Origin of the sequence: Loktanella sp. M215, from assembly GCF_021735925.1 — a bacterium.
GTDB lineage: Bacteria > Pseudomonadota > Alphaproteobacteria > Rhodobacterales > Rhodobacteraceae > Loktanella.
Genome location: NZ_WMEA01000001.1, coordinates 911,694 through 968,959, shown reverse-complemented (window position 1 = coordinate 968,959; position 57,266 = coordinate 911,694). Strand labels below are relative to the sequence as shown.

The following is a 57,266-nucleotide window of genomic DNA, read 5'->3' as shown; positions in this document are numbered from 1 at the left end:
TCTGCAGGACGATCCGGCGGTCCTGCCTGCCCTGTTTGCGGATGCGCAGACCAATACTGCCCACGCGCTAATCGTCGATCGTGGGGAATGGTCGGATTCGTGGTTTCGCCGCGCGGCCTCTGCCCAGTTCTACCGGATGATCAAGGTGCTGGCGGGGATTGAGATCAAGAATGTCGGTAACTTCGGGGTCTACAGCCGCACCATGGTAAATTCGCTGCTGAAGTTCCGCGAACAGGAAGTGTTCCTACCGATGATGGTGGCCCTGACCGGCCTGCCGGTAGCCAAGAAGCGGGTCGACCGCAGTGGCCGCGCCGCGGGACAGAGCAGCTATTCGATTCTGCGGCTGCTGCGACTGGCTTTGGCGATTGTCGTGCGGTTCTCGGATCGCCCCCTCAAGCTGAGCGCTGTCGCCGGATTCGCGTTCTCCTCGCTCGCGGCCGTCGTGTCTCTTTGTCTGTTCATGGGACGTATACTGAACATCTTCACTGTCGCCGGCTGGACCAGCGTCATCCTGTCCGTGTGGTTTCTGTCCGGACTGATTATGGTAACTCTGGGGATCCACGGACTCTACATCGGCCGCATTTTCGCGGAAGTGCGCGGCAGGCCGCGCCTCTCGGTGATGCACACGACCTTCGAGCCGGACGGACGTCATCCGTTCAGTGCGGTTTTGACGCAAGACGCGGTCCGGCGTGACTAGACTGCGCCGGGAAGCCCGCACGCTGACCCGTTACGGTATCGTCGGCATCGTGAACAACCTGGTCCTCTACCTTGCCTTCGTCGCACTCGTCTGGGCGGGGACCGGTCCGCTGGTGTCGGCCGGCATCTGCTACGTCGCAGGCGTTGCGATGAGCTACTGGCTCAACCGGATTTGGACCTTCGAAAGCACGGCACGGCATAGCCGCGAGGTGCCGAAGTTCCTGACCGCCTATGCCATCGGGTTCTGCGCGACACTGGTCATGTTGCGCATACTGCTGATCTGGTTGCCGCCCCAGTTGGCCCAGATCTTCAACATCGGCCTGACGGCCGTCGTGATCTATGTATCCTTACGCTTGCTCAAATTCGGGAAAATGCAAGATGCCGATTGAAATCGATCACCTGGGCAGCCGCCGCTTTGGTGTGGTCCTTGCCCGCACGACGGATGCACAGGCCACCCCGGAGGCCCTGAACGCTGCGGCCCGCCGCCTTGACGTCGCGATGCTGACGACCCGCATCGATTGCGCCGACCACGACCGCATCCACGCGCTGGAGGCGGATGGCCACCTGCTGATGGACAGCCTCGTCTATTGGGCACGTGGCCTACAGACGACTTGCACGGTCCGGTCCGCACAGACCGCAATCGTCGTCCGGCTTGCGACGCCCGACGACGTGACTGCGGTCGGCCAAGTGGCCCGCGCGGCCTTTCGCAATTACGTCGGACATTTTCATTCCGACCCGAAGCTTGAGAGACTGTCTGCCGACGCCGCCTATGTGGAATGGGCAGAGACGAGCATCCGGAACGTGACGGCCGACCGTCCGGTTCTGGTCGCTGGCCTGAACCGGCAGATTTCCGGGTTCCTGACCCTGCGCCGCAACGCGCCGGATGAATGGGAAATCGTGCTGAACGCCGTGGACCCCGCAGCACAGGGCGGTGGCATCTATGGCCACCTCGTATCTGCCGTGATCGACCACGCCCGCAGCGCGGTCGCCGATGCGGCGCAGGCCCGCCTCATCACGTCGACGCAACTGAACAACTATACGGTCCAGCGCGTGTGGTCCCGCCGGGACTTCCACGTCGATCACGCGTTCCACACATTTCACAAGTGGTACCCGGTCGGCCAGGAAACGCAGGTCGCCCTATGACGCGCCAAAGACTGCCTGTCCTCATTCACCTGATCCTTGCCGCGTCCTTTCTCGTGATGCTGCTCCTACAACCGGTTCTCGTCGACACCAAGCATATGGACGATACCGTCTTTCTTGCAAATTTGGGGTGGCGCGGGGTGCATGGTCTGCGTCCCGTCATTGATTACCCGCATTTCTACGGGGGTGTCACCGCGCAATTCGTGACCTGGGCGTTCCAGCTTTTCGGGGCAACCTACTACGCCATAAACTATGCCTTCGCCATGATGGGCGTCGCATGTGTCGCCACGCTCTGGGCACTCGGCTGGCAGCGCTTGCCGTCAGCGGGACTGGCCCTGCTGACGGCAATTTCATCCGCACTGCTTCTGTCCTTGTTGCCGATCGAATTAGGTTTCATAAATCGACCCCAGATTGCGCACTCGTTCGCATATAATCATGCAGCCATTGTCCTGATGATGGCGATCACGGTGTTTTGCTTACAAAAGGCCCGATCCAGAAAGGTCGAGATGGCCACGGCCTTGCTCGCAGGCATCGTCGTTTATGCCCTAGCCCTCCTGAAGCCGACATTCGCCGTGTTCGGACCCTGCGTCGTTCTGGCCTGCCTCATTCAGGCGCGCAGGCTGTCGGCGGCGTTCGTGGTGCTGGGGGCCTGTGCAGGGATGCTGGTCATGGACCCCGGCATGGTCCGTTTTTTCGGATCGCTGAATTACCTCTTGGGGTCGATGGCTGCGGAAAGCACCAGTCTGGCGTATTTTCTCGTCAGAATCGCCGGGATCATGATCAGACAGGCTTGGGCCATCATCTTCATCGGGTGGCTGATGCTGAGATACAACAAGAGCGGCATGAGAATGATTTTGGCGGTTCTCGTCCTGATGTGCGGATACGGCGCCGCCATCTTGACGATGAACAGTTCGGCCGACCTGATTTTGTTGCCGATCCTGACCGTTATAGGGCTGAAATGCCGCGACGTCGAAACAGATGGCGGGAAAGATCGCCGCCCGCGTCAAGACTTTCTGGTCAGGATCCTGCCTGCCACCATGGCCTATTTCATCATCCTGCCGGCTTTCGTTTGCGCGGCATCGGCCCTGGGACTGTCGGTGATCAACCGGGATGCATCCCTTGTCGCAAGCGGTCCCGCGAAAGATTACGTCGTGCTTTCTCTCGAAGATCTGAAACCTGGGGCCGACACGGGCGTCTTGGCCGACCGCGCCGATGAAACGCGGCAGGACGTCCCCGAGAATGGGACCGAAAAAGACAAATACACGATGTTTTCCGACGGGATCGCGCTCTTGCAGGGCATTCCCGCGATGAAGACCCATGGCATCATCTCGAACGGCCGTCAGTTCGATTTCACGATGCCGACGGGATCGCGCCCCGTTGCGTCCTTTCCTGTGTGGCCTACTACCAATCTTGTATATTTTACCGATCCGAGTCCGCTCCCAGACGATGTGGATACGGTCATGATATCGATCGACTGGCCGAGACAGAAAATGGTGAACCGCGAATTGATCACGAAGATGGGGGAGGAGTTCAGGGTCTGCCGAAGATCAAGTTTGTGGACCTTGTATGTGCGGCGAAACATTCCCGAGGACTTATGCTACATCGCAGATTAGATGTTGTGTTTTTATCAGATTTTCGAGGGTTTTTGGAGCGGTGATGAGGTCGCCCATGCAGACTAATACGGCTATAGAACGCTACTCTACACGAAGTTCACTCCCTGCGAAGTTTTGGATTTCGGCACCCTGCGCCTCAACTTCGTTTTTGCAGTCCTTACCTGCGATGTTTGAACACGAAGGGGACCAAACAGCTTAAAGCCCTTCTGAGATCAACATTGCTGCATAACAAAACCTCTGATCATCTGTGTAGGCCAAGTCCGCCATCGGTAAGATGGGAGCGATAGCCTCTATTGGATTGAAAACGGAGATACCATGCGCAGACATAGGCGTAGAACTGGTCGTAGAAATAGAACCCCGGCGCTTACGTGAACGAAGCAAACCTAACCCCAAACAGGCAGCCCATTAACCCACATGGCTGCCTTGTCGCTTACGTCGTATCGGCTAAAGCACTGAGCGAATATCATGAATTTCCGGGTCTTAAAGGGTTCGCCAAGATTGATGCAACCCGCGATACCGGAGGCAAAGTGACCTCCCAGACGCGCTATTTCGCCCTGTCCTGGATGCCGACACCCGAGGTCTTGCTGACCACGGTGCGCGACCAATGGGCCATCGAAAACGATTTGCATTGGCAGCTTGACGTCTCGTTCCGTGAAGACGCTGCACGCAACCGAAAGGACAACGGTCCGGGCAACATCGCGGTGCTGCGCCGCCGCGCTCTGGATGTCGTCCGACGTGACACGTCCAAAGGCCCATCATGACGTGATTGAAATCGATACTCGCGGCGACATTTGCGCTGGCACCTGTTGTCGGTCATGCAGCTGACGAAGCAGAAGATCCGTACCTGCTGGCTGCGGAACAGTCCGGTGTTTGTGGTGATGCCGGTGTAGCAAGTGCTACCCTGACCGAAGAAAACACAATTATGGCGACATGCAACGAAGATGACGTCACCGGCTTCGTTCCCCTCTTTGGTGGTCTGGGTGCCGGCGGAGCTGCTGGTCTGATCGGTGCAGCCGCTGTCGTTGCCGCCGTCGCAGGTGCAGGCGGCAATGCCGCATCCGACACACAGTAAGTAAACACGTCGACTTGAGTCGACGTAAAGGGCTGGCCTATTGGTCAGCCCTTGATTGTATAATCAAAGCACCGGTAGATCAGGCTTTGGTCATGGGTGAGAATGGTTGTATTTTTACGTTGCAAAGGGTGGATTAAGACCTGTGTCTAGTGGCGATGCGGAAGCATAAAAACGTACGTAGGATGTTTGAGACCATTTGAGGTGCAGGCTTGGCGAATGACCAAGTTATCTCGTCCCCAGGCCATCGAAAGTGATCGTAAGATCATTGGCCGCAGTGACAAAGGTCCGCTATGGTTCTGACCTGCCGTTCACATCAGTCCTGTCAGGAGCTTTAATGATGACGTTGATGCCGCTCCTGAGGGCATCGAAATGTGCCATTGTGGTGAGTGATAAAACCATCGCTATCTGGACAACATCTTCATCGAGCTTCTCGGGCGGCCCCTGATATATGACTTCTTCTATCTGCAAGCTGGCAAACCGAGTCCCAAACACGGGCCCAAGTCCGAAGCTGGATCACATTCTACAACCAGCAGGGACCCAACGCCGCCCATAGCGGTCGACCGCCCGCGTGGTGCACTTAAACGCAACCCAAACGGATCAGCAAGTGCAAGCAGTCGCTTCAGTCACGCGGAAAACTTCCTAAGTGCCTGTAAGTAGTATAAAAATTAGACTTCAACCCAAGCTTCACAGCCCTCCGCGTTAAATTGGCGGTATCATTGGGGGTAACAATTTATAATTAGATTATTTATAATAATTTAATCAATGAATTGAACGTCTTATGTGATTCCCTCGTGCGCACCACAAATTCATCCTGACTGAATGACGCGGTCCAAGGCGCTTTCTCCTGCCACCGGCAGGTCGCATTGCCCGCGGCGTATCTGTCGCAATCACTCTTTCAGCAAGTTGCGCAGCTCATAAATCAAGGCCAGCGCATCCTTTGGCGTCAGATCGTCTGGCAGGACGCCGCGCAGGCGGTCTTCGACGACTGAACTTTTCGCGGTGGCCGGCGGCGGTGTGGGGATCGCGGCGAACAGGGGCAGATCGTCGATGACCGCGCGCCGCGCGGCACCGCCTTCGCGTTCGCCCTTTTCCAAGGCCTCCAGCACGACCTTGGCGCGGGCGACGACGGCGGCGGGCAGACCGGCCAGACGCGCCACCTGCACGCCATAGCTGCGATCTGCGGTGCCCTTCCTGACCTCGTGCAGAAAGATCACGTCGCCGTCCCATTCCTTCACGCTGACCGTCGCATTGTCCACGCCGGCCAGCTTGGCCGACAGGCTGCTCATCTCGTGGTAATGCGTGGCGAAGAGCGCGCGGCAGCGGTTGACGTCGTGCAAATGCTCCAGCGTAGCCCAGGCAATCGACAGACCGTCGTAGGTGGCCGTGCCGCGGCCGATCTCGTCAAGGATGACCAAGGCGCGATCGTCGGCCTGGTTCAGGATCGCGGCCGTCTCGACCATCTCGACCATGAAGGTCGACCGCCCTCGCGCCAGATCGTCGCTGGCGCCGACCCGGCTGAAGATCTGGCTGACGATGCCGATCCGCGCCGCAGTGACGGGCACGAAGGCGCCCATCTGCGCCAGCACGGCGATCAGCGCGTTCTGCCTCAGGTAGGTCGACTTGCCCGCCATGTTTGGCCCGGTCAGCAGCCAGATCGGCGTCTCTGTCAGGTCGCAATCGTTGGCGACGAAAGGCGTGCCGGACTTGCGCAGCGCCTCCTCTACCACCGGATGCCGGCCGCCGGTCACGTGAAACGCCCGGCTGTCGTCGATGACGGGTCGCACCCACCCGTCCTGACGCGCCAGATGGGCCAAGGCTGCGGACAGGTCGATCTCGGCCAGGGCGCGGGCCAGCTGCCCGAGGGCGGCGTGCGCCGCAAGGACGGATTCGGACAGCGTGGCGTAAAGCCGCTTTTCGATCTCCAGCGCTTCGCCGCCCGCGTTCAGGATGCGGGATTCGATCTCGTTCAGCTCGACGGTCGTGAAACGCACCTGATTGGCCGTGGTCTGGCGGTGAATGAACGTCTCTGACAGCGGCGGTGCCAGCATCCGGTCCGCGTGGGTCGACGTCGTCTCGATGAAGTAGCCCAGCACGTTATTGTGCTTGATCTTCAGCGCGTTGATTCCGGTCTGCGCGATGAAATCCGCCTGCATCTGCGCGATCACGCTGCGGCCTTCGTCGCGCAACCTGCGTGCCGAATCCAGCGCTTCGTTGTAACCCGCCGCAATGAAACCGCCGTCGCGGGCCAGCAAGGGCGGCTCGGCGACGAGGGCCGCGTCCAGCAACGCCAGCAGATCATCGTGGCCGATCAGATCGCGCAGCACCTGCGCCAGCGTATCGGGCAGGTTCGGCTTGTTTAGTGTCTGATGCAGACGTGATGCCTGCCCGATGGTATTGCGGATCGCAGCCATGTCGCGGGGGCCGCCGCGGTCCAGTGCCAGCCGTGACAGCGCGCGATCCAGATCGTGCGCCCCGCGCAGCAGATCGCGCAGATCGGCGGTCAAGGTGGGGTCCTCCACCAGCGCCGCGACCGCCTCTTGCCGGGCGGTAATGACGTCCAGCCGGCGCGACGGCGACGACAGGCGCCGTTCCAGCAGGCGCGCGCCCGCTGCCGTCACCGTCCGGTCGATGGCATCCAGCAGCGACCCCGCCCGCCCGCCGCCCATCGCGTGCGTCAGTTCCAGCGACCGCCGTGTCGCCGCGTCGATCTGCATGATCGCCTCGCGGTTTTCCTGCACCGGCGGGCGCAACAGCGGCAACTGGCCCTTTTGCGTGATGTCGAGGTATTCGACCAGCCCCGCCAACGCCGCGACCTCGGCCCGGCTGAAGGCCCCGAACGCATCCAGCGATCCGACCCCGAACAGCGCGCACAGGCGTTTTTCGCCCTGCGTGCTGTCAAAGGCGGACCGGCCCAATGACGTCAGGCTGCCGCCGTTTTCCGTGACGGTCTCGCGGAAATCCGCCTCTGCCCCGTCCGCGACCAGCACCTCGCGCGGCGACAGGCGGGCCAGTTCCGGTCCCAGTCCCACCGCGGAACAGGCCATGACCCGCAGCGCCCCGGTCGAGATGTCGACCCAGGCCAGCGCCGTCGCATCGCGCACCTGTGCAATGGCCGCCAGGAAGTTGTGCCGCCGCGCATCCAGCAAGGTATCCTCTGTCAGCGTGCCGGGGGTCACCAGCCGCACGACATCGCGTTTGACGACGGACTTCGATCCGCGCTTCTTCGTCTCGGCCGGGTCTTCCATCTGTTCGCAGACGGCAACCCGGAACCCCTTGCGGATCAGTGTCAAAAGGTAACCTTCGGCACTGTGCACCGGCACGCCGCACATGGCGATATCCTCGCCCAGATGCTTGCCGCGCTTGGTCAGCGCGATATCCAGGGCCGCGGCAGCCGCCACCGCATCGTCAAAAAACATCTCGTAGAAATCGCCCATCCGGTAGAACAGGATCGCATCCGGATAACCTGCCTTCAGGTCCAAATACTGCGCCATCATCGGCGTCACGGTCTCGTTCATCATCATCCCCCGGCGTTCGGAATTTGCTAGCATTCCAAAGCGGACGATGAAAGCCGTTGAGCGGCAAAGGCCGCCGCGCTACACCTGATCGCTCAATGCCGGGGAGGGCAAGATGACACGTCAAAAGATTACCCGCGAGGACGCGCTGACGTTCCATATCGCACCAACCCCCGGCAAGTGGGAGGTGCAGGCCACCGTCCCCATGACGACCCAGCGCGACCTCAGCCTTGCCTATTCGCCCGGCGTCGCAATCCCCTGTCAGGAAATCCACGCCGACCCGGCAACTGCCTATGACTATACGAACAAGGGTAACCTCGTCGCCGTCATCTCGAACGGCACGGCTGTGCTCGGCTTGGGCAACCTCGGTGCGCTGGCGTCAAAACCGGTGATGGAAGGCAAGTCGGTCCTGTTCAAGCGCTTCGCCGACGTCAATTCCATCGACATCGAACTGGACACCGAAGACCCCGACGCCTTCTGCAACGCCGTGCGTCTGATGGGCCCGACCTTCGGCGGCATCAACCTTGAAGACATCAAGGCGCCCGAATGTTTCATCATCGAACAGCGCCTGAAGGAAGAGATGGATATCCCCGTCTTTCACGACGACCAGCATGGCACCGCCGTGATCTGCGCCGCCGGGCTGCTGAACGCGCTGCATATCAGCGGCAAGAAGATCGAGGATGTGCGGATCGTCCTGAACGGGGCGGGTGCGGCCGGCATCGCCTGTCTGGAACTGCTCAAGGCGATGGGTGCAAAACACGACAACTGCATCATGTGCGACACCAAGGGCGTCATCTATCAGGGCCGGACCGAGGGCATGAACCAGTGGAAATCGGCCCACGCCGCCAACACGCCCGCCCGCAGCCTCGCTGACGCGATGAAGGAGGCCGACGTGTTCCTCGGCGTCAGCGCAAAGGGCGCCGTGACCGCCCAGATGGTGGCCGACATGGCCCCCAATCCGGTCATCTTCGCCATGGCGAACCCGGATCCAGAGATTACGCCGGAAGAGGCCCACGCCGTCCGTCAGGATGCCATCGTCGCCACTGGACGCTCTGATTATCCCAATCAGGTCAACAACGTCCTTGGCTTTCCCTATCTCTTCCGCGGTGCCCTCGATATCCACGCCCGCGCCATCAATGACGAGATGAAGATCGCCTGCGCCCATGCCCTCGCCCAACTGGCGCGCGAGGACGTGCCGGAAGAGGTCGCCGTCGCTTACGGCAAGAAACTGACCTTCGGTCGCGACTACATCATCCCGACGCCCTTCGATCCCCGCCTGATCCACCGCATCCCACCGGCCGTGGCACGCGCCGGCATGGCGACCGGCGTCGCGCGGCGTCCGATCATCGACATGGACGCCTACGAGGCGTCCCTGAAATCCCGCATGGATCCGACCGCGAACATCCTGCGTGGCCTGAACGCACGGGCGCGGGCGGCACAAGCCTCTGTCATCTTCACCGAAGGCGACGATCCCCGCGTGCTGCGCGCCGCCATCGCCTATCAGCGGCAGGGGTTGGGCAAGGCGCTGATCGTTGGCCGGACCAAGGATGTCCACGCGATGCTGACCGCCGAAGGTCTGGCCGACGCGATCGAGGAGCTGGAGATCGTCAACGCCGCCAACACGCCGCACCTCGAAACCTACAAGGCCTTCCTTTACGACCGGCTGCAACGCAAGGGCCACGACCGGCAGGACGTGCACCGTCTGGCCGCCCGCGACCGGCACGTCTTTGCGGCGCTCATGCTGGCCCACGGCCATGCGGATGGCATGGTGACCGGTGCCACGCGCAAGTCTGCCCATGTGCTGGAACTGATCAACCACGTCTTTGACGCGGGCCCCCACGACGGCGCTGTCGGTGTCACCGCCGTGCTGAACCGGGGCCGCATCGTGCTGATCGCCGACACGCTGGTCCACGAATGGCCCGACCAGAACGACCTTGCCGACATTGCCGAACGCGGCGCCGCCGTCGCGCGTGACCTGGGACTGGAACCGCGCGTCGCCTTCCTGTCGTTCTCGACCTTCGGCTACCCCGTCTCGGAACGGGCCGAAAAGATGCATATCGCGCCCACGGTCCTTGACGCGCGCGGTGTCGATTTCGAATACGAGGGCGAGATGACCGTGGACGTCGCCCTGAACCCCGCCGCACAGGCGCAATATCCATTCAGCCGACTGACAGGGCCTGCCAACGTGCTGGTCGTCCCCGCCCGCCACTCCGCCAGCATCAGCGTCAAGCTGCTGCAGGAAATGGCGGGGGCGACGGTGATCGGCCCGATCCTGTCGGGCATCGACAAGCCGATCCAGATCTGTTCGACCGTCAGCACGGTGAACGACATCCTCAACATGGCCGTGATTGCGGCCTGCAAGGTCGGATGAACGCCGAAAGGAACTGAAAAAATGGCCATCTGGAACCTCGGATCGATCAACGCCGACTTCATCTACGCCGTGCCGCATATCCCCGGCCCCGGTGAAACGCTCGCCGCCACGGAACGAGAGATCTTTCTGGGCGGCAAAGGCACCAACATGTCCGTCGCCGCTGCCCGCGCCGCCGCCGTCGTGCATCACATCGGTGCGGTGGGCGACGACGGCGAATGGGCGGTGGACCGGCTGATGGAATACGGCGTCGACACCCGCTTTATCGCGCGGGTGGACGAAGACACGGCGCAGGCCGTCATCGCCGTCGATGCCAACGGCGAGAATATGATCATCCTCTTCCCCGGTGCCAACGACGCGATCCCGCAGGCGATCCTGCAAGAAGCGATGGCCGAGGCGGAAACCGGCGACTGGCTGCTGATCCAGAACGAGACGAATCTGCAACGCACCGCCGCCACGCTGGGCAAGAAGATGGGATTGAAGGTCGCCTACGCCGCCGCCCCCTTCGACGCCGACCGGGTGCAGGCGGTTCTGCCGCACCTCGACCTGTTGTTCATGAACGCGGTCGAGGCCAAGCAACTGGAACATGCCACCGGGCAGACCCCCGAAACACTGGGTGTGCGCGACGTAATCGTGACGCTGGGGGCTGACGGGGCCGACTGGTTCGGACCGCAGGGCAAACGCCATTTCGATTCGATCCCGGTGACGCCGGTGGATACGACCGGGGCAGGCGACACCTTTACCGGCTACGTCCTCGCGGGCCTCGACCGGGGGCACCCGATGGCGCAGGCGATCAACCTCGCCATGCGGGCCGCGGCGCTGATGGTCACGCGCCACGGCACGGCAGACGTCATTCCGGATCTGAAAGAGCTGGAGGATTTCAGACCCGGAACCGCCCGTCAGTGATGCACAAAGGGCGCTGACGATCCCCAAAGCTGCTGAATCCGCGCATCGCGGCCACAGCCGGTGCGATAGAAATCATAAGCCTCGCTCTGCCGCTTCGGCCCGCCCCGGGTCAGGATCAGCTTGTCACCCTTGTAATAATCCTGGTGATAATCCTCGGCGCGATAGAATTGCCCCGCCTGCACGATCGGCGTGACGATCTGCTGGCCCAGCGCCTTTTGCGCATCGGCCTTGGCGGCCGCCGCCGCATCCGCCTGCGCTTGCGTCTGCACGAAGATCGCCGTGCGATACTGGTCGCCCCGGTCGCAGAACTGCCCGCCCGCGTCCACGGGATCGACGCTGCGGAAGAACAGGTCCATGATCTCGCGGTAGCTGATGACGCTGTTGTCGAAGGGGATCTCGACCGCCTCGTAATGCCCGGTGCCACCGCGCCCGACCTGCTTGTAGGTCGGATTGGCCGTCGTGCCGCCGGTATAGCCCGAAATCACGTCACCCACGCCCTTCACGCTCTCGAAATCGGATTCGACGCACCAGAAGCAGCCGCCGGCGACGATGGCGGTCTCTGTTGCAGCGCGCGCGCCCTGTGGCGCCAGTGTCAGGGTGGCTGCCGCCGCAAGTCCCGTGGCAGCGGTGGTCAGATGGCGAAAGAAATGGATCATGTCGGTTCCTCCTGTTGCGGCCAACCTGCATCCCCTAGGATCATGGCACAAGCGACCCGCGCCTTCGTCACGCGGGTTTGACTGTCGCCCGATATCTGTAACAGGACCGCCCATGCCCGCCCCCCAAGCCCACGACGTCACCACCCACCAAGCCGCCGAAGACGCCCGCAACGACTCCATCCTGATCTGGGTGGACGGCGTTCTGAAACCCAAGGCCGAGGCGACCGTCAGCGTCTATGACAGTGGTTTCCTGCTGGGCGACGGCGTCTGGGAAGGCTTGCGGCTTTACGACGGCCACTGGGCCTTCCTCGACGACCACATGGATCGCCTGTTCGAGGCGGCGAAGGCCATTGACCTCGACATTGGCCTCGACCGCGCCGGCGTCATCGCCGCCCTGCGCGAGACGCAACAGGCGAACGGCATGACGACGGACGCCCACGCGCGCCTGATGGTGACGCGCGGCGTCAAGGTCCGCCCGTTCCAGCATCCGTCGCTGTCGCAGTCGGGCCCGACCATGGTCATCATCATGGAGCATTCGAAACCGTCGATCCCTCGCCCGATCACGCTGGCGACCGTCCCCCACCAGCGCGGCCTGCCCATGACGCAGGACCCCAAGCTGAACTCGCACTCCAAGCTGAACTGCATCCTCGCCTGCATCGCCGCCCAAAAGGCCGGTGCCGACGAGGCGCTGATGCTCGACGTGCATGGTTTCGTGAACACGACCAATGCCTGCAACTTCTTCATCGTGCGCAAGGGTGCCGTCTGGACCAGCACCGGCGACTACTGCATGAACGGGATTACCCGGCAAAAGGTCATCGACCTGTGCCGCGCGGGCGGCATCCCCATTTTCGAGCGGAACTACTCCCTCGTAGATACCTACGGCGCGGAGGAGGCGTTCCTCACCGGCACCTTCGGCGCGCAGACGCCTGTCGGGTCAATCGACGGGCGTCAGATCGGTGACGGCCAGCTTGGCCCGGTCACGACGCGCATCCGCGCCCTTTACAAAGACCTGATCGCGACGCGCCCATGAGGATCGCGATGTGGTCCGGGCCGCGCAACCTGTCGACGGCGATGATGTACAGCTTTGGCGCGCGTCCCGATTGCGCGGTGATGGATGAACCATTCTATGCGGCCTATCTGGCCGCAACCGGCCTCGATCACCCGATGCGCGATGCGGTCATCGCGTCGCAACCGACCGATCCCGCGTTGGTCGCTGACCTTTGCAGCCGCCCTGACCCGCAGGGCGCGCCGCACCACTACATGAAGCATATGGCGCATCACATGCTGGACGGCTTTCCGCTGGACTGGACGCAGGACTGCGTGAACGTCCACCTGATCCGGCATCCCGCCCGCGTTGTGGCCAGCTACGGTGCAAAGCGTGACAGCGTGACCGACGCCGACATCGGCTTTGCCGCGCAGCACGCGCTGTTCGACCGGATCGGTGGCCTTGTCATCGACAGCGCCGACATCCGTGCCGATCCGGCGGGCAAGTTGCGGACGCTTTGCGCGGCCATCGGTCTGCCGTTCGATCCCGCGATGCTGGACTGGCCCGCCGGCGGGCATCCGGCCGACGGCGTCTGGGCCGCGCATTGGTATGGCGCCGTCCATGCCAGCACCGGTTTTGCGGGGCCAGAGGGGCCATTGCCGGACCTGTCCGGCCCATCCGCGGACCGCGTCGCGCACGCCCTGCCGCACTTCAAAGCACTGGCAGCGCATGCCCTGTGAAAAAATCGAAAAAGTTTGAAACTCTTTGGCGAAAGCATCCGTGCCTTCATCCGTAAGCAGCTTTTACCGCTTAAAGAGTTTGTCTTGTGACGAGTGGCCGCTGTTTTTGGCCATCGAGACTCGAAGTTGTTCAAGAGTATCGTGTTAAGCCCCGCCTGCATCCCTGATGCAGGCGGGGTTGTTCTTTTATTTCAGACGCCGCGCGCGCGAGGCGAGCAGTTTCAGCCGCAGCGCGTTCAGCTGGATGAAGCCCTGCGCATCGGTCTGGTCATAGGCACCGGCATCGTCCTCGAACGTGACATGCGCTTCGGAATACAGGCTCTGATCCGACCAGCGCGCGACCGTCCGGGCGCTGCCCTTGTAAAGCTTCACCCGCACCGTGCCGCTGACGTGTTCCTGTGACTTGTCGATCAGCGCCTGCAGCATCTCGCGCTCCGGCGAGAACCAGAAGCCGTTATAGATCAGCTCCGCGTAACGCGGCATGATGCTGTCCTTCAGGTGGCCCGACCCGGAATCGAGCGTGATCTGCTCGATCCCCCGGTGCGCTTCCAGCAGGATGGTGCCGCCCGGCGTTTCATAGATGCCGCGCGATTTCATCCCGACAAAGCGGTTTTCCACAAGGTCCAGACGCCCCACGCCGTACTTGCCGCCCAATTCGTTCAGCTTGGTCAAGATCGTGGCGGGCGACATCGCTTCGCCGTTGATGGCTGTCGCATCGCCCTTCTCAAATGTGATCTCGACCATTTCAGCCGTATCGGGCGCATCTTCCGGCGCGACAGTACGCTGATAGACGTAATCGGGCGCTTCCTGCGCCGGGTCTTCCAGCACTTTGCCCTCGGAGGAGGTGTGCAGCAGGTTCGCGTCCACGCTGAACGGGGCCTCGCCGCGCTTGTCCTTGGCGACGGGGATCTGGTTCTGTTCCGCAAACTCCAGCAGCTTCGTCCGGCTGGTCAGGTCCCACTCGCGCCAGGGCGCGATCACCCGGATATCGGGGTTCAGCGCATAGGCGGCCAGTTCGAACCGCACCTGATCGTTGCCCTTGCCGGTTGCACCATGCGCCACGGCATCGGCACCGACTTCGGCTGCGATCTCGACCAGACGCTTGGAAATCAGCGGCCGCGCAATGGATGTGCCCAGCAGATACAGCCCTTCGTAAAGTGCGTTCGCCCGGAACATCGGGAACACGAAGTCCCGCACGAATTCCTCGCGCACGTCCTCGACGTAGATCGCGGATGCGCCCATCATCTCGGCCTTCTTGCGGGCGGGCTCCAGCTCCTCGCCCTGACCCAGATCGGCGGTAAAGGTCACGACCTCGCAGCCGTATTCCGTTTGCAGCCATTTCAGGATGATCGAGGTGTCCAGACCGCCGGAATAGGCGAGGACGACTTTCTTGGGGGCGGTCATGGTCAGTGCCTTTGCATCAGGTGTTGCCTGATTGTGCGCGATACTTGTTTTCGACCAAGGGGGCAAGGTTGCCCCTTCCGCGCCGTCAAGGCGCAAGACTGAAAGTCGCGTGACCCCTGCGCGCGCATCGTTCACGCGATGCATCCGTCAGGGTCTTGTTAAAGTCGGATCATTGATTTTGCTGGCAAAAGCGGGAAATGTTTCGTATGCGAAACATCAGTATTCTGTAATGTATTTTGCCAGAAACGCCGAATCCCCCGCATTCGCCAGTGCCCCAAGGGCCACCTCCGGATCGACCCACAGGGCCGTATGGTTTGGCTCGCTGGGCGGGCCCGCGCGGCGGACGGGGTGCGCCACATAGATATGGCACAGCTTTTCAGCAAACCGCTTGTATTCCGGCATGTAGGTAAAGCGCCGGAAGGCCCCCAGGCGACGGGGCCGGGCGATGGTCCAGCCGGTTTCCTCGAACACCTCGCGATGCAGCGCCCGCAGCGGGCTTTCCCCCGGGTCGACGCCGCCGCCCGGCAGTTGAAGTTCGTCGTGGGGACTGCCCTGCCATGTCATCAGGAACGCACCATCGCGCGGCAGGATCGCATAGACTCCGGCCCTCAGGCCGTAGTGCTGCCCGTTTTGCGGCGTGTCGCCATACCGTCTGATCATGGCTCTCCCCTTGGACCGGTGCTTGCAGCGCCTATATGGTGGCGGTATGCCAAATCCGACCCTGTAAGGAAAGCCCATGACCCTTGGCTCTCGTATCGCCTGGGACGACACCGTCCTGCCGTTCCAGCTTGACGCCTCCGACATCCGGGGCCGCGTCGCCCGCCTTGATGGCGTGCTGGAGGAAGTCCTGCGCCAGCACGACTATCCCCCGCTGATTGAGGGGCTGATCGCCGAGATGTGCACGCTGACCGCGCTGATCGGTCAGACGATGAAGCTGCGGTGGAAGCTGTCCCTGCAGGTCCGCGGGTCCGGCGGCCCGGTGCGCCTGATCGCGACGGACTACTACGGTCCCACCGACGACGGCGAACCCGCCCGGATGCGGGCCTATGCGGCCTATGACAAGGATGCGCTGGACCCGAACGGCGACGCCTTTGCACAAATCGGTAAAGGCTACTTCGCGATCCTGATCGATCAGGGCGAAGGCACCCAACCCTATCAGGGCATCACGCCGCTGGCCGGCGGGTCGCTGGCCTCCTGTGCCGAGACCTACTTTGCCCAGTCCGAACAGATCCCGACGCGTTTTTCGCTGACCCACGGCCGCAGCACCCTTGCGGGTGAGGGCGAGCACTGGCGCGCCGGAGGCGTGATGTTGCAGCACATGCCCAAGGCGTCACCGCTGATGAAGGACTCGGGCGGGTCCGGTGAAGGCGGTCTGCTGGCAGCAGAGGATATCCTTGACGAGGATGAAGGCGAGAACTGGCGTCGCGCCAACATCCTGCTGGATACGGTGGATGCGCTGGAGCTGATCGGTCCGACCGTGCAGCCGACGGACCTGCTGGTGCGCCTGTTCCACGAGGAAGAGCCGCGGGTCTATGATCCGCAGCCGGTGACCTTCGGCTGCACCTGTTCGGCGGACCGGGTGCGGCAAAGCCTGTCGATCTATTCGGCCAAGGACATCAAGACGATGACCACGGACGAAGGCATCGTTACGGCGGACTGCCAGTTCTGCGGCGCGCATTACGAATTCCAGCCGGAAACGCTGGGATTCGAGGCCGAAGCCACCCATGGCGACGAGTGACCTTGAGGCACGACTGAAACAGGCGCTGGCCCGACCGGGCCGGCCCTCGACCGACTATGACCTGAACAAGGGCGTGCTGGCGCCCGCCGATCGCATCCTGCGGCCTGCCGCCGTCCTGATCGCGATTTCGCCTGAAACAGAGACTGTTTATCTGACCAAACGCTCTGCCGCGCTGAAGCATCATCCGGGGCAGATCGCCTTTCCGGGGGGCAAGCAGGATCCCGGTGATCCGACCCTGACCGCCGCCGCCCTGCGCGAGGCCGAAGAAGAGGTCGGTCTGCCCCGCACCCAGGTCCGTGTGCTAGGCGAGATGCCGACGCACGAGACGGTGACCGGATTTTCCATGACACCGGTGCTGGGCCTGATCGACGGGCCCTATGTGCCACGCGCCGAAATCGGCGAGGTGAGCGAGGTCTTTCAGGTGCCGCTGGCGCATGTGACTGATCCCGCCAATTTCATCATCCAGTCCCGGCGCTGGCAGGGGCGGATGCGGCACTATTATACCGTGCCCTTCGGTCCCTATTACATCTGGGGCGCGACCGGACGCATCCTGCGGGCGCTGGCGGATCGGATGGCACCGTGAAGATCGCCCCCGACTGGTTGGCTGACCCGGCGGCCCAGCGGGTCTGCGCCATGCTGACAAAGGCCGGTTATCAGGCCTGGTTCGTCGGTGGTTGCGTGCGCAACGCCCTGATCGACGCCGCTGCCAGCGATCTGGACATCACGACGGATGCGCGACCCGAAACAGTCACTAAGTTGGCAAAAATTGCGGGTTACAAGGTCGTGCCGACGGGCATCGACCACGGCACGGTCACCGTTATCGTGGATGGCTCTCCCTTCGAGGTCACGACCTTTCGCCGGGATGTGGATACCGACGGGCGGCACGCCACCGTCGCCTTTGCCGACACACCGGAGGAGGATGCCAAGCGGCGCGATTTCACGATGAACGCGCTTTATGCGGCACCCGACGGCACCCTGCGCGATCCGCTGGGTGGGATCCCCGACGCGCTGGCGGGGCATGTGCGGTTCATCGGTGATGCGGATCAGCGGATCAGGGAAGACTACCTGCGCATCCTGCGGTTTTTCCGCTTTTACGCCTGGTATGGTGATCCGGCGCAGGGGATCGACGCCAACGGGCTGGCCGCCTGTGCCGCCCATGTGGACGGGATTGACGGCCTGTCGGCGGAACGCATCGGGCAGGACATGCGCAAGCTGCTGGCCGCCCCCGATCCGGCCCCTGCCGTCGCCAGCATGGCCGCCTGCGGCGCGCTGCTGCGGGTGCTGCCGGGCGCCGGGCCCGATGCGCTGACCGTGTTGATCCATATCGAGGAAGAGGCGGGACTAAAGCCTGATGTCATCCGTCGCCTTGCGGCCCTTGGCGGCGATCCGGGGCGGTTGCGACTGACCAATGCCGAATCGACGCGCCGCGCGATCCTGCGCGACATGGATTCCGGCACGGGAGAGGTCGCCTATCGCCACGGTGCCGCCGTGGCGATCGACCGCGCCGCCGTGCTGGCGGCGTCCCTGTCGCAGCCGATCAGCCAGGGCGATCTGGATGCGGCACGGCGCGGTGACGGGCAGGTTCTGCCCGTCAGGGCCGCCGATTTCATGCCCGCCCTGCAGGGTCCGGCACTCGGGGCGGCGCTGAAAGCGGCAGAGGCGCGCTGGATCGCCTCGGATTTCACCCTCACGCGGGACGAACTGCTGACCTAGGGTTTCCCTTTATGCGACCCGGTCCTACATCAGAGGTCCGAGAGACATAAGGCATCCCGTGTTTGGTTATTTCGAGCGCCTCGTCGATCCCTATACGCCGTATCAGGAGACCGACACACCGCCCACGCGGCTTTGGCCGTTCCTGCGGGATTACACCCGGCCGTTCCACCGCGTCTTTGCGGTCACGGCGGGGCTGTCGACGCTTGTTGCCTTCATCGAGGTCGGCTTGATCGGCTACCTCGGGCGTCTGGTCGATCTGCTGGACAAGGATCCCGCGATCTTCTGGGCGGATCACGGGGTAGAGCTAATGGCGATGGCGGTGTTTTTCCTGACCCTGCGCCCCCTGATCCAGACCGCGCATACGGCCTTGCTGAACCAGACGATCAACCCGAACCTGACGGCGCTGTCGCGCTGGCGGGCGCACCGGCAGATCATGCGGCAAAGCGTCGGCTGGTTCGAGAACGACTTTGCCGGACGGATCGCCAACCGGGTGATGCAGACGCCGCAGGCGGTCGCGAGCGTGATGAACCAGTTCTTCGAGGCCGTGGCCTTTGCCGCCGCCTATCTGGTCGGCGCGTTCCTGCTGCTGGCGGATGCGGACCTGCGGCTGGTGCTGCCGCTTTTGGCGTGGTTCATCCCCTACCTCTTTCTGCTGCGCTGGGTGATCAAGCGGATCAAGCCTGCGTCACAGGCGTCCTCGGACGCGCGCAGCGTCGTGACCGGGCGGATCGTGGATGGCTATACCAACATCCACTCGGTCAAGATGTTCGCCCATTCGGACGCGGAACTGGGCTATGCCAAGGACGCCATCGAAGGGTCGCGGACCACCCTGATGCGCGAGATGCGGCTTTACACCATCATGGACCTGACGCTGGTGTTCCTGAACGGCGTGCTGGTGGTGGGCGTCGTCGGCTGGGCGCTGTCACTGTGGCTGGGCGGGCTGGCAACAGTCGGTGTCGTCGCGGCAGCCGCCGCGCTGGTGCTGCGTCTGAACGGCATGAGCGGCTGGATCATGTGGGCCGTCAGCCAGTTGTTCCAAGAGCTTGGCGTCGTGGCCGAGGGGCTGGAGACGATCGGGCAACCGGTCACCCTGACCGACGCGCGCGGGGCCACACCCTTGACGATTACGGCGGGCCGGATCGAACTGGACAGGTTGAGCCATCACTACGGCAAGGCCAAGGGCGGTCTGGACCGGATCGACCTGACGGTGCCTGCGGGTCAGAAGGTCGGCCTTGTCGGCGCATCCGGTGCGGGCAAGTCGACATTGGTCAAGCTGCTGCTGCGGTTCTACGACGCCGAGGGTGGCGTGATCCGCATCGACGGGCAGGATATCGCTGCCGTGACGCAGGATTCGCTGCGCCATGCGATCGGCATGGTGCAGCAGGATTCGGCGCTGCTGCACCGGTCCGTGCGGGAAAATATCCTTTACGGTGCGCCGCAGGCGACCGAGGCTGCGATGATCGCGGCGGCGCAGCAGGCGCAGGCGCATGATTTCATCCAGACGCTCGAGGATACCGAGGGCCGCCGCGGCTATGACGCGCGGGTGGGCGAGCGCGGGGTCAAGCTGTCGGGTGGGCAGCGGCAGCGGATCGCGCTGGCGCGGGTTATCCTGAAGGACGCGCCAATCCTAATGCTGGACGAGGCGACGAGCGCGCTGGATTCAGAGGTCGAGGCGGCGATTCAGGACACGCTGGACACGATGATGGACGGCAAGACGGTGATCGCGATTGCGCACCGGCTGTCGACCATCGCGCGGATGGACCGGATCATCGTGATGGACAACGGGCGCATCGTCGAAGACGGCACGCATGACGCATTGCTGGCGCTGAACGGGCGCTATGCCCGGTTCTGGGCGCGGCAGTCCGGCGGGTTTCTGGGGGAAGACGCATGACATTCACGAACTGGATCGACCCCAACGCCCGCGCCGACGGGCCGCCGCCGCACACCCTGCTGGCGTTCATCCGCTGGGCGCTGCGCGGGAGCTTTGGCGCGATGGGCGCGGGCGCGCTGATCAGCACGCTGGCCGGTGTGCTGGAGGTGCTGGCCGCCCTGATCCTCGGGCGGGTCATCGATTCGGCGCTGGCGAGCCAGCCCAGTGCCTATTTCGGCGAGAACCTGTGGTTGCTGATCGGGGTGGCCGCGTTCTTTATCCTGTTCCGGCCGCTGGTGCTGGGGCTGTCGGGCATCATGCAGTCGGTCGTCGTCGCACCTGCGATCTACAATCTGGTCCTGTCGCGGCTGCACCGGCATACGCTGGGGCAGGCGGTGACGTTCTTCGACAACGACTTTGCCGGGCGGATCAGCCAGAAGCAGATGCAGGCCGCGCGGGCGACGACGGATCTGGGTGTCGATACGATCAACACGGTGTTCTATGCGCTGGCCTCGGTGCTGGGGTCGATCGTCCTGCTGACCGATATCGACATCTGGGGGGCGGTCGTGCTGGCGATCTGGATGTGTGCCTATATCGGGCTGATCCGTGTCTTCATGCCGCGCATCCGCGAGACGTCGAAACAGCGCGCGGGCAGTCGCGCGATGGTGACGGGGCAGGTCGTGGATACGATCACCAACATCAAGACGGTCAAGCTCTTTGCCCATGCCGATCACGAGGACCGTGCCGCCACCGACGCGATGGAGAAGTTCCGGCTGGATTCCCTGGGGTTCGGCTGGGTGTCGGCCGGGTTCCGGTTCTGGCTGATGACGCTGGCGGGCGTGCTGCCGGTGCTGCTGGTCGGCATGACGCTGTTCTTGTGGCAATCGGGGGCGGCCACGGCGGGCGATATCGCGGTGGCGGGCACCATCGGGCTGCGGCTGGCGCAGATGACCGGTTGGGTCAGCTTTACCCTGATGGGCATGTATTCCAACGTGGGCGAGGTCGAGGATGCGGTCCGCACCCTCGCCAAATCCCACGCGCTGCCTGATGCCGACGATGCCGTCGATCTGGACCTGAGCGCCGGGCGGATCACGCTGGACGACGTGACCTTTAGCTACGGCGGCGGCGAGGGCGGTTTGCGCCACGTGACGCTGGATATAGCAAGCGGCGAGAAGCTGGGGATCGTCGGCGGGTCCGGTGCGGGGAAATCGACCCTCGTGGCGCTGCTCCTGCGGCTCTATGACCCCGAAAAAGGCACTGTGTCCATCGACGGTCAGGATCTGCGGCACGTGCGGCAGGAAAGTTTGCGGCGCAAGATCGGGATGGTCACGCAGGAAACGGCGATGTTCAACCGCTCTGCCCGCGACAACATCCGGTACGGCGCGCCCGACGCGACCGAGGATCAGATCCACCGCGCCGCCGCGCGGGCAGAGGCCGAGGAGTTCATCGCCAATATCCGCGACCATGCGGGCCGCAAGGGATATGACGCGCATCTGGGCGAACGCGGTGTCAAGCTGTCGGGCGGCCAACGCCAGCGCATCGCCATCGCGCGCGCGATCCTGAAGGATGCGCCGATCCTGATCCTTGATGAGGCGACGAGCGCGCTGGATTCAGAAGTCGAGGCCAGCATCCAGGGCGCGCTGGACGCGGTGATGGAGGGCAAGACCGTGATCGCCATCGCGCACCGCCTGTCGACGCTGCGCCAGATGGACCGGATCATCGTGATGGACAAGGGCCGGATCGTCGAGGAAGGCACGCACGAGGCGCTTCTGGCGATGGAAGGGCTTTACGCCCGCTACTGGAACAGGCAATCGGGGGGCTTCATCACAGTCGAGGACGCCGCGTGAGCCTGATCATCGAAAGCCTGACCCATCTGGGCGCCGGTCGTGCCAGCGACGGCACACTTGTCCCACGCACCCTGCCCGGTGAAAAGGTGGCGTTGCGCGAAGACGGCACGCCCCAGATCCTGACGCCGTCGCATTTGCGCGTCTCTCCACCCTGTCGTCATTTCAAGACCTGCGGCGGCTGTGCGCTGCAACATGCCGGCGACGCTTTCGTGGCCGAGTGGAAGCAGCAGGTCGTGGCCCGCGCCCTAATGGCGCATGGGCTGGAGCCTGTGTTTCGGGCCATGCACACCTCTCCTCCTCGGTCGCGCCGGCGGGCCAAGTTCGCGGGCCGGCGCACGAAATCCGGCGCGATGGTCGGCTTTCACGCGCGGGCGTCCGATGTGCTGGTCGCCGTGCCCGACTGCCAGCTTGTCACGCCCGGCCTGCTGGCGGGGATTCCCATGCTAGAGGCGCTGACCGTCATGGCCGCGTCCCGGCGGGGCGAGGTCGCGCTGACCGTGACCGAGAGTGCCGCGGGCCTTGACGTGCTGATCCAGACGGACCAGCCGCTGACCGATCAATTGCGTATCGACCTTGCGGTCTTTGCCCAGAACCACAGGTTAGCGCGGCTGACCTGGATGGATGAAACCGTGGTGACGATCCGCCCGCCGGTGCAGGTGCTGGGACCGGCGACCGTGACACCCCCGCCCGGCGCCTTTCTGCAGGCGACGCAAGACGGAGAGGCCGCGCTGTCGGCCGCCGTGAAGGAAATCGTGGGCCGCGCGCACCGCGTCGTCGATCTGTTTGCCGGCAGCGGCACGTTTTCCCTGCCGCTGTCTGTCGCGGCAGAGGTCTGGGCGATCGAAGGCGATGCCGCCATGACGACGGCGCTGGACAAGGGCTGGCGCGGGGCACAGGGGCTGAAGAAGGTCACCGCCACGTCCCGCGACCTGTTCCGCCGCCCGCTGGAACCGGACGAGTTGAAAGGGTGGGACGTTGCCGTCCTCGACCCGCCGCGGGCGGGTGCCGCGGCACAGGTGGCGACGATTGCGGACAGCACGGTGAACCGCGTGGCAATGGTGTCCTGCAACCCGGTGACCTTCGGGCGCGATGTCGCGGCGCTGGTCGCTGCGGGCTTTGCGGTGGACTGTGTGCAGGTCGTGGACCAGTTCCGCTGGTCGCCGCACGTCGAAATGGTCGCATCGCTCACGCGGGCGTGATTCGGCTGTGGCAGTGGGCCCTTTGACACGCGTCCCTGCTGGTGTATCGAAAATTTCATAGACCGACGTCAGATTGGTCGTGGGATTTTCAGGCGGGGCAGACCGATGTTGAACAGACGATTCGTGTTGATGGGTGCGCTTGGCACGTTCATGGCCGCATGCGCCAAGGCCGTTCCGAACAAGTTCAAACGCTATGACGGGCCGCCGGTGACGCGCGTTCAGGTGTTCAAGGGCCAGCACAAGGTCCAGTTGCTGAGCGGTACGCGTCTGCTGAAGGAATACGACATGCAGATGGGATTCGCACCGACGGGCCACAAACAGGTCGAACGGGACGGTCGCACGCCGGAAGGCGCCTATCTGATCGACCGCCGCAACGGCAACAGCCGGTATCACCTGTCGCTGGGCATTTCCTATCCGGACGCAGAGGACATCGCGCGCGCCGAAGCCATGGGCATGCGGCCCGGTGGCGACATCTTCATCCACGGCACGCCCAAGGAATATGTCGGCCAGAAGGACTGGACCTGGGGCTGCATCGCCATCAGCAACGACGAGATTGAAGACATGTATGCCATGGTCAAGGATGGCACGCCGATCTTCATCTATCGCTGACCCTTACTGGGTCAGCGCCGCCGTGCCAAAGGGCTGGTTTGCGTCGAAAGTCGGCGCTGCCGGCGCCTGATAGACCGGGTCTGTCCCGAGGGTCATCACCCACCACAGCTTGCCCGCCGGTTCCTGAAACCAGGCCAGTCCCATGCGGGTTGCGGCCGGATCGAGGACCACGCGGCGCGTGTCGGGCTGCTTCATCCAGGCGGCCAGCGTTTCCAGCTCTGTCTCGTAGGATTCAGAGATGTTCTCGCCCAGGATGCGGCCCTGGAAACCGACGCGGCGCGCCCGGTCCAGCGGCGACGATCCGTCAGAGCCGAACAACCAGGGACGGTTCTGCACCGACATGTCGCGGGCATGGGTCGCGTCCGCGGCATTCAGCTGGGGGTCGAGGCTGACGGGCTGCACGCCCGCGGCGGACCGCAGGGTGTTCACGCTGTCCAGCATGCGGAACTGAATCTCGTCGGTATTGGCGGGGTCGATCCGGTAGACCTGCGGCAGGGGCAGGCCGTCGGGGCCGATCCGGCCCTTGGGCGCGCGCGCGCAGGCGGCCAGTCCGAGGGCAGCGATCCCGATCATCACGAAGCGTCTTTGCATTGGGGCACCCTTTCTGGCGTTGATGCGTGTCTTAGCGGGAACCGCGGGGCATTTCAAACGCCACATCAGGCCAAGGCGCGCGAATTGTCGGAGGTTTGATGTGGCGCAACCCGGCACCATCGGCGTTGCCGATTTGTCGCAGCGATTGGCCCGATCAGCGGGGCATCGCTGCGTGGGTGTCGCGCGATCCGGGCCGGGGATCGTATCATGCGGTCATCACGGGGCGTCGCGGCACGATGCAAGTCTGTTCGTCGTCTTGTTGAACTGAAGATCGTGGACGATCATCAGGGACGGGGGCGCCGGTGGTGCCCCCGTTCGCGATTCTACGGCGCGGTCTTTATCGGTTTCGACCCGAGCGCACCCGCGAGCGCAAAGCTGACGGCGACCAGCGGCAGGCAGAGCCCGAAGGTCCAGCGCAGGCCCACGTGTTCCGCAACGAACCCCAGAAGCGGCGGCCCCAGCAGGAAGGTCACGAAGGAAAACTGTGCAAGTGCCGCGACGTTGAGCGCGGCCGGGCGGTCGCTGCGTTGGGCTGCGGCCGACATGGCCAGCGGAAAGATCGCGGCTGTGCCCGCACCCAACAGCGCGAAGCCCACGAGGGCCACGGGCGCTGAGGGCGCGAAGAAGATCACCAGCACGCCCAGCGCCATGCCGGCCTGCATGATCCGGGCCACGTGATCGGGCGCGTGGCGGTCCACGATGCGGTCGGCGAAATAGCGCGTGATGGCCTGACTGAGCGCCGTGGTCGCCACGGCCAGACCGCCCAGAAACGGCAGCGCGTCGAAGACGGAGCGCATGTAGATGGCGGACCAGTCGATGCTGGCGCCTTCCAGCAGCATCGCGGACAGCGAGACGCCGACCAGCACGATGATGCCCAAGGTCGGTCTTGCAATGGCCGGACCGCCTTCGCTGGTGTCGGTGCCGCGGCGGGGGGCGGGCTGGAAGTCACCTAACAGGACCCAGACCGCCGCGAGGATCAGCGGCAGCACCAAGGCCAGATGCAGCCCCGGAGAGATGCCGAACTGCGCCATCGCGGCGCCGAAGAGGCCTGCACCGAAGAACCCAAAGCTCCAGAAGGCATGGGCGCGGTTCATGATGCGACGGCCCAACGCGGCCTCGGTGCGGTCTGCCTCGACGTTCACGATGACCTCGGTGGCGCCCATGGTCAGGCCTGCGGGAATCAGCAGCAGGAAGAGTGCCAGCGGTGTGGACGCATGGACGGCGATGGCGAAGAACAGCGCCATGAGCGGCAGCAGCAGGAACAGCGCACGGCGATGACCGAGATGCGCGATCACCGGTGCGGCGAGGGTCAGCGAGATCAGCGTGCCGGTCGATGTGCCGATCAGCGCAAGGCCCAGCGCGCCTTCCTCGATCCCCATGGCGCGCTTGATGTCCGGCAGGCGCGGAAAGAGGTTGCCGAGCGCGAAGGCGTAGATCGCGAAGGACGCAAAGACGCGCTGGTGCGGCGCGAGCGGGATGGTGAGGGACATCGGGGCGCTTTCGGAAGAGGTCGCGCGCACATAATCACGGGTCCGCGGCGGGGCCAATGGGGGGATTTCACCCCTATCGGGGCGACGCCTCCGGCGGGAGTATTTGAGGAAAAAGCGAGGTGGCCTGATGGCCGGCGCCACACCGGGATCTTCCGCTGGAGCCTCCGACGGGTGTGAGTCTGGTCAGATAATGCGGATTTTCACGGGCGGTCGGGATCGAGCCAGCCTGCGAGGTTCCGGTCGATGATGCCGCAGAGCGCGTCGATATGCGCGGGATCGTCGTTCAGGCAGGGAATGTAGGTGAAATGCTCGCCGCCTGCATGCTCGAAGGATTCCTTGATCTCTTCGTTGATCTCTTCGAGCGTTTCGATGCAGTCGGCGCTGAAGGCCGGGGCGCAGACGGCGATGCGCTTGATGCCCTCTTCCTCGGCCAGACGGGCGACTTCCTTGACGGTATAGGGCTTGAGCCATTCCTCGGGTCCGAAGCGGGACTGGAAGGTCGTCCGGATTTCGGTCTTGTCCCAGCCCAGACGTTCGCGCAGCAGGCGCGTCGTCTTCTGGCACTGGCAATGGTAGGGATCGCCTTCGCGCAGGTAGCGTTCCGGCACGCCGTGGTAGGAGCAGATCAGCACTTCGGGTTTTTGATCGGCTGCGGCATAGGCGCGTTCGATCGATTGCGCGAGCGCGTCGATATAGGCCGTATCCTCGAAATAGGGGTCGACGATGCGGGCGGTCGGCTGCCATTTTTCCTGCATCAGGGCCTGAAAGAACTTGTCGTTGGCCGTGGCGGACGTGGCACCGGCGTAGTGCGGATAGAGCGGGAAGAAGAGGATCTTGGTGCAGCCGTCCTCGACCATTTCGCGGACCTTGGATTTGGTGGACGGGTTGCCGTAGCGCATGCAAAAATCGACGCGCACGTCGTCACCGTAGCGGGCCTGCATCTGCGCCTTGATCGCCTTGGTCTGGGCTTTCGTGATCGTCAGAAGCGGCGATTCGTTCGCGTCTTCGTTCCAGATCGATTTGTAGTTGGCACCCGAGGTGAACGGCCGCTTCGTCAGGATCACAAGTTGCAGCAGCGGCTGCCAGACCCAGGCGGAGTAGTCGACGACGCGTTTGTCGGACAGGAATTCAGACAGGTAGCGGCGCATCGACCAGTAGTCGTAGCCATCTGGCGTGCCGAGGTTCGCCACGAGGATGCCAACGCGTGCGGGCTTGATCGCGGGGTGGTCCGGGGCGGCGTGCACGGGGCAGGTCGCAGGGCGGTCGGTCGGCTTCTGGTCGAACATGTCCATCATCTTTCCTGTCCCGTGATCAAGAGGGTCAAATAACGGGAAATGTCGTCAGGTCAATCGTCAAGGGGTTTAAGCTGTGTTTCGGCCGTGCCCAATGCGTCAGCCAGTCGCGCCGTTGCAGAGCCCGGCCGCAGGGGTTGCGGCTGGCTGTCGGCGGGCGCCCAGCCGGTCAGGGTCACCACCTCGAACGTGGCGGTGATGCGGCCGTGGCTGTCTGCGAAATGGTCGGTGTAGAGGCGGGCGGCCTCTTGCAGGACGCGGCGACCGGTGGGGCGGCGCAGGCGGGCGTGCAGGGCGTTCGTTTCGCCAAGGGCGCGCAGGTCGCGCATCAGGGCGAAGGCATCAGCGTAGCTGATCCGGATCGTGTCGCTGTCGGCGACGGGCAGGGCGAAGCCGGCGCGCTGCAAAAGCCCGCCAAGGTCGCGGATTTCGGCCATGGGGGCCACGCGAGGCGACAGGCCGCCGGTCAGCCGGGATTCCGCCTCGGCCAGACAGGTGCGCAGCTCGTGCAGGGTCTGGCCGCCGAAGAGGGTGCCGATGAAAAGGCCGTCGGGGGCGAGCGCGCGGCGGGACTGGACCAACTGCCCCACGAGATCGTTCGCCCAGTGCAGCGAGAGGTCGTGGATCAGCAGGTCGTGGCCCGATTCGGTCACCGGCAGGACGTCGGTATCGGGGATCGACGCGGCGTTCGGCAGGATATCGCGCCAGATCGCGGGTGTCGGCGTCACGATCAGGGGGTGCGTAAAGGGCCTGTTAACCTCTTGCAGTCTTTCCTGCAGGTCAGCGGCAATGCGGTCGCGCAGGAACGTGTCGCTGGCACGGGCGCGGTGGCGGGTCAGAGCGGTGCGGTCGGTCAACTGTTGCATGGGGGTCATCTAGGGGCGAATGATGCGAATGCAAAGCGTGATGCGGGAGGTCTATCCGCCGCAATGCGTCGCCTGCGAGGCGCAGGTGGCCGACGATCACGGATTGTGCGGACCCTGTTGGCGGGACACGCGGTTCATTCACGGACTGGTCTGCGAGGCTTGCGGGACGCCGCTGATGGGGCAGGGGGCAGGCCCTGTTCATTGCGACGACTGCATGACGATTGCGCGCCCCTGGGCGCAGGGGCGGGCGGCGGTCGTCTATGACGGGATCGGGCGGCGGATGGTGCTGAACCTCAAGCATGGGGACCGGACGGATCTGGCGGTGCCGGCGGCGCGGTGGATGCTGCACGCGGGCCGCGGGATGATCGCGCCTGACATGGTGGTGGTGCCGGTGCCGGTGCACTGGACCCGGCTGATCGCGCGCCGCTACAATCAGGCGGCGCTGCTGTCGCGGCTGGTGGCGCGGGGGCTGGGGGCGCTGCATGTGCCGGACGCCCTGTGCCGCGTGGTGCGCAGCCCGAAGATGGAAGCGGTCGGGCGTGACGCCCGCTTTGCCGCGCTGCAGGGTGCGATCGCCCCTCATCCGCGCCGGGCGGTGCTGCTGGCCGGGCGCGACGTGCTGATCGTGGATGATGTCATGACGTCGGGGGCGACCCTGGCTGCGGCGACGGAGGCGGCCCATGCGGCGGGTGCACAGCGGGTGTGCGTGCTGACACTGGCGCGGGTCGTGAAGGACACCTAGATTGGGTCAAAGCCTTTGTTAGGAGTCTCCTGCCATGAAACCCGTCGAAATCTACACCACGCCGACCTGCGGCTTTTGCCACGCAGCCAAGCGGTTGCTGTCGTCCAAGGGCGTCAATTTTTCCGAGATCTCTTTGGCGCAACAGCCCGAGAAGCGGTCCGAGATGATGCAGCGGTCCGGCGGCGGGCGCACGGTGCCGCAAATCTTCGTGGGCGAGACCCATGTGGGCGGGTGTGACGACCTTTATGCGCTGGACAAGGCGGGCAAGCTGGACGCCTTGCTGGCCGCATGAGGGCGGCGCTGGTCCAGCTGACCTCTGGCGACGATCCGGGCGCGAACCTGGTGGTGACGCGGGGGATGGTGGCAGAGGCCGCGGCGCAGGGTGCGACGCTGATCTGCACGCCGGAGGTCACGAATTGCGTGAGCCAGGACCGGGTGCGGCAGCGCGCGGTGCTGCGGCATCAGCACGATGATCCGACGCTGGCGGCCTTGCGTGACGATGCGGCGCGGCTGGGGCTGTGGATTGCGATCGGATCGCTGGCGGTCAAGACCGACGATGCTGACGGGCGGTTTGCCAACCGCAGCTTTCTGATCGGGCCGGATGGCGGGATCGCGGCGCGGTACGACAAGATCCACATGTTCGACGTAGCGGTATCCGAGACGGAAAGCTACCGCGAATCAGCAGGTTACCGTCCCGGCGACCGGGCCGTGCTGGTGCGGACGCCGGACGCGGTGCTGGGGTTGACGGTCTGCTATGACCTGCGGTTTCCGTCCCTTTACCGCGATCTTGCGCAGGCGGGGGCAGAGGTCTTGCTGGTGCCGTCGGCGTTCTCTCCGGTCACCGGGGCCGCGCATTGGGAGACGTTGTTGCGCGCGCGGGCGATCGAGACCGGGTGCTTCGTGCTGGCGGCGGCGCAGACGGGGACGCATCCGGCGCAGGCGGGCAAGCCCCGACAGACCTGGGGGCATAGTCTGGCGGTCGCACCCTGGGGCGAGGTGCTGGCGGACGGTGGCACTGCGCCCGGTGTCACGATGGTTGATCTGGATCTGACTTTGGTGTCACAGTCGCGGACGCGTGTGCCGTCCCTGCGCCACGATCGCCCTTACGAAAGCCCCTGATGCCCGATCAGATCCAGCACCTGGCCGTGACCCTGTTCAGCGAATTGCTGGCGGTGGACCAACTGGCGCGGGCCAGCATGGCACGCGTACTGCCGAAGGGCATGGAACTGTCGCATTTTTCCGTGTTGAACCATCTGGCCCATAGCGGGGCAGAGCGCACCCCGGCGCAACTGGCGCAGACCTTTCACCTGACCCGCGGTGCGATGACGAATACGCTGAGCAAGCTGGAATGGGCGGGCTGGGTCCATGTGCGCCCCGACTGGGACGATGCGCGGCGCAAGCTGGTGGCGATCAGCCCGTCGGGCCTGTCGGCGCGCAATGCCGCGATTGCAGCGATCTCTCCACTTGTCGCCGACGTGGTCGCGAAGGTGGGCGAAGACAAGGTGCGGGCCACCCTGCCGGTACTGCGGGAGTTGCGGGCGAAGTTGTCGGATCCGGCCTGACGGCCGGAGCGCTCCGCGCGGGGAGTATTTGGAAAAAAGCGAGGCGGGCGCAGGTGTTCACCTGTCGCGCCTTGGGCCAATCCCCGTTTGGAATCAACGACGGCGGTTCTGCGTCAGGCGGGCTTCGTGGCGGCGGTGACGTAGTTCACGGACAGGTCGGTCGGGGAGGTGGACCAGGTGAACTGCAGGAAATTGAAGACGTAGCCGGTGCGGTCGACGGGGGTGAGGCCGGCGGTGTGCAGCAGCGCGAAGAGTTCGTCCGGGGTGATGAACTTGTTCCAGTCATGGGTGCCTTTGGGCAGCCAGCGCATGACCCATTCCGCCCCGAAGATCGCCATGGCGAAGGATTTCGGGTTGCGGTTGATGGTGGAACACAGGTGCAGGCCGCCCGGCTTCAGCAATTCCTGACAGGCCGTCAGATAGCCCTGTGGGTCGGCCACGTGTTCGACCACCTCCATGTTCAGGACGACGTCGAATTGTTCGCCGCTTGCGGCCATCGCTTCGGCGGTGCCAACGCGGTAGTCGATGGCGAGGCCTGATTGTTCGGCGTGGATCTTGGCCACGGGAATGTTGCGCGGAGCGGCGTCGACGCCCACGACATCGGCGCCGAGGCGCGCCATCGGTTCGCACAACAGACCGCCGCCGCAGCCGATGTCGAGGATGCGTAGGCCGGCGAAGGGGCGATCGGCGGCGGGATCGCGGTTGAACTCCGCGGCGATCTGCCGCGTGATGTAGTCGAGCCGCACCGGGTTCATCATATGCAGCGGCTTGAACTTGCCGGTCTCGTCCCACCATTCCTCGGCCATCGCCTCGAATTTGGCGACTTCGTGGTCGTCGATGGTATTGGTGGACATGGCGGGCCTCGCTTTGGTCAGGTGGGCATGGTTTTAGCCGTATCTGCCCTATATAGGTGTTGCATGGAAAACGTCCCGAGCCAAAAGAGCGCAGCGCAGTATTTGTACCCGCCGAGCGATCCGTTCGATCAGCGGGTGCTGGACGTGGACGATGGTCACAAGGTCTATGTCGAGCAATGCGGCAATCCGGTGGGGATTCCCGTGGTGGTGCTGCACGGCGGACCCGGTGGCGGATGCAGCCCGGCGATGCGGCGGTATTTCGATCCGGCGGTGTTTCGCGTCGTGCTGTTCGACCAGCGCGGCTGCGGGCGATCGCGGCCCCATGCGAGCGTGGTGGCGAATACGACGTGGCATCTGGTCGACGACATTGAGTTGATCCGCAAGACGCTGGGCATCGACCGCTGGATCGTCTTCGGCGGCAGCTGGGGGGCCACGCTGGCGCTGATCTATGCGCAGGCGCATCCCACCCGGGTCGCCGCCCTTGCGCTGCGCGGCGTGTTCCTGATGACGCAGCCGGAGCTGGACTGGTTCTATGGCGGTGGGGCCGGGCGGTTCTGGCCGGACCTGTGGGACCGGTTCGTGCAGCTTATTCCCGAAGGCGAGCGCGGCGATCTGATCGCGGCCTATCACCGGCGGCTGTTTTCCGGCGACATGATGACCGAGACGAAATACGCCCGGGCCTGGGCGCAGTGGGAAAACGCGCTGGCGGCGATGGACAGCGACGGCGTGACGGGAGAAAGCCCCGCAGATTACGCCCGCGCCTTTGCCCGGCTGGAAAACCATTATTTCCAGCACAAGGGGTGGCTGGATGCGGATCACCAGATCCTGGCGCTGACCGACCGGCTGGCAGAGATCCCCGGCGTGATCGTGCAGGGACGCTATGACATGATCTGTCCGCCCGTGTCCGCCTGGACCCTGTCGCGGCAGTGGCCGCAGGGCAAGCTGACCTTGGTGGGCCGTGCGGGGCATGCCCTGTCGGAACCTGCGATCAGCGCGGAACTGGTGCGCGCGATGGACCGGTTCGGGGCGGACCGGGGGCGGCTGGGGCTGTAAGGCCACGCCGCCCTTGCGGTGGCTGCGGCTTTGGTCTATATTGTTTTTCAACAGCGGCGTGCTGGCCTCCACCCCCAGCGCCCAACCGGAATTTTTAACGGGCCGCGCGCCCGTTTTTTTGTGCTTGGAGGAATCCATGAACGACCTGATTGCCAAGGCGGCCATCGACCGCAGGATCGCCGAGATCGTGACCCCCGTCATCGAGGACATGGGGTTCGAGGTCGTGCGCATCCGCCTGATGACCGGCAAGGAATCGACCCTGCAGATCATGGCGCAGAAGCCCGACGGCACGATCGAGGTCGATGAATGCGGCCAGATCAGCACCGCCGTTGGTGCCGTGATGGACGTCGAAGACCCGATCCTTGACAACTATACGCTGGAGGTGTCCAGCCCCGGTATCGACCGCCCCCTGACCCGCCTGAAGGATTTCGAGCAGTGGCAGGGATTCGAGGCCAAGATCGAGACCGATCAGCTGATCGACGGGCGCCGCCGCTTCAAGGGCGAGCTGGCCGGTGTCGAGGATGACGAGGTGTTGATCACCATCGCCGCTGGCGACCACGGCAAGGACGAGGTCACCATCGGTCTGAAATTCGAATGGCTGTCCGACGCCAAGCTGGTGCTGACGGACGAGCTGATCCGCGACGTGCTGCGCGGTCGCAAGGACGCGGGCCAGATCGACGAGGCCCAATTCGACGAGATTGAAACCATCATTGATGGGGATGAGGAGAACACCTGATGGCCATTACTTCCGCAAACCAGCTAGAGCTGCTGCAGACCGCCGAGGCGGTTGCCCGCGAGAAAAACATCGAACCCGGTCTGGTGGTCGAGGCGATGGAAGAATCCCTCGCCCGTGCGGCCAAGTCGCGTTACGGCGCCGAGATGGACATCCGTGTCAGCATCGACCGCAAGACCGGTCGTGCGACCTTTACCCGCGTACGCACGGTCGTCGCGGACGAAGAGTATGAGAATTACCAGTCACAGTTCACGCTGGAAACGGCGAAGGACTGGATCAAGGACGCCAAGATCGGCGACACGCTGGTCGAGGAAGTGCCCCCCGTCGAGCTGGGCCGGATCGCCGCGCAATCGGCCAAGCAGGTCATCCTGCAGAAGGTCCGCGAAGCCGAGCGTGACAAGCAATACGAAGATTTCAAGGATCGTGCCGGCACGATCATCAACGCGCTGGTCAAGCGCGAGGAATACGGCAACGTCATCGTGGACGTCGGCTCTGGCGAGGCGATCCTGCGCCGGAACGAGAAGATCGGTCGCGAAGCTTACCGCCCCAACGACCGCATCCGTTGCTACATCAAGGATGTGCGCCGCGAACAGCGCGGGCCGCAGATCTTCCTGTCGCGGACAGCGCCGGAATTCATGGCCGAGCTCTTCAAGATGGAAGTGCCCGAGATCTATGAGGGCATCATCGAGATCAAGGCCGTGGCCCGCGACCCCGGGTCGCGCGCCAAGATCGCCGTCATTTCCTATGACAGCAGCATCGACCCGGTCGGTGCCTGCGTCGGTATGCGGGGTTCCCGCGTGCAGGCCGTCGTGAACGAGCTGCAGGGCGAGAAGATCGACATCATTCCGTGGAACGAAGACATGCCGACGTTCCTTGTGAACGCGCTGCAGCCTGCCGAAGTCAGCAAGGTCGTGCTGGACGAAGAGGCCGGCAAGATTGAGGTTGTCGTGCCCGAAGAGCAGCTGTCGCTCGCCATTGGGCGTCGCGGTCAGAACGTGCGTCTGGCGTCCCAGCTGACCGGTCTGGATATCGACATCCTGACCGAGGAAGAGGAATCCAAGCGCCGTCAGGCCGAATTCGAACTGCGCACCAAGCTGTTCATGGACACGCTGGATCTGGACGAATTCTTTGCCCAGCTGCTGGTGTCCGAAGGGTTCACGAACCTTGAAGAAGTCGCCTATGTCGAGGCCGAGGAACTGCTGGTCATCGAAGGTGTCGACGCCGACACCGCCGGCGAGTTGCAGGCCCGTGCCCGCGACTATCTGGAGGCGCAGAACAAGAAGGCGCTGGATCACGCCCGCGAGCTGGGCGTCGAGGACAGCCTTATCGGCTTCGAGGGTCTGACCCCGCAGATGGTCGAGGCGCTGGCGATGGACGGCGTCAAGACGCTGGAAGACTTCGCGACCTGTGCCGACTGGGAACTTGCCGGCGGCTGGACGGTTGTCGACGGTCAGCGTCACAAGGACGAAGGCGTGCTGGAAAAGTTCGACCTCAGCCTTGAGGACGCGCAATCCATGGTCATGACGGCCCGTGTGGCGCTGGGCTGGGTCGACCCGGCAGACCTTGTCGGCGATGACGACGATACCGATATGGAAGAGGAGGCGGAGGCCTAAGGGCCTCTGACTGCGCGCATGACCCGTGGCGGATTGAAAAAGACCCTAGAGGACGGACCGGAGCGGCGGTGCATCGTCACCGGCGAGACGCAGCCGAAGTCGGGACTGATCCGTTTCGTGGTCGGCCCCGACAATCAGGTCGTGCCCGACATCTTGGGCAAGCTGCCCGGACGTGGTATGTATGTGGCATCGACTCGGGATGCGCTGGACAAGGCCCGCAAGGGCCAGTTCAGTCGATCGGCCAAGGCGCCGGTCACGGTCCCGGACGGACTGACGGAAGAGGTCGAACGGCAACTGGTCCGGCGCACGCTGGATCTGATTGCGATGGCCCGCAAGGCCGGTCTTGCGGTCTGCGGGTTCGAGAAGGTCAAGGGCTGGCTGGCCGGGGGCGCGCGCGTGCGGGTCCTGCTGCAGGCCGGTGACGGATCAGAGCGCGGCAAGGCCAAGCTTTGGACGCCCGAAGGGGCAAGATATTACAGTTGCCTGAGCGCAGCTGAATTGGGTTTGGCATTTGGGCGGCAAAGTGTGATACATGGCGCGCTCGCGACTGGTGGACTCAGTGACCGTGTTGTAGAGGAAGCCGCAAGACTGCGCGGAATCCGCGAGATTGACGACGGCAATATGGCTGTCGGGAAGGATACATAGCTAGATGAGCGATACTGACGGCAAGAAACCATTGGGCCTTGGCGGGTCGCGTCCGAGCAACGTGAAGCAGAGCTTCAGCCACGGTCGGACCAAGAACGTCGTTGTGGAAACCAAGCGCAAGCGCGTTGTGGTACCCAAGCCCGGAACACCTGCGCCCAAGACCGGCGTGGCCGCTGGCCTGCCGGCCGGTGGCGACCCGTCCAAGCGGCCCGCGGGCATCTCGGACGTCGAACTCGCCCGCCGTATGAAGGCGCTGGCGCTGGCCAAGTCGCGTGAAGTCGAAGAAGCCGCCAAGCGCGAAGCCGAAGAGGCAGCGCGCGCCGAAGAGCGCGACCGGCGTCGTGCCGAGATCGAGGCCAAGGAGGCCGAGGATCGCGAGCGCGAAGAGCGTGCCAAGGCGAAAGCCGAGGAAGAAGAAGAGAAGCGTCGCGCTGCCGAGGCGGCCAAGAACGCGCCTCCGGCACAGGTCAACGCACCTCCGGGGCAGACCGAAGTGGATCGCCCGACGTCCAGCGCACCGCGCAAGGCGACCGAGCGCGAGCGCGAGGCCCAGACCCGCGATACCGCCAAGCCGTCCCGTCAGGACGATGGCCGCCGCGGTGGCAAGCTGACGCTGAACGATGCGCTGACCGGCCGCGAAGGTGGCCGCCAGCGGTCCATGGCGCAGATGAAGCGCAAGCAGGACCGTGCCCGCCAGAAGGCGATGGGCGGTCAGGTCGAGCGTGAAAAGGTCGTGCGTGACGTGCAGTTGCCAGAGGCGATCACCGTCGGCGAACTGGCGAACCGGATGGCCGAACGGACCTCTGACGTCGTCAAGGAACTGATGAAGATGGGCATGATGGTCACTCAGACCGAAACCATCGACGCCGACACGGCAGAACTGCTGATCGAGGAATTCGGCCACAAGGTCGTGCGCGTGTCCGATTCCGACGTGGAACAGGTCATCGACCAGGTCGAGGACAAGGCCGGCGACCTCAAGCCGCGTGCGCCGATCATCACGATCATGGGCCACGTCGACCACGGCAAGACGTCGCTGCTGGACGCGATCCGCAAGACGCGGGTCGTGGCCGGCGAAGCTGGCGGGATCACCCAGCACATCGGCGCCTATCAGGTTGTCACGGAAAGCGGTCAGACGCTGTCGTTCCTCGATACGCCGGGCCACGCCGCCTTCACCTCGATGCGGTCGCGCGGTGCGCAGGTCACGGATATCGTGGTGCTGGTGGTTGCGGCGGACGACGCCGTGATGCCGCAGACGATCGAGGCGATCAACCACGCGAAAGCGGCCAAGGTGCCGATGATCGTGGCGATCAACAAGATGGACAAGCCTTCGGCCAATCCGGACAAGGTGCGGACCGATCTGCTGCAGCACGAGGTCATCGTCGAGAAGATGTCCGGTGATGTGCAGGACGTCGAAGTTTCGGCCGCGACGGGCATGGGTCTGGACAACCTGCTGGAAGCCATCGCGCTGCAGGCAGAGATCCTTGACCTGAAGGCCAACCCCGACCGCGCCGCCATGGGTGCCGTGATCGAGGCGCAGCTTGACGTCGGCCGCGGTCCCGTGGCCACCGTTCTGGTGCAGCACGGCACGCTGAAGCGCGGCGATATCTTTGTCGTCGGCGAACAGTGGGGCAAGGTCCGCGCGCTGATCGACGACAAGGGCGACCGCGTCAACGAGGCCGGTCCGTCCGTCCCCGTCGAGGTGCTGGGTCTGAACGGCACACCCGAGGCCGGCGACGTGCTGAACGTGGTCGAGACCGAGGCGCAGGCGCGTGAAATCGCCGACTACCGGATGAAGGCCGCGAAAGACAAGCGCGCCGCCATCGGGGCCGCGACGACGCTGGAACAGCTGATGGCGAACGCCAAGGCGAACCAGAGCGTCAGCGAGTTGCCGATCGTGGTGAAGGCTGACGTGCAAGGCTCTGCCGAGGCGATCGTCCAGGCGATGGAGAAGATCGGCAACGACGAGGTGCGCGTCCGCGTGCTGCACTCTGGCGTCGGTGCCATCACCGAGACGGACATCGGTCTGGCCGAAGCGTCTGGCGCGCCCGTCATCGGCTTCAACGTGCGGGCCAATGCGACGGCGCGCAACGTGGCCAACCAGAAGGGTGTGGAGATCCGGTATTATTCGGTCATCTACGCCCTCGTGGACGACATCAAGCAGGCGGCCTCTGGCCTTCTGTCAAACGAGATCCGCGAAAAGTTCATCGGCTATGCCAACATCAAGGAGGTCTTCAAGGTCTCCAACGTGGGCAACGTCGCGGGCTGTCTGGTCACCGAAGGCGTGGCGCGGCGTTCCGCCGGCGTTCGTCTGCTGCGCGACAACGTGGTGATCCACGAAGGCACGCTGAAGACCTTGAAGCGTTTCAAGGACGAGGTTGCCGAAGTGCAGTCCGGTCAGGAATGCGGCATGGCCTTCGAGAACTACGAGGATATCCGCCCCGGCGACGTGATCGAGATCTTCGAGCGCGAGTCGGTGGAGCGTAATCTGTAAAGGGTTGCTGCCCTTAGAATAGTGAAGGCCCGTCAGCGTTGCTGGCGGGCCTTTTTCTTTGCGTTTATCTGGTCGGATGAACGGAGGGGGCGGCGCCTTGGGCGGCGCCGGATTTTGAGTATTTTGGAAAAAGCGAGGACAGGCCGTCAGAGCCAGTCGCGCAGGATCGGGATCAGGGGGATGTCGGCGGGCGGCATGGGGTAGTGGGTCAGATCGTTCGCGCGGACCCATTTGAGGGTCTGCCCCTCGCGCCCCTGCGGTGTGCCCTGCCATTTACGGCAGGCGTAGAGCGGCATCAGCAGGTGGAAATCGTCGTAGGTGTGGCTGGCAAAGGTCAGCGGCGCGAGGCAGGAGGCCCAGGTGTCGATGCCGAGCTCCTCTTGCAGCTCGCGGATCAGGGCCTGTTCCGGCGTTTCGCCTGCATCGACTTTCCCGCCGGGGAATTCCCAGAGGCCGGCGAGGGACTTGCCTTCGGGCCTCTGGGCTAACAACACGCGCCCGTCCACGTCGATCAGTGCGACGGCAGAGACGAGCAGGATCTTCACGAGCGGTAGTCGGCGTTGATCGTGATGTAGGCGTGGGTCAGGTCGCAGGTCCAGACCGTGCTGGTGCCGGACCCAAGCCCGAGGTCGATGTTGATGTCGATGTCCGGGTTTTTCATGTAGGCGGCGCATTTTTCTTCGGAATACTCCGGTGCGCGCCAGCCGTCCCGGGCCAGCACCAGATCGCCCAGCCGGATCGTCAGGGTGTCGCGGTCGGCCTGCGCGCCGGATTTGCCGACGGCCATGACGATGCGGCCCCAGTTCGGGTCTTCGCCGGCCACGGCGGTCTTAACCAGCGGGCTGTTCGCCGTCGCCATGGCGACGAGGCGCGCGTTGGCATCGGAGGCGGCACCGGTGACCTTGATCGTGACGAACTTCGTGGCGCCCTCGCCGTCGCGCACGACTTGGTGGGACAGGTCGAGCATCACTGTGTGCAGGGCTTCTTCGAAGGCCGCGTTACCGGTCACGTCGACGCCGGAGGTGCCGGTCGCGGCCAGCATCAGGCTGTCGGAGGTGGACGTATCGCTGTCCACGGTGATGTTGTTGAAGGTCCGGTCGGTCAGGCGGCCCAGCATGTCCTGCAGGGGCTGCCAGGCGATCTTCGCGTCGGTAAAGATGTAGACCAGCATCGTCGCCATGTCGGGGGCGATCATGCCGGATCCCTTGGCGATGCCAGCGATTTTCACGGATTTGCCGTCGATGGTGACAGTCTGCGTCGATCCCTTAGGGAAGGTGTCGGTCGTCATGATGGCGCGAGCAGCGTCGTTCATCGCGGTGGGGGACTGCGCCTCTTTCAGTTCGTCGATCTTGGCCACGATCCGGTCGTGGGGCAGCGGTTCACCGATGACGCCGGTGGACGCGGTGAAGACGCGGCCCGCGTCGATCCCGGTGGCGGCGGCCACGGCGTCGCAGATCGCCGCGACGGATGTGGTGCCCGCCTTGCCGGTAAAGGCATTGGAGTTGCCGGAGTTCACGAGGATCGCCGCGGCGCCGTCACCGGCGCCCAGCTTGGACTGGCAGTCCAGCACCGGGGCCGAACGCGTCGCGCTGCGGGTGAAAACACCGGCGACGGTGCTGCCGGCGGCAAGCACCGCCAGCATCACGTCGGTCCGGTTCTTGTATTTCACCCCCGCCTGCGCGGCTGCAAAGGTGACGCCGTCGATGACGGGCAGGTCAGGAAATGCGGCGGGCGCAAGCGGGGACAGGGCCATGAGTTACTTCTCCAGCAGGTCGAGGTTGGTCAGGACGGCGGGGTCGATGCTGCCATCCTCTGGCAGGGTGATCTCGGCGTTGGCCTTCAGCTCTTCGATCTTGGCGAGGATGACGGCCTCTTGCAGGTTGCTGACGATCTCGGGCTTCATCTCTTCCAGCGTCGGGACCGGCTTTTCGCGGGTCTCGTTCAGCTTGATGATGTGCCAGCCGAACTGCGTCTGGACCGGGCCGGACACGTCGCCGGGTTCCATGCCGTCCAGTGCCGTTTCGAACTCGGCAACCATCTGGCCCGGTCCGAACCAGCCCAGCTCTCCGCCCGTCGGGCCGGAGGGACCGGTGGAGACTTCTGTCGCCACGGCCGCGAAGTCTTCACCGGCGTTGATCCGCTCTTGCGCGGCTTCGGCGGCTTCCTTCGTCTCGACCAGCAGGTGGCTGGCGTTCCATTCCATGACGGGGTCGGCGGCGGCAGCGGCGGTCATCTCGTCATAGGCGGCCTGAATGGCCTCGTCGGTGACGGCGGTGGCGCTGAGGTCGGTGATGACCTCGCCCGCGCGCAGGGAACGTTCCTCGTTCGCCATCGCCCAGCCGACACGCGCCGGCACGTCGGTCAGACTGTTGGACAGCAACTGCTGCTGCACGACCTGATCGAGGATGCCCTGATAGATCACGTCTGGCGGAAACTGGTTGTACTGCTGCGGCAACTGGCTGCGTGCGATGATCAGCTGGCCGAGAGTGATGTCGGTCCCGTCGACGGTGGCGACGACGGTCGCGGGATCGGCGGTGACCGGTGCAGCGGTGGCCGCATCCGCTGCGGGAGCGTCCGTTGCCGGTGCATCTGTCGCCGGTGCTTCGGTTGCGGGGGCCTCGGTCGTGGTGGTGTCCTGCGCCTGAACGGCGCTTGTCAGGGTCAGCGCCATCGCAGCCGAGCCCAGCAGATAGGTCAATTTCGACATCGTTTACGTCCTTACTCTCCTGCACCCCAACGGGGCACAACGTTGACAGTTTTCAGCCCGCCCCTTACATCGCTGTCAAGCCTTGAGGGGGCTGGTCTTGCTGCCTTGTTTAGGGGCCTTGGCATACGCCTACAAGCAACCTCCTCTCACATCGGTATCACAGGGGCGGCACAGGTCCGCTTGGAGAGCACATGCTGGGTCTTGGAACGATTGCGAAAAGGGTCTTCGGGACCGCGAATGACCGCAAGGTCAAGGCCGTGCGCCCCCTGATCGAGCGGATCAACGCGCTGGAGCCGGAGTTTACCGCGCTGTCCGACGACCAGATCAAGGAACGTACGCGCGACCTGCAGGCGCGGGCGCAAGCGGGCGAGAGCCTTGACGACATGCTGCCCGAAGCCTTTGCCAACTGCCGCGAGGCGGCGCGCCGGGCGCTTGGCCTGCGCGCCTTTGATACGCAGCTGATGGGCGGGATCTTTCTGCATCAGGGTAACATTGCCGAGATGAAGACCGGCGAGGGCAAGACCCTTGTCGCGACCTTCCCGGCCTATCTGAACGCGCTGTCGGGCAAGGGCGTCCATATCGTCACGGTGAACGACTACCTCGCGCGGCGCGACGCCGACTGGATGAGCAAGGTCTACGGCGCGCTGGGTCTGACGACCGGCGTCGTGGTGCCGCAGCAGCCCGAAGAGGAAAAGCGCACAGCCTACCAGTGCGACGTGACCTATGCCACGAACAACGAACTGGGGTTCGATTACCTGCGCGACAACATGCGGTCCGAACTGTCGCAGATGTACCAGCGCCCGCATAACTTCGCGATCGTGGACGAAGTCGACTCCATCCTGATTGACGAGGCGCGGACGCCGCTGATCATCTCTGGCCCGGCACAGGACCGCAGCCAGATGTACCGCGACATCGACACGATCGTGCCGGGGATCATCGACGACCATTTCACGCTGGACGAAAAGCAGCGGTCCGTCAGCTTTACCGACGAAGGCAACGATTACCTTGAAGAAGCGCTGTCGCGCAAAGGCCTGCTGCCGGAAGGTCAGACGCTGTACGATCCCGAAAGCGCGTCGCTGGTGCACCACACCAGTCAGGCGCTGAAGGCGCACAAGTTGTTCGCCAAGGACAAGGATTATATCGTCCGCAACGACGAGATCGTGCTGATCGACGAATTCACGGGCCGCATGATGACCGGCCGCCGCCTGTCCGACGGTCTGCATCAGGCGATCGAGGCCAAGGAAGGTGTCAGCATCCGGCCAGAGAACGTGACGCTGGCGTCGGTGACATTCCAGAACTACTTCCGCCTGTACGCCAAGCTTGGCGGCATGACCGGCACGGCGCTGACCGAGGCCGATGAATTCATGGAAATCTACGGCCTTGGCGTGGTCGAGGTGCCGACGAACCGTCCGATCCAGCGGCAGGACGAACACGATCAGGTCTACCGCACCGCGCGCGAAAAATTCGAGGGCGTGGTCAAGGAGATCAAGGAAGCGAATGCCAAGCAGCAGCCGATCCTCGTCGGCACGACAAGCATCGAGAAATCCGAATTCCTGTCCAATCTGCTGAAGGGCGAGGGCATCCCGCACAACGTCCTGAACGCCCGCCAGCACGAGCAGGAAGCGCAGATCATCGCGGATGCCGGCAAGCTGGGCGCCGTCACCATCGCCACCAACATGGCCGGGCGCGGCACCGACATCCAGCTGGGCGGCAACGTGGAGCTGAAGGTGATCGAGGCGCTGGACGCCGATCCCGAGGCCGAGCCCGACCAGATCCGCGAGCGCATCGAGGCGGAACATGCGGATGAAAAGAAGAAGGTGCTGGAAACCGGCGGTCTGTTCGTGCTGGCCACGGAACGTCACGAATCACGTCGGATCGACAACCAGTTGCGCGGACGCTCTGGCCGTCAGGGCGACCCGGGCCGGTCGTCGTTCTTCCTGTCGCTTGATGACGATCTGATGCGGATCTTCGGGTCCGAACGTCTGGACAAGGTGCTGTCGACGCTGGGCATGAAAGAAGGCGAGGCGATCGTGCACCCTTGGGTGAACAAGTCGCTGGAACGCGCGCAGGCCAAGGTCGAAGGGCGCAACTTTGACATCCGCAAGCAGCTGCTGAAATTCGACGACGTGATGAACGAACAGCGCAAGGTGATCTTTGGCCAGCGCCGCGAGATCATGGAAGCGCAGGACCTGTCAGAGATCGCCCGCGACATGCGCCATCAGGTGATCGAGGACATGGTCGACGAGCACATGCCGCCGCGCAGCTATTCCGACCAGTGGACGACAGAGGCGCTGTATGCCGATGTGATCCAGAACCTTGGCATGGACGTCCCCGTCATGGCCTGGGCGCAGGAAGAAGGCGTCGACGCCGATGTCATGCGCGAACGGCTGGAGCAGGCCTCTGACGAGCATATGGCGAAGAAGGAAGAAGCCTTTGGCGCTGACACGATCCGCAATATCGAAAAGCAGGTGCTGCTGCAGACCATCGACGCCAAGTGGCGCGAGCATCTGGTGACGCTGGAACACCTGCGGTCGGTCGTCGGGTTCCGTGGCTATGCGCAGCGCGATCCCCTGAACGAATACAAGACCGAAGGCTTCCAGCTGTTCGAACGGCTGCTGGACGGTCTGCGGCTGGATGTGACGCAAAAGCTGGGTCAGATCCAGCCGATGACGGCGGAACAGCAGGCCCAGATGGTGGCGCAACTGCGTCAGCAACAGGCCGCTGCCGCACCGGCACCCGATGAAACCGTCGAACGGGCGACCTCTGCCGCCACACCGGGCGATGCCACGGCCCGCGAAGGTTTTGTCGCGGATGATCCCAGCACCTGGGGCAATCCGGCGCGCAACGATGCCTGCCCCTGTGGGTCGGGGAAGAAGTTCAAGCATTGCCACGGCGCCCTCTGACGCAGGGCTTCGCCACATTCATGTCATGTTAAGACCTTGCCGCGGTCCCTCTACGGACACCGCGGCACTGCAAACCGACTTCGTATCCCACTCGGATCAGGAGACGGCAGATGAGACAGACGGCACGCAGGGCGATCACGGCAGGCACGACATTCGCAGTCGCGCTGAGTATTGGTTTCGTGATGCAGTATGGCGATGCGCTGGCGTCACGCTTGGGCGTTGACGAACCCGTCGAGGGGCCAGACCAGCGCGCTGACGATGCCGCCGTCGCCTTGACCCCGGCCGTCGCGGCGCAACGCCCGTCGGTGGACTGGACGGTGCCGGTTGCAATGCCGCAGGAAATCGCCGTGCCGCAGATGCAATCGATCGGACCTGTCAGCCTGACGGACACCGCTGCCCCCACGCTGGCGCTTCCAGCGACGGACATGCTGACCCCGATCCCCGCCAAGGCCGATGTCTTGCCAGAGGTTCTGCCGATCGACACCGCGCCCGCCGCGACACCCTCATGCGCCGCCGACATGACGGCAGAGGTTCTGCCGCTTGCCATGGTGCGTCTGTCCCTGACGGATGCCTGCCACCCGCTGGCTACGGTAAAGATTCACCACCGGGGGATGATGTTCAGCGCGCTGACCGACGCTGCGGGCCACCTGCAGGTCGATGTGCCGGCCCTCGTCACCGATGCGCTGTTCATCGCCGATTTCAATGATGGACCGGGTGCCGCGATTGCGGTCGACGTGCCGGGGCTGGATGACCTTGACCGGGCTGTTCTGCAATGGCGCGGTGAGGCAGGGATGCAGCTGCACGCGCTGGAATTCGGCGCGGGCTACGACGATGCGGGGCATATCTGGTCCGCCAGCGCCGGCACGCCGGAAGCCGCTGCCGCCGGCACCGGCGGATTCATCACGACGCTTGGCGATGTCGCGATCAGCGATGCGCTGCATGCCGAAATCTATACCTTTCCCAGCGGTCACGCCGCCCTTGACGGTCAGGTGATCCTGAACGTCGAAACCGAGGTGACCAACCGCAACTGCGGGCGCGACGTGGCTGCGCAAAGCATCCAGATCGGCCCGCGTCAGCCGCCCCATGCCGTCGACCTGACCATGACAATGCCGGACTGCGATGCGATCGGTGAATTTCTTGTGTTGAAAAATATGTTTGCGGACCTGACACTCGCGGCGCAATGACGCCACAGCGACGATCCGGAAACAGACTGATGTACGCTGCGGCAGGGGGACTTGCCGCAGCGCTGCTTTGTGCCGGGCCCACATGGGCCGAGGAGGTCACGATCACCTCTGCCCAAGGCGCATTGACGCTGACCGGACGGATCGCCGGTTACGACGGCACCTATCTGGAAATCGAATCATCCCACGGGCCGGTGACGCTGGCCTATGCCGGTGTCACCTGCGCCGGCGCCGACTGTCCGCCCCGCGACGGCTATATCCCCACCCTGCGCCTGTCGGGAGAGCCGGTGCTGAGCGGCCTGCTGGTGCCGGCGCTGCTGGCCGGCTACGCGCGCGAGACGGGGCTGGCGCTGGCACAGGAGCCTGACGTCGACGACACCGCCCGCTTCGTCCTGCAGGATACCGCCGGGGACCCCCTTCTGCACGTACGGCTGCGCGCCGGATCCAGTGCCGAAGCCTTTGCCGATCTGATCACGTTCGAGACGGACATCGCGCTGACCTATCGTGCCGCCAACCCGCGCGAAATCGACCGCGCCACAGAGGTCGGACTGGATCTGGCCCCTGCGTCCGATCGCAGCCTTGTTCTGGGCGGCGAGGCGCTGGTCGCTGTCACCTCGCCCCGCAATCCGCAGCGGACCATCGATCCCGCCGCCATCATCGCAGCCTTTGCGGGGCGGATCGTCGACTGGCAGTCCCTGGGACAGGCGCCGCAACCGCTGACCCTGCATCTGGGGCCGGCCCAGGACGGTCAGGTCGAGGCCTTTCTGGCGCTTTTGCCAAAACCGCCCGCAGCCGCGATCACCTATCATGCGACCGCCGCCGATCTGGCGGCCGCCGTTGCCGCCGATCCCGGTGCATTGGGTGTGACGCCGTTGCGCGCAACGGGCGTGGCGCAGCCCTTGGGTCTGCGCGACAACTGCGGGCTGACGAGGGTGCCGCGGCTTGCGGGTTTGAAGACGCAGGATTACCCCCTGACGACCCTGGCCTTTGCCGTTGTCCGGTCGCATCGCCAGCCGGATGTTGTCCGCGACCTGCTGCGTTGGCTGCGCAGCCCCGCCGCACAGCTGATCGTGCGGCGGGCGGGGCTGTCGGATCAGGGCATCACGCCGATCCCGCTGGACGATCAGGGCGAACGGATCGCCCATGCCGTGGCGATCGCCGGTCCCGACACATCGCTGCGCGACCTGCAGGACATGGTCGCCCTGATGCTGGCCCGCGTCCGGATCTCGCTGACCTTCCGGTTCGCGAACGGGACGACGGACCTCGATACCGCGTCGGCCGCCAACCTGCGCACCCTCGCGCTGGCCATCCGCAACGGCGCCTACGCCGGGCGTGACATCATGCTGATCGGCTTTTCGGACGCAGAGGGCGAGGCGGAGGCGAACCGCGACCTGTCGGCCGCGCGGGCGCTGGCGGTCGAATCTGCCCTGCTGACGCTGCTGGGCCATCTGCCCGACGACGTGCGGATCGGCACCCGCGGGTTCGGAGAGGCCTTGCCCATGGGGTGCGATGACACGTCATGGGGCCGCCGGATGAACCGGCGGGTCGAGGTCTGGGTGGGCGACTAAAGCAGCCCCTCGGCCCGGAACGACAGCTCGCGGGATTTTCCGATGATCAGGTGATCGTGGACCGTCAGCCCCAGCGCCTGCGCCGCCGCTGCGATCTGGGCGGTCATGGAAATGTCGGCCTGCGACGGCGTCGGATCGCCGGAGGGGTGGTTGTGAACGAGGATCAGCGAGGCGGCGTTCAGCTCCAGCGCGCGCTTCACCACCTCGCGCGGGTAGACCGGCACGTGGTCGATGGTGCCGCGCGCCTGTTCCTCGTCCGCGATCAGCGTGTTCTTGGTGTCGAGGTAGAGGATGCGGAACTGTTCGGTATCGCGGTGCGCCATGACCGTATGGCAATAGTCCAGCAGCGCATCCCAACTGCTGACGACGTGGCGGGCCATGACCTTGCTGCGGGCCATGCGATGCGCCGCGGCCTCGATCACCTTCAACTCGACCACGACCGCGTCACCGACGCCCTTGACCTTGCGCAGGGCGGTTGCCGGGGCGGACAGGACGCGGTTGAAATCGCCGAAATGGTCGATCAGCACCCGCGCGAGGGGTTTGACGTCCTGCCGCGGGATGGCGCGGAACAGGACCAGTTCCAGCAGCTCGTAATCCGGCAGGGCCGCAGCACCGCCCGCCATGAACCGGTCGCGCAAGCGTTGGCGATGATCCCTGATATAGGACGGTTGCCGCCCGCCAATAGGCGTCGCGGTCTCCGCCTCGTCCGGGGCGCCGGGGGCAAAGATCGGCAATGATTCCTGAAAAGCATGGGTCATGGGCGCAATGATGCCGCAGCCGTGGTGAACAAAGCATTAACGCACCTCGACGGCTTGCGATGCGCAAAGGAATTGCTAGGTGAGGGGGACAGGGCAGAGGAATTTCCGGTTTTGAAAGACGTGTTGATTTACTTTCGCTGGTCCTTTGTCGTGACAATTCTGGGCTTGGTCCTTGCTGGTGTGCTGGGCTACGTGCTGCAGGGGGGCACGTCTGGCGCTGTCACTTTCCTGCTGATCGGCAGCGTGCTGGCCGTTCTGGAAATCAGCCTGTCCTTCGACAATGCCATCGTGAACGCCAATACGCTCAAGCGCATGTCAGAGGTCTGGCAGAAGCGCTTTCTGACCTGGGGCATCCTGATCGCGGTCTTCGGCATGCGGCTGGTGTTCCCGCTGCTGATCGTCGTTGTCGCCGCCGGTGTCGGCCCGTGGGAGGCGCTGCACCTGTCGATCACCGAACCGGCGCAATATGCCCACATCATCGAGGAGGCCCACGTCCCGATCGTGGGCTTCGGCGGTGCTTTCCTGATGATGGTCGGTCTGCGGTTCTTTTTCGATGCGGACAAGACCGTCCACTGGATCGCCCCGATCGAGCGCGCGGTCGCGCGGTTTTCCGGCATCCGCGGGATCGAGATGGCCGTGGTATTGGTCGCGATGCTGCTGGTCGCCTGGCTGCTGCCAGAGGAGGAGGTCGCCACCTTTCTGTTCGCCGGCGTCGCAGGGCTTGTCGTCTTCCTTGCTCTGGACGTGATCGGCTACCTGCTCGACTCCTCGGACGAGGTGCTGGAAGGGGCGGCAAGGGCCGGGTTCGGGGCGTTCCTCTACCTCGAGGTGCTGGATGCCTCCTTCAGCTTTGACGGGGTGATCGGCGCCTTTGCCCTGACGCAGGATCTGCTGCTGATCGCGATCGGTCTGGGGATCGGGGCGATGTACGTCCGGTCGATGACCATCATGCTGGTGGAAAAGGGGGCGCTGGCCGAATTCGAATACCTTGAAAACGGGGCGTTCTGGTCGATTCTGGTCCTGTCGTTCATCATGTTCGCCCAGACCATGATCGAGGTGCCGGAATACGTGACCGGCCTGCTGGGGGCCGGGTTCATCGCCGCCGCGTTCTGGTCGTCGCTGCGGGTGCGTAAATGCGAAAGGTCCCCGGCCTAAGCCAGGGACCTTTCGTCATCCGTCGAAGACTGGGGCGCGGTCAGCCCTTCATGGAATCCCAGAAGCCCTTCACCGATTTGAAGAAGCTCGACCCCTGTGGGTTGTTGTCCTTGGACAGCGTGTCGAATTCCTTCAGGATTTCGCGCTGACGGGCCGTCAGGTTCACCGGCGTCTCGACGTTCAATTCGATGAACATGTCGCCCGCCGCACCACCGCGCAGGGCTGGCATCCCCTTGCCGCGCAGGCGCATCTGGCGACCGGACTGGCTGCCCTCGGGGATCTTCACGCGGCTGCGTCCGCCGTCGATGGTCGGCACCTCGATCTCTCCACCCAGCGCGGCAGAGGCGATGCTGACCGGCACGCGGCAGAACAGGTTGCTTGCCTCACGTTCGAACAGCGGGTGATCGGCGACTTCGATGAAGATATAAAGGTCGCCCGCAGGCCCGCCGCGCATGCCGGCCTCGCCTTCACCGGCCAGCCTGATCCGCGTGCCCGTCTCGACACCGGCGGGGATGTTGACCGAAAGGGATTTCTCCTTCTCGACCCGGCCTGCACCGTGGCAGACGTGGCAGGGGTTCTTGATCGTCTGGCCCATGCCATTGCAGGTCGGGCAGGTGCGTTCAACGGTAAAGAAACCCTGCTGCGCGCGGACCTTGCCCATGCCGGAACAGGTCGGACAGGTGACGGGTTCTGACCCGTCGTCGGCGCCGGTCCCGTTGCAATTGCCGCATTGCACGGCCGTCGGCACATTGATCGTCTTGGCCAGACCCGCGTAGGCGTCCTCCAGCTTGACCCTCAGATTATAGCGCAGGTCGTTGCCGCGCATCGCACGCGCACGCCCGCCACCGCCGCCGCGCTGGCCGCCCATGAAGTCGCCGAACAGATCGTCGAACACGTCGGAAAAGGCCGAGGCGAAATCGCCGTTGCCCTGCGGTCCGCCCGGTCGACGTCCGCCGCCGCCGCCCATGCCGCCCTCGAACGCCGCATGACCGTAACGGTCATAGGCCGCCTTCTTGTCGGCGTCTTTCAGCACCTCGTAGGCCTCGTTGGCCTCCTTGAACTGCTCTTCGGCTTTGGGATTGTCGGTGTTGCGGTCGGGATGAAGTTCCTTCGCCTTCTGGCGATACCCCTTCTTGATCTCGTCCGCGCTGGCACCTTTTTTCAGGCCCAGCGTCTCGTAATAGTCGCGTTTTGCCATCGTCACATTTCCCCCTTGGGAATGAGAAAAGACCGGCCCGGTGGAAGGGGCCGGTCTATTCCGTCAGGCGAATGCCTTACTTGTTGCGCTTGTCGTCGTCCAGATCCTCGAAGTCGGCGTCAAGGATGTCATCCTCGTCAGCGGCCTTGGGGCTGTCAGCGTTGTCGCCTTCCTCGGCGTCCTGGCTGGCCTTGTAGATCGCCTCGCCCAGCTTCATCGCGGATTCGGTGACGTTCTGGATGCCCGACTTGATCTTGTCGACGTTGTCGTTCTCCAGCTCGTCCTTCAGCGCGGCGATCGCCAGTTCGATGGCTTCGATGGTGGTCGGATCGACCTTGGAGGCGTGCTCCTCCATCGACTTTTCGGTCGAGTGGATCAGGCTCTCTGCCTGGTTCTTGGCTTCGACCAGCGCGCGACGCTCCTTGTCGGCGTCGGCGTTGGCCTCGGCGTCCTTGACCATCGCTTCGATGTCCTCGTCGGACAGGCCACCCGACGCCTGAATCGTGATGTTCTGTTCCTTGCCGGTGCCCTTGTCCTTGGCGCCGACGGACACGATGCCGTTGGCGTCGATGTCAAAGGTGACTTCGATCTGCGGCATGCCGCGCGGTGCGGGCGGGATACCTTCAAGGTTGAACTGACCCAGCATCTTGTTGTCGGCGGCCATCTCGCGCTCGCCCTGGAAAACGCGCAGGGTCACGGCGTTCTGGTTGTCCTCGGCGGTCGAGAAGGTCTGCGACTTCTTCGTCGGGATCGTCGTGTTGCGGTCGATCAGGCGGGTAAAGACACCACCCAGCGTCTCGATGCCCAGCGACAGCGGGGTCACGTCCAGCAGAACCACGTCCTTGACGTCGCCCTGCAGCACACCGGCCTGAATGGCGGCGCCCAGTGCCACGACCTCGTCGGGGTTCACACCCTGATGCGGTTCCTTGCCGAAGAACTTGGCGACTTCTTCCTTGACGCGGGGCATGCGGGTCATGCCGCCGACAAGGACGACCTCGTCGATGTCACCGACCGACAGGCCGGCATCCTTCAGCGCGGCCTGGCACGGCTTGATCGAGTTCTTGATCAGGTCGCTGACCAGCGATTCGAGCTTGGCACGGGTCAGTTTCATGACCATGTGCAGCGGCTGTCCGTTGGACCCCATCGAGATGAACGGCTGGTTGATCTCGGTCGAGGAGGAGGACGACAGTTCGATCTTGGCCTTCTCGGCGGCTTCCTTCAGACGCTGCAGCGCCATCTTGTCCTTGGTCAGATCGACCTGGTTTTCCTTTTTGAACTCGTCAGCCAGATAGTTGACGATCCGCATGTCGAAGTCTTCGCCACCCAGGAAGGTGTCGCCGTTGGTCGATTTGACCTCGAACAGGCCGTCGTCGATTTCCAGGATCGTGACGTCGAAGGTGCCGCCGCCAAGGTCATAGACCGCGATGGTCTTGGTGTCTTTCTTGTCGAGGCCGTAAGCCAGTGCGGCCGCCGTCGGCTCGTTGATGATGCGCAGCACTTCCAGACCGGCGATCTTGCCGGCGTCCTTGGTGGCCTGACGCTGGGCGTCGTTGAAATAGGCGGGCACGGTGATGACGGCCTGCGTCACTTCCTCGCCCAGATAGGATTCAGCGGTTTCCTTCATCTTGCCGAGGATGAAGGCCGAAATCTGGGACGGCGAATACTTCTCGCCACGGGCCTCGACCCAGGCGTCGCCGTTGCCGCCGTTGACGACGTCGAACGGCATGTTCTTCTTGTCTTTTGCCAGCTGCGGATCGTCGAACCGACGACCGATCAGGCGCTTGACGGCAAAGATGGTGTTTTCGGGGTTGGTGACGGCCTGACGCTTGGCGGGCTGGCCGACAAGGCGCTCGTCATCCGTGAAGGCGACGATCGACGGCGTGGTGCGGGCACCTTCGCTGTTTTCGATCACGCGGGGTTTGCTGCCATCCATGATGGCAACGCAGGAGTTGGTCGTACCGAGGTCGATACCGATAATCTTGGCCATGTTCAGATCCCTTATACGTCAGGCGATGTGAGAGGCGCAGACCCGTTCCGGCACCTGCGCCCGTTTTGATTGAAGCGGACAGAACTGCGCCTGTCCGGCTGTCTGGCGTATATAGGGAGGGGGTCTGGGGCCTGCAACAGGGCGCGCCTGCCGGATTGCGCAATTTCTATGCAACGGGCGGCGGCGCCACCGCCCGCACCTGTCCGCGTCAGTGTGCGGCGCTCCAGCTGACCGATGCACGGCGGCGGGTATAGAATTCGCCCAGCAGACCCAGCATCAGAATCACGATCGCCACGTAAAGCGGATAGGTCGGAGAGCTGAAATGCGGGTTGTAGTTCAGGAACACATCGCCACGCAGCTGGTCGATGCAGTGAAACAGCGGATTCCAGTCGAAGATGGCCAGCATCGACGCTGACAGCGAGTTGGCCAGAAACATCTTGCCCGACGCGATCATGTTCACCCGGCCATAAATCGCACTGCCAAGGCGCGCGACTTCGGGCGCCCAGGGCTTGATCGCCAGAAAGACCGTGCCGACGGCGACACCCGAAAACCACGAAACCATCAGCATCTCCATCGCGCCGATGGGATTGTCGATCACGACGGGCTTGTAGGTGACGTGATAGATAAACAGCACGACCACGATCGACAGGAATTGCAGATAAAGCGACGACAGCGCCGACGCGCAGATCGAGATGGCCGTGCTCATGGGCGCGTGCTGCATCATGGCCGATGCCGGCCCTTCGGACCCGACGACCGCGCCCATCGCCTTGGTATGCGCCATGTAAAGGAAGATACCCGACATGATATACAGCAGGTAATCGCCACGCACCGCCGCACTGCGCATGCCCAGAAGCGCGAAGAGCGCATAGAACGAGGCGATCATCAGCACGGACTGAAATACGTTCATGACCAGCCCCATCAGCGGATTGCGATGGGATTTGCGGATGTCGCGTACCGCGCTGTGATAGATCAACTCGAGCATGCCCAGCACGGTGCGCGAATGCGACCTTTGCGTCTGAACCTGAAACATGTGTCGTTGTCCTGTTGTCTGATCCGGATACCGCCGCGCTGCGGTGACGGGGGCACGAAAATCTTGCCGTTCGCTTGACGCCGCAGCATAAGGGCAAAAAGGGCTGATTTTCAATCAATTCAATGTGTGCCCCGCAATTACGGAGAAAGTGAGACGATGGATTTCGAAAAGCTGACGCAGGTCATGCGCCGCCTGTCGCTGGACGCCGGCGACCGGATCATGGAAATCTACGATTCGCCCGACTTCGACGTGCGGTCGAAAAGCGACGACAGCCCGGTCACCGCCGCCGACGAAGCCGCTGACGCGATCATCAGCGCGGGCCTGCGTGCGGCATTCCCGGACGTGGCGCTGGTGACCGAAGAGCAGGCCGCCTCTCATGCCGTGCAGGCCAGCACGTTCCTGATCGTGGACCCGCTGGACGGCACCAAGGAATTCATCAAGCGCCGGGGCGATTTCACCGTGAACATCGCCTATGTCGTCGACGGCGAACCGATCCGGGGCGTCGTCTATGCCCCTGCCAAGGGGCGTCTGTTCTATACCGACGCCGACGGCCGGTCGGTCGAGGAGGCCGGCCCCTTTGCCAAGGACACCGTGGGCGAGGTGGAGCCGCTGTCCGTCACGACCAACCCCGACAACAACGCGCTGATGGTCGTGGCGTCGAAATCCCACCGGGATCAGGCGACGGACGATTACATCGACCTCTATCTGGTCAAGGACATGAAAAGCGCAGGCTCCTCGCTGAAATTCTGCCTGATCGCGACCGGAGAAGCGGACCTTTACCCCCGTCTGGGCCGCACGATGGAATGGGACACCGCCGCAGGTCACGCCGTGCTGACCGGTGCTGGCGGACAGGTGGTCCGCTTTGATACCCACGAACCGCTGGTCTACGGCAAGGCGGGCTATGCCAACCCGTTCTTCATCGCCTACGCGCCCGGCGTTGCATTGCAGCGCTCCTGATGTCGGTCCTGATCGTCATCCCCGCTCGCTACGCCTCGACCCGTTATCCGGGCAAGCCGCTGGTGGCCCTGCGCGGTGCCGGTGGCGTGGCCAAGACCCTGATTCGCCGCAGCTGGGATGCCGCGATGGAGGTCTCGGGCGTCGACCGTGTCGTCGTCGCCACCGACGATGACCGCATCCGTGACGCGGCAGAGGCCTTTGGCGCCGAGGTCGTGATGACGCCCGAATCCTGCCGCAACGGCACCGAACGCTGCGCCGCCGCCATCGACGCCATGGGCGAGGATTTCGAAATCGTCGTGAACCTGCAGGGTGATGCACCGTTGACGCCTGCGTGGTTTATTTCTGACCTCGTCGCGGGCCTGCGCGCGCGGCCCGACGTCGATGTAGCCACTCCCGTTCTGCGCACCGAAGGCCGTGCCTTGCGCGGATTTCTGGAGGACCGCCGCGCCGGTCGCGTCGGCGGCACCACCGCCGTCTTCGGGGAACGCCGCAACGCGCTCTACTTCTCGAAAGAGGTGATACCCTACACCGGCAAGACCTACGCCGACGACGCGGACACGCCGGTCTTTCACCACGTCGGGGTCTATGCCTACCGCCCCGACGCCCTGCGCGCCTATGGCACATGGCCCATCGGCCCGCTGGAAACGCTGGAGGGGCTGGAACAGTTGCGGTTCCTTGAACAGGCGCGACCGGTCCTGTGTGTAGAGGTCGATGCCAAGGGACGCCAGTTCTGGGAGCTGAACAACCCTGAAGATGTGCCGCGGATCGAGGCGATGCTGAAAGAGATGGGGGCGGACTGACATGCCCTCTGTCAGTGTGATCGTTGTCAGCAACGGACGCCCTGACGCCCTGCAGCGCTGCCTTATGGGCCTGTCGCAGATCGACCACTCGGACTGCGAGGTGATCGTCGTGGCCGACGCCGCGTCGCGGCCCGCGATTGCGGCCAGCGGTCTGGCGGCGGTCATCAAGGCGGTCGCCTTTGATGCGCCCAACATCAGCGCCGCGCGCAATGCGGGGCTGTCGCAGGCGGCGGGCGACATCGTGGCCTTTATCGACGACGACGCCGTGCCGGAACCGCGCTGGCTGTCGCATCTGACAGCACCCTTCGCCGATCCGTCGGTCGCGGCAGCGGGTGGCTTTGTACGCGGGCGCAACGGAATCGACTTTCAATGGCGCGCGCGTCTGGCCTTTGCGGACGCCGAGACGACGCCGATCGACGTCGACCACGTCAGGCCCACGCTGATGGCGGGCGGACCCGGGCGCGCGGTCAAAACCGAAGGCACCAATATGGCCGTGCTGCGGACGACGCTGCTGGATCTGGGCGGTTTCGACGAGGCCTTTGCCTTCTACCTTGATGAAACCGACCTGAACATGCGGCTGGCGCTGCTGGGCGCCACCACCGCCATCGTGCCGCTGGCGCAGGTCCACCACGGCTTTGCCGCCAGTGCGCGCAGGCGGGCGGACCGGGTGCCGCGCACGTTGTTTCAGATCGGCGCAAGCCTCGCGGTCTTTTTGCGCAAGCATGGACCCGTGGGGCGGGTCACGCCGACGGCGGCGCACGCGCACCAGCGCCGGCGCCTGCTGCGCCTGATGGTGTCGGGGCAGCTGATGCCCGGCGATGTCGGCCGCCTGCTGCGCACCTTTGACGCTGGCTGGGCCGAGGGCATGACCCGCGCCCCGGCGCAGCATCCGGCGCCGCCCGCTCCGCCGCCTTTTTTGCGCTTTCCCACCGGGCCGCGTCCCCACCGGGTCATCCAGGTGCGGTCGTGGCGCGCGCAGGCCGGCAGGGCTGAGGCGGCGCAGGCCGTGCGCGACGGGGCCATCGTATCGCTTTACATCCTGTCGCCCACGGCGCTGTTCCACCGGGTCCGCTTTACCGAAAGCGGTGTCTGGGAACAGATCGGCGGCCAGTTCGGGAAATCGGACCGGTCCGGGCGCATCTGTCAACCTTGGCGTGCAGCGTCGCGCGTGCGATACGAAGTGGCGCGCCAACAGGCGCAGCGATTGCCGGAGTGACCAAAAGTCTGTCACAGGCGAGGGATCCAAAAGGGTTCTGACTTGGTTTCTTCATAATGGTGGCGTAATGGCCAGCTATTGCATTTCGTATTTGAAAATCGGACGAGGCTCAGCATGCGCAGTAAAGTCACCAAGGCGGTCTTCCCGGTCGCAGGGATGGGAACACGGTTCCTGCCGGCCACCAAATCGGTGCCGAAGGAAATCATGACCCTCGTGGACCGTCCCTTGGTGCAGTACGCCATCGACGAAGCCCGCGAAGCCGGCATCACGGAATTCATCTTCGTCACGGCGCGGGGCAAGTCCGCACTCGAAGATTACTTCGACCACTCGCCAGAGATGGAGCGCACGCTGCGCAAGGCCGGCAAGGACGATCTGCTGGAGGTGCTGAAAAGCACAAACATGGACAGCGGCGCCGTCGCCTACATCCGCCAGCACAAGGCGATGGGTCTGGGCCACGCGGTCTGGTGCGCCCGCCGTCTGATCGGTGACGAACCCTTTGCCGTCATGCTGCCCGACGACGTGATTGCAGGCGACAAGTCGTGCCTCGCACAGATGGTCGAGGCCTATGCCGAAACCGGTGGCGCCATGGTCGCCGCGATGGAAGTCGCCGCGGACCGGACCTCGTCCTACGGCGTCCTCGATATCGAGAGCGAGAACGGTGCCATCGTGAAGGCCAAGGGGATGGTGGAAAAGCCTGCCGCAGGCACGGCACCGTCCAATCTGGCGGTCATCGGGCGTTACATCCTGACACCGGACGTGCTGAACAACCTCAACAAGGTCGAACGCGGTGCCGGTGGCGAGGTCCAGTTGACCGACGCCATCGCGATGGAAATCGCGCAGGGTCGCAACGTCTTTGGCTACAAGTTCGAAGGCCAGCGTTACGATTGCGGGTCCAAGGCCGGTTATCTGCAGGCCACCGTCGCCTTCGCGCTGGAGCGTCCGGAACTGCAGGGCGAATTCCGGGCCTATCTGCAAGATCTGATGGGCCAGCGCCTCGCGGCGCAATAAGGCCCTGTGGCCTCTGCGCGTCTCCTCGATGTCAGCCGGCTGGCGTCGCGGGCGGGTCAGGTCGCGACCGGCGTGGACCGGGTCGAACTGGCCTATCTGCAGGCGCTGACGGCGGACGGCGGCACGCCGGTCTTCGGTCTGTGCCGCACCGCGCTGGGGTTCGTGATCCTCGACCGTCTTGGCCTTCTGGCGCTGGGCCAATGTTTTGCCACGCGGGACTTTCCAAAGCCCGATCTGCTGTCGCGCCTGAACCGGCGTCTGACCCCGGCCGCAAAGCTGGGGCAAAGCCTCGTGCGGCGTCACGCCATCGGGCGCGGGCGGCGGCACGGGTTGCGGCGGTTGCTGCGACGGCGGGTGCCGCAGGGGTTCACCTATATCAACGTCGGCCACAGCAACCTGACCGCGCCGGTCTGCCGCGCCGTGCGCGCGCAACCGGGCGCGCGGATCGCGGTGCTGATCCATGATACGATCCCACTGGATTGGCCCGATTTGCAACGCGACGGCACCGTTGGCCAGTTCGCGGCCAAACTGAGGGTCGCGCAGACCTTTGCCGATCTGCTGATCTGCACCTCTGCCGCTTGTGAGGCAGATGTCACGCGTCATCTGTCACGGACCGGGCGGATCCCGCCGATCGTCACGGCCCATCTGGGGCTGGACCTACCGCGCCCTGCGCCAGAAGATATTCCCCCCGGCCTCATGCCGCTGCGGCCCTATTTCGTGATCCTCGGCACGATCGAGCCGCGCAAGAACCATGCCTTGCTGCTGGATATCTGGGACGACTGGGGGCCGGGCGCACCG

Annotated in this window: 51 protein-coding genes (2 of these 51 cut by a window edge); 35 read left to right on the top strand and 16 right to left on the bottom strand. The window is 64.2% G+C overall.

The features are described 5' to 3' along the window. The 6 genes from GLR48_RS04680 to GLR48_RS04655 all read left to right on the top strand — a co-directional run. Positions 1 to 697: the 3' portion of a glycosyltransferase family 2 protein gene (locus GLR48_RS04680; protein ID WP_237059148.1), read on the top strand. Its footprint begins 305 nt before the window's first position; 697 of the gene's 1,002 nt are visible here — the last part of the coding sequence; its start codon lies off the left edge, out of view; it ends in the stop codon at positions 695 to 697. Then, the gene (locus GLR48_RS04675; protein WP_237059146.1) at positions 690 to 1,085 is read left to right on the top strand and encodes a GtrA family protein; all 396 of its coding nucleotides are present in this window, start codon (positions 690 to 692) and stop codon (positions 1,083 to 1,085) included. Before GLR48_RS04680 ends, GLR48_RS04675 begins: the two co-directional genes overlap by 8 nt. After that, entirely contained in the window at positions 1,075 to 1,839 is a 765-nt protein-coding gene (locus tag GLR48_RS04670; protein WP_237059144.1) for a GNAT family N-acetyltransferase, read from the top strand. The genes GLR48_RS04675 and GLR48_RS04670 overlap by 11 nt, the downstream gene beginning before the upstream one ends. Beyond that, positions 1,836 to 3,449 (top strand): hypothetical protein, encoded by a 1,614-nt coding sequence (locus GLR48_RS04665; protein WP_237059142.1) that lies wholly within the window; start codon positions 1,836 to 1,838, stop codon positions 3,447 to 3,449. Before GLR48_RS04670 ends, GLR48_RS04665 begins: the two co-directional genes overlap by 4 nt. A gap of 368 nt (positions 3,450 to 3,817) precedes the next feature. Then, complete coding sequence (locus tag GLR48_RS04660) at positions 3,818 to 4,210, top strand: ISAs1 family transposase (RefSeq protein WP_442915755.1); 393 nt, start codon at positions 3,818 to 3,820, stop codon at positions 4,208 to 4,210. A 5-nt stretch (positions 4,211 to 4,215) separates the two neighbouring features. After that, positions 4,216 to 4,521, top strand: a complete 306-nt coding sequence (locus GLR48_RS04655) for a hypothetical protein (protein ID WP_237059140.1) — start codon at positions 4,216 to 4,218, stop codon at positions 4,519 to 4,521. Between the two features lie 887 nt (positions 4,522 to 5,408). Here the strand turns inward: GLR48_RS04655 and mutS are convergent. Beyond that, positions 5,409 to 8,036 (bottom strand): DNA mismatch repair protein MutS, encoded by a 2,628-nt coding sequence (gene mutS, locus GLR48_RS04650; protein WP_237059138.1) that lies wholly within the window; start codon positions 8,034 to 8,036, stop codon positions 5,409 to 5,411. Between the two features lie 112 nt (positions 8,037 to 8,148). Here mutS and GLR48_RS04645 point away from each other — a divergent pair, with 112 nt between their 5' ends. Further along, a complete protein-coding gene (locus GLR48_RS04645) occupies positions 8,149 to 10,404 on the top strand; it encodes an NADP-dependent malic enzyme (RefSeq protein WP_237059137.1) in 2,256 nt (751 codons plus the stop codon). 21 nt (positions 10,405 to 10,425) lie between these two features. Further along, positions 10,426 to 11,307: a ribokinase gene (locus GLR48_RS04640; protein WP_237059136.1), complete on the top strand. Its 882-nt coding sequence runs from the start codon at positions 10,426 to 10,428 to the stop codon at positions 11,305 to 11,307. Here GLR48_RS04640 and msrA read toward each other — a convergent pair. Continuing rightward, a complete protein-coding gene (msrA, locus tag GLR48_RS04635) occupies positions 11,301 to 11,963 on the bottom strand; it encodes a peptide-methionine (S)-S-oxide reductase MsrA (RefSeq protein ID WP_272911369.1) in 663 nt (220 codons plus the stop codon). The two genes, GLR48_RS04640 and msrA, sit on opposite strands and share 7 nt — an antisense overlap. A 112-nt stretch (positions 11,964 to 12,075) precedes the next feature. Here msrA and GLR48_RS04630 point away from each other — a divergent pair, with 112 nt between their 5' ends. Continuing rightward, the gene (locus GLR48_RS04630; protein WP_237059132.1) at positions 12,076 to 12,993 is read left to right on the top strand and encodes a D-amino acid aminotransferase; all 918 of its coding nucleotides are present in this window, start codon (positions 12,076 to 12,078) and stop codon (positions 12,991 to 12,993) included. Beyond that, complete coding sequence (locus tag GLR48_RS04625; protein WP_237059130.1) at positions 12,990 to 13,688, top strand: sulfotransferase; 699 nt, start codon at positions 12,990 to 12,992, stop codon at positions 13,686 to 13,688. The genes GLR48_RS04630 and GLR48_RS04625 overlap by 4 nt, the downstream gene beginning before the upstream one ends. A 186-nt stretch (positions 13,689 to 13,874) precedes the next feature. Here the strand turns inward: GLR48_RS04625 and GLR48_RS04620 are convergent, their stop codons facing one another. Together GLR48_RS04620 and GLR48_RS04615 are read right to left on the bottom strand one after the other, a co-directional pair. Continuing rightward, positions 13,875 to 15,092 (bottom strand): argininosuccinate synthase, encoded by a 1,218-nt coding sequence (locus GLR48_RS04620; protein ID WP_237059128.1) that lies wholly within the window; start codon positions 15,090 to 15,092, stop codon positions 13,875 to 13,877. A 216-nt stretch (positions 15,093 to 15,308) separates the two neighbouring features. Further along, positions 15,309 to 15,752, bottom strand: coding sequence for an NUDIX domain-containing protein (locus GLR48_RS04615; protein WP_237059126.1), 444 nt, complete (start codon positions 15,750 to 15,752; stop codon positions 15,309 to 15,311). A gap of 76 nt (positions 15,753 to 15,828) precedes the next feature. Between GLR48_RS04615 and hslO the strand changes: the two genes are divergently transcribed. The 7 genes from hslO to GLR48_RS04580 all read left to right on the top strand — a co-directional run bounded on the left by hslO (position 15,829) and on the right by GLR48_RS04580 (position 24,068). Further along, positions 15,829 to 16,830, top strand: a complete 1,002-nt coding sequence (gene hslO, locus GLR48_RS04610) for an Hsp33 family molecular chaperone HslO (protein ID WP_237059125.1) — start codon at positions 15,829 to 15,831, stop codon at positions 16,828 to 16,830. Continuing rightward, positions 16,817 to 17,413, top strand: a complete 597-nt coding sequence (locus GLR48_RS04605; protein ID WP_237059123.1) for a CoA pyrophosphatase — start codon at positions 16,817 to 16,819, stop codon at positions 17,411 to 17,413. Before hslO ends, GLR48_RS04605 begins: the two co-directional genes overlap by 14 nt. Next, entirely contained in the window at positions 17,410 to 18,543 is a 1,134-nt protein-coding gene (locus GLR48_RS04600; RefSeq protein WP_237059121.1) for a CCA tRNA nucleotidyltransferase, read from the top strand. Before GLR48_RS04605 ends, GLR48_RS04600 begins: the two co-directional genes overlap by 4 nt. Before the next feature lie 58 nt (positions 18,544 to 18,601). Then, positions 18,602 to 20,434, top strand: a complete 1,833-nt coding sequence (locus tag GLR48_RS04595; protein WP_237059119.1) for an ABC transporter ATP-binding protein — start codon at positions 18,602 to 18,604, stop codon at positions 20,432 to 20,434. Beyond that, a complete protein-coding gene (locus GLR48_RS04590; RefSeq protein ID WP_237059117.1) occupies positions 20,431 to 22,260 on the top strand; it encodes an ABC transporter ATP-binding protein in 1,830 nt (609 codons plus the stop codon). The genes GLR48_RS04595 and GLR48_RS04590 overlap by 4 nt, the downstream gene beginning before the upstream one ends. Continuing rightward, positions 22,257 to 23,459, top strand: coding sequence for a class I SAM-dependent RNA methyltransferase (locus tag GLR48_RS04585; protein ID WP_237059115.1), 1,203 nt, complete (start codon positions 22,257 to 22,259; stop codon positions 23,457 to 23,459). The genes GLR48_RS04590 and GLR48_RS04585 overlap by 4 nt, the downstream gene beginning before the upstream one ends. Before the next feature lie 105 nt (positions 23,460 to 23,564). After that, on the top strand, positions 23,565 to 24,068 hold the full coding sequence (locus GLR48_RS04580) for a L,D-transpeptidase family protein (protein ID WP_237059113.1): 504 nt from the start codon (positions 23,565 to 23,567) through the stop codon (positions 24,066 to 24,068). A 3-nt stretch (positions 24,069 to 24,071) separates the two neighbouring features. Here the strand turns inward: GLR48_RS04580 and GLR48_RS04575 are convergent, their stop codons facing one another. The 4 genes from GLR48_RS04575 to GLR48_RS04560 form a co-directional block, all read right to left on the bottom strand. Next, entirely contained in the window at positions 24,072 to 24,659 is a 588-nt protein-coding gene (locus tag GLR48_RS04575) for a CAP domain-containing protein (protein WP_237059111.1), read from the bottom strand. Positions 24,660 to 24,982: 323 nt separating this feature from the next. Continuing rightward, complete coding sequence (locus GLR48_RS04570; protein WP_237059109.1) at positions 24,983 to 26,149, bottom strand: MFS transporter; 1,167 nt, start codon at positions 26,147 to 26,149, stop codon at positions 24,983 to 24,985. A gap of 200 nt (positions 26,150 to 26,349) precedes the next feature. Further along, a complete protein-coding gene (hemH, locus tag GLR48_RS04565; RefSeq protein WP_237059107.1) occupies positions 26,350 to 27,441 on the bottom strand; it encodes a ferrochelatase in 1,092 nt (363 codons plus the stop codon). Between the two features lie 53 nt (positions 27,442 to 27,494). Then, entirely contained in the window at positions 27,495 to 28,316 is an 822-nt protein-coding gene (locus GLR48_RS04560) for an SAM-dependent methyltransferase (protein ID WP_237059105.1), read from the bottom strand. A 13-nt stretch (positions 28,317 to 28,329) separates the two neighbouring features. On the opposite strand from GLR48_RS04560, the gene GLR48_RS04555 reads away from it, so the two are divergent. Genes GLR48_RS04555 through GLR48_RS04540 form a run of 4 tightly spaced genes read left to right on the top strand, consistent with a single transcriptional unit; the run spans position 28,330 to position 30,611 of the window. After that, on the top strand, positions 28,330 to 29,049 hold the full coding sequence (locus tag GLR48_RS04555; RefSeq protein WP_237059103.1) for a double zinc ribbon domain-containing protein: 720 nt from the start codon (positions 28,330 to 28,332) through the stop codon (positions 29,047 to 29,049). A 34-nt stretch (positions 29,050 to 29,083) separates the two neighbouring features. After that, positions 29,084 to 29,341, top strand: coding sequence for a glutaredoxin 3 (gene grxC / locus GLR48_RS04550; RefSeq protein ID WP_237059102.1), 258 nt, complete (start codon positions 29,084 to 29,086; stop codon positions 29,339 to 29,341). Further along, positions 29,338 to 30,168, top strand: coding sequence for a carbon-nitrogen hydrolase family protein (locus GLR48_RS04545; RefSeq protein ID WP_237059101.1), 831 nt, complete (start codon positions 29,338 to 29,340; stop codon positions 30,166 to 30,168). The genes grxC and GLR48_RS04545 overlap by 4 nt, the downstream gene beginning before the upstream one ends. Then, entirely contained in the window at positions 30,168 to 30,611 is a 444-nt protein-coding gene (locus GLR48_RS04540) for a MarR family winged helix-turn-helix transcriptional regulator (protein WP_237059100.1), read from the top strand. The genes GLR48_RS04545 and GLR48_RS04540 overlap by 1 nt, the downstream gene beginning before the upstream one ends. 113 nt (positions 30,612 to 30,724) lie before the next feature. Here the strand turns inward: GLR48_RS04540 and ubiG are convergent, their stop codons facing one another. After that, the gene (gene ubiG, locus GLR48_RS04535; protein ID WP_237059099.1) at positions 30,725 to 31,465 is read right to left on the bottom strand and encodes a bifunctional 2-polyprenyl-6-hydroxyphenol methylase/3-demethylubiquinol 3-O-methyltransferase UbiG; all 741 of its coding nucleotides are present in this window, start codon (positions 31,463 to 31,465) and stop codon (positions 30,725 to 30,727) included. A gap of 63 nt (positions 31,466 to 31,528) precedes the next feature. Between ubiG and pip the strand changes: the two genes are divergently transcribed. The 5 genes from pip to infB all read left to right on the top strand — a co-directional run bounded on the left by pip (position 31,529) and on the right by infB (position 38,000). Beyond that, complete coding sequence (pip, locus tag GLR48_RS04530) at positions 31,529 to 32,518, top strand: prolyl aminopeptidase (protein WP_237059098.1); 990 nt, start codon at positions 31,529 to 31,531, stop codon at positions 32,516 to 32,518. 136 nt (positions 32,519 to 32,654) lie between these two features. After that, complete coding sequence (gene rimP / locus GLR48_RS04525; protein WP_237059097.1) at positions 32,655 to 33,254, top strand: ribosome maturation factor RimP; 600 nt, start codon at positions 32,655 to 32,657, stop codon at positions 33,252 to 33,254. After that, the gene (gene nusA, locus GLR48_RS04520) at positions 33,254 to 34,864 is read left to right on the top strand and encodes a transcription termination factor NusA (RefSeq protein ID WP_237059096.1); all 1,611 of its coding nucleotides are present in this window, start codon (positions 33,254 to 33,256) and stop codon (positions 34,862 to 34,864) included. Before rimP ends, nusA begins: the two co-directional genes overlap by 1 nt. Positions 34,865 to 34,882: 18 nt before the next feature. Further along, entirely contained in the window at positions 34,883 to 35,509 is a 627-nt protein-coding gene (locus GLR48_RS04515; RefSeq protein WP_237059094.1) for an RNA-binding protein, read from the top strand. A gap of 4 nt (positions 35,510 to 35,513) precedes the next feature. After that, positions 35,514 to 38,000, top strand: coding sequence for a translation initiation factor IF-2 (infB, locus tag GLR48_RS04510; RefSeq protein WP_237059093.1), 2,487 nt, complete (start codon positions 35,514 to 35,516; stop codon positions 37,998 to 38,000). Positions 38,001 to 38,146: 146 nt separating this feature from the next. Here infB and mutT read toward each other — a convergent pair whose 3' ends face one another. The 3 genes from mutT to GLR48_RS04495 are packed head-to-tail and all read right to left on the bottom strand — an operon-like array spanning position 38,147 to position 40,707. Continuing rightward, positions 38,147 to 38,545, bottom strand: a complete 399-nt coding sequence (gene mutT / locus GLR48_RS04505) for an 8-oxo-dGTP diphosphatase MutT (RefSeq protein ID WP_237059091.1) — start codon at positions 38,543 to 38,545, stop codon at positions 38,147 to 38,149. Continuing rightward, positions 38,542 to 39,753, bottom strand: a complete 1,212-nt coding sequence (argJ, locus tag GLR48_RS04500) for a bifunctional glutamate N-acetyltransferase/amino-acid acetyltransferase ArgJ (protein WP_237059089.1) — start codon at positions 39,751 to 39,753, stop codon at positions 38,542 to 38,544. Before argJ ends, mutT begins: the two co-directional genes overlap by 4 nt. A 3-nt stretch (positions 39,754 to 39,756) precedes the next feature. Then, positions 39,757 to 40,707, bottom strand: coding sequence for a peptidylprolyl isomerase (locus tag GLR48_RS04495; RefSeq protein ID WP_237059087.1), 951 nt, complete (start codon positions 40,705 to 40,707; stop codon positions 39,757 to 39,759). A gap of 191 nt (positions 40,708 to 40,898) precedes the next feature. Between GLR48_RS04495 and secA the strand changes: the two genes are divergently transcribed. From secA to GLR48_RS04480, 3 genes are all read left to right on the top strand, one after another. Then, positions 40,899 to 43,610, top strand: coding sequence for a preprotein translocase subunit SecA (secA, locus tag GLR48_RS04490; RefSeq protein ID WP_237059085.1), 2,712 nt, complete (start codon positions 40,899 to 40,901; stop codon positions 43,608 to 43,610). 110 nt (positions 43,611 to 43,720) lie between these two features. Next, a complete protein-coding gene (locus tag GLR48_RS04485; protein WP_237059083.1) occupies positions 43,721 to 44,794 on the top strand; it encodes a hypothetical protein in 1,074 nt (357 codons plus the stop codon). Positions 44,795 to 44,823: 29 nt separating this feature from the next. Then, positions 44,824 to 46,359 (top strand): phosphate ABC transporter substrate-binding/OmpA family protein, encoded by a 1,536-nt coding sequence (locus GLR48_RS04480; RefSeq protein ID WP_237059081.1) that lies wholly within the window; start codon positions 44,824 to 44,826, stop codon positions 46,357 to 46,359. On the opposite strand, the gene radC is transcribed toward GLR48_RS04480, so the two are convergent. Next, entirely contained in the window at positions 46,356 to 47,117 is a 762-nt protein-coding gene (gene radC, locus GLR48_RS04475; protein WP_237059079.1) for a RadC family protein, read from the bottom strand. The genes GLR48_RS04480 and radC overlap by 4 nt on opposite strands. A 111-nt stretch (positions 47,118 to 47,228) precedes the next feature. Here radC and GLR48_RS04470 point away from each other — a divergent pair, with 111 nt between their 5' ends. Then, positions 47,229 to 48,272, top strand: a complete 1,044-nt coding sequence (locus GLR48_RS04470) for a DUF475 domain-containing protein (protein WP_237059077.1) — start codon at positions 47,229 to 47,231, stop codon at positions 48,270 to 48,272. 40 nt (positions 48,273 to 48,312) lie between these two features. On the opposite strand, the gene dnaJ is transcribed toward GLR48_RS04470, so the two are convergent. The 3 genes from dnaJ to GLR48_RS04455 form a co-directional block, all read right to left on the bottom strand. Beyond that, a complete protein-coding gene (gene dnaJ / locus GLR48_RS04465) occupies positions 48,313 to 49,470 on the bottom strand; it encodes a molecular chaperone DnaJ (RefSeq protein ID WP_237059075.1) in 1,158 nt (385 codons plus the stop codon). 76 nt (positions 49,471 to 49,546) lie between these two features. Beyond that, positions 49,547 to 51,457, bottom strand: coding sequence for a molecular chaperone DnaK (dnaK, locus tag GLR48_RS04460; protein WP_237059073.1), 1,911 nt, complete (start codon positions 51,455 to 51,457; stop codon positions 49,547 to 49,549). A gap of 208 nt (positions 51,458 to 51,665) precedes the next feature. Beyond that, positions 51,666 to 52,487 carry an ABC transporter permease gene (locus GLR48_RS04455; RefSeq protein WP_237059071.1) on the bottom strand — a complete coding sequence of 274 codons (822 nt, stop codon included), beginning with the start codon at positions 52,485 to 52,487 and terminating at the stop codon, positions 51,666 to 51,668. Between the two features lie 156 nt (positions 52,488 to 52,643). Between GLR48_RS04455 and cysQ the strand changes: the two genes are divergently transcribed. The 5 genes from cysQ to GLR48_RS04430 all read left to right on the top strand — a co-directional run. Beyond that, the gene (cysQ, locus tag GLR48_RS04450; RefSeq protein WP_237059068.1) at positions 52,644 to 53,444 is read left to right on the top strand and encodes a 3'(2'),5'-bisphosphate nucleotidase CysQ; all 801 of its coding nucleotides are present in this window, start codon (positions 52,644 to 52,646) and stop codon (positions 53,442 to 53,444) included. Further along, positions 53,444 to 54,244: a 3-deoxy-manno-octulosonate cytidylyltransferase family protein gene (locus GLR48_RS04445; RefSeq protein WP_237059067.1), complete on the top strand. Its 801-nt coding sequence runs from the start codon at positions 53,444 to 53,446 to the stop codon at positions 54,242 to 54,244. Before cysQ ends, GLR48_RS04445 begins: the two co-directional genes overlap by 1 nt. Position 54,245: 1 nt before the next feature. Next, positions 54,246 to 55,460 carry a glycosyltransferase family 2 protein gene (locus GLR48_RS04440; RefSeq protein WP_237059065.1) on the top strand — a complete coding sequence of 405 codons (1,215 nt, stop codon included), beginning with the start codon at positions 54,246 to 54,248 and terminating at the stop codon, positions 55,458 to 55,460. A 114-nt stretch (positions 55,461 to 55,574) separates the two neighbouring features. Continuing rightward, on the top strand, positions 55,575 to 56,468 hold the full coding sequence (galU, locus tag GLR48_RS04435; RefSeq protein ID WP_237059063.1) for a UTP--glucose-1-phosphate uridylyltransferase GalU: 894 nt from the start codon (positions 55,575 to 55,577) through the stop codon (positions 56,466 to 56,468). A gap of 6 nt (positions 56,469 to 56,474) precedes the next feature. After that, positions 56,475 to 57,266 carry the 5' portion of a glycosyltransferase family 4 protein gene (locus GLR48_RS04430; protein WP_237059061.1) on the top strand. It continues 399 nt past the right edge of the window, so only the first 792 of its 1,191 coding nucleotides appear in the window; its start codon is at positions 56,475 to 56,477; its stop codon lies off the right edge, out of view.

Excerpts from the sequence above, each read along its gene's own strand:
- GLR48_RS04670 (WP_237059144.1), top strand. The coding sequence starts at position 1,075 with ATGCCGATTGAAATCGATCACCTGGGCAGCCGCCGCTTTGGTGTGGTC.
- GLR48_RS04665 (WP_237059142.1), top strand. The coding sequence starts at position 1,836 with ATGACGCGCCAAAGACTGCCTGTCCTCATTCACCTGATCCTTGCCGCG.
- mutS (WP_237059138.1), bottom strand. The coding sequence starts at position 8,036 with ATGAACGAGACCGTGACGCCGATGATGGCGCAGTATTTGGACCTGAAG.
- GLR48_RS04645 (WP_237059137.1), top strand. The coding sequence starts at position 8,149 with ATGACACGTCAAAAGATTACCCGCGAGGACGCGCTGACGTTCCATATC.
- GLR48_RS04640 (WP_237059136.1), top strand. The coding sequence starts at position 10,426 with ATGGCCATCTGGAACCTCGGATCGATCAACGCCGACTTCATCTACGCC.
- msrA (WP_272911369.1), bottom strand. The coding sequence starts at position 11,963 with ATGATCCATTTCTTTCGCCATCTGACCACCGCTGCCACGGGACTTGCG.
- GLR48_RS04630 (WP_237059132.1), top strand. The coding sequence starts at position 12,076 with ATGCCCGCCCCCCAAGCCCACGACGTCACCACCCACCAAGCCGCCGAA.
- GLR48_RS04625 (WP_237059130.1), top strand. The coding sequence starts at position 12,990 with ATGAGGATCGCGATGTGGTCCGGGCCGCGCAACCTGTCGACGGCGATG.
- GLR48_RS04620 (WP_237059128.1), bottom strand. The coding sequence starts at position 15,092 with ATGACCGCCCCCAAGAAAGTCGTCCTCGCCTATTCCGGCGGTCTGGAC.
- GLR48_RS04615 (WP_237059126.1), bottom strand. The coding sequence starts at position 15,752 with ATGATCAGACGGTATGGCGACACGCCGCAAAACGGGCAGCACTACGGC.
- hslO (WP_237059125.1), top strand. The coding sequence starts at position 15,829 with ATGACCCTTGGCTCTCGTATCGCCTGGGACGACACCGTCCTGCCGTTC.
- GLR48_RS04605 (WP_237059123.1), top strand. The coding sequence starts at position 16,817 with ATGGCGACGAGTGACCTTGAGGCACGACTGAAACAGGCGCTGGCCCGA.
- GLR48_RS04590 (WP_237059117.1), top strand. The coding sequence starts at position 20,431 with ATGACATTCACGAACTGGATCGACCCCAACGCCCGCGCCGACGGGCCG.
- GLR48_RS04580 (WP_237059113.1), top strand. The coding sequence starts at position 23,565 with ATGTTGAACAGACGATTCGTGTTGATGGGTGCGCTTGGCACGTTCATG.
- GLR48_RS04575 (WP_237059111.1), bottom strand. The coding sequence starts at position 24,659 with ATGCAAAGACGCTTCGTGATGATCGGGATCGCTGCCCTCGGACTGGCC.
- GLR48_RS04570 (WP_237059109.1), bottom strand. The coding sequence starts at position 26,149 with ATGTCCCTCACCATCCCGCTCGCGCCGCACCAGCGCGTCTTTGCGTCC.
- hemH (WP_237059107.1), bottom strand. The coding sequence starts at position 27,441 with ATGGACATGTTCGACCAGAAGCCGACCGACCGCCCTGCGACCTGCCCC.
- GLR48_RS04560 (WP_237059105.1), bottom strand. The coding sequence starts at position 28,316 with ATGACCCCCATGCAACAGTTGACCGACCGCACCGCTCTGACCCGCCAC.
- GLR48_RS04555 (WP_237059103.1), top strand. The coding sequence starts at position 28,330 with ATGCGAATGCAAAGCGTGATGCGGGAGGTCTATCCGCCGCAATGCGTC.
- grxC (WP_237059102.1), top strand. The coding sequence starts at position 29,084 with ATGAAACCCGTCGAAATCTACACCACGCCGACCTGCGGCTTTTGCCAC.
- GLR48_RS04545 (WP_237059101.1), top strand. The coding sequence starts at position 29,338 with ATGAGGGCGGCGCTGGTCCAGCTGACCTCTGGCGACGATCCGGGCGCG.
- GLR48_RS04540 (WP_237059100.1), top strand. The coding sequence starts at position 30,168 with ATGCCCGATCAGATCCAGCACCTGGCCGTGACCCTGTTCAGCGAATTG.
- ubiG (WP_237059099.1), bottom strand. The coding sequence starts at position 31,465 with ATGTCCACCAATACCATCGACGACCACGAAGTCGCCAAATTCGAGGCG.
- pip (WP_237059098.1), top strand. The coding sequence starts at position 31,529 with ATGGAAAACGTCCCGAGCCAAAAGAGCGCAGCGCAGTATTTGTACCCG.
- rimP (WP_237059097.1), top strand. The coding sequence starts at position 32,655 with ATGAACGACCTGATTGCCAAGGCGGCCATCGACCGCAGGATCGCCGAG.
- nusA (WP_237059096.1), top strand. The coding sequence starts at position 33,254 with ATGGCCATTACTTCCGCAAACCAGCTAGAGCTGCTGCAGACCGCCGAG.
- GLR48_RS04515 (WP_237059094.1), top strand. The coding sequence starts at position 34,883 with ATGACCCGTGGCGGATTGAAAAAGACCCTAGAGGACGGACCGGAGCGG.
- infB (WP_237059093.1), top strand. The coding sequence starts at position 35,514 with ATGAGCGATACTGACGGCAAGAAACCATTGGGCCTTGGCGGGTCGCGT.
- argJ (WP_237059089.1), bottom strand. The coding sequence starts at position 39,753 with ATGGCCCTGTCCCCGCTTGCGCCCGCCGCATTTCCTGACCTGCCCGTC.
- GLR48_RS04495 (WP_237059087.1), bottom strand. The coding sequence starts at position 40,707 with ATGTCGAAATTGACCTATCTGCTGGGCTCGGCTGCGATGGCGCTGACC.
- secA (WP_237059085.1), top strand. The coding sequence starts at position 40,899 with ATGCTGGGTCTTGGAACGATTGCGAAAAGGGTCTTCGGGACCGCGAAT.
- GLR48_RS04485 (WP_237059083.1), top strand. The coding sequence starts at position 43,721 with ATGAGACAGACGGCACGCAGGGCGATCACGGCAGGCACGACATTCGCA.
- GLR48_RS04480 (WP_237059081.1), top strand. The coding sequence starts at position 44,824 with ATGTACGCTGCGGCAGGGGGACTTGCCGCAGCGCTGCTTTGTGCCGGG.
- radC (WP_237059079.1), bottom strand. The coding sequence starts at position 47,117 with ATGACCCATGCTTTTCAGGAATCATTGCCGATCTTTGCCCCCGGCGCC.
- dnaJ (WP_237059075.1), bottom strand. The coding sequence starts at position 49,470 with ATGGCAAAACGCGACTATTACGAGACGCTGGGCCTGAAAAAAGGTGCC.
- dnaK (WP_237059073.1), bottom strand. The coding sequence starts at position 51,457 with ATGGCCAAGATTATCGGTATCGACCTCGGTACGACCAACTCCTGCGTT.
- GLR48_RS04455 (WP_237059071.1), bottom strand. The coding sequence starts at position 52,487 with ATGTTTCAGGTTCAGACGCAAAGGTCGCATTCGCGCACCGTGCTGGGC.
- cysQ (WP_237059068.1), top strand. The coding sequence starts at position 52,644 with ATGGATTTCGAAAAGCTGACGCAGGTCATGCGCCGCCTGTCGCTGGAC.
- GLR48_RS04445 (WP_237059067.1), top strand. The coding sequence starts at position 53,444 with ATGTCGGTCCTGATCGTCATCCCCGCTCGCTACGCCTCGACCCGTTAT.
- GLR48_RS04440 (WP_237059065.1), top strand. The coding sequence starts at position 54,246 with ATGCCCTCTGTCAGTGTGATCGTTGTCAGCAACGGACGCCCTGACGCC.
- galU (WP_237059063.1), top strand. The coding sequence starts at position 55,575 with ATGCGCAGTAAAGTCACCAAGGCGGTCTTCCCGGTCGCAGGGATGGGA.